The organism is Bacillus sp. FJAT-29937 (genome assembly GCF_001509555.1).
Lineage (GTDB): Bacteria > Bacillota > Bacilli > Bacillales > Cytobacillaceae > Cytobacillus.
Genome location: NZ_LMAS01000009.1, coordinates 26,443 through 84,113, shown reverse-complemented (window position 1 = coordinate 84,113; position 57,671 = coordinate 26,443). Strand labels below are relative to the sequence as shown.

At 36.8% G+C, this 57,671-nt stretch carries 68 protein-coding genes and 1 pseudogene (1 of these 69 running past the window's edge); 14 read left to right on the top strand and 55 right to left on the bottom strand.

The genetic code is table 11. The features are described 5' to 3' along the window. Positions 1-998 carry the 5' portion of a polyprenyl synthetase family protein gene (locus AR328_RS18055; protein ID WP_066299246.1) on the bottom strand. It extends 1,375 nt beyond the left edge of the window, so the window shows 998 of its 2,373 coding nt (coding positions 1-998); it begins with the start codon at positions 996-998; the stop codon falls past the left edge of the window. A 500-nt stretch (positions 999-1,498) separates the two neighbouring features. On the opposite strand from AR328_RS18055, the gene AR328_RS18050 reads away from it, so the two are divergent. Further along, entirely contained in the window at positions 1,499-2,005 is a 507-nt protein-coding gene (locus AR328_RS18050) for an RNA polymerase sigma factor (protein WP_066299243.1), read from the top strand. Beyond that, on the top strand, positions 1,998-2,939 hold the full coding sequence (locus AR328_RS18045; protein ID WP_066299236.1) for an anti sigma factor C-terminal domain-containing protein: 942 nt from the start codon (positions 1,998-2,000) through the stop codon (positions 2,937-2,939). Before AR328_RS18050 ends, AR328_RS18045 begins: the two co-directional genes overlap by 8 nt. 183 nt (positions 2,940-3,122) lie before the next feature. On the opposite strand, the gene AR328_RS22905 is transcribed toward AR328_RS18045, so the two are convergent. Further along, the gene (locus tag AR328_RS22905; protein WP_197414488.1) at positions 3,123-3,299 is read right to left on the bottom strand and encodes a hypothetical protein; all 177 of its coding nucleotides are present in this window, start codon (positions 3,297-3,299) and stop codon (positions 3,123-3,125) included. A gap of 318 nt (positions 3,300-3,617) precedes the next feature. After that, positions 3,618-4,058, bottom strand: a complete 441-nt coding sequence (locus tag AR328_RS18040) for a VOC family protein (RefSeq protein WP_066299227.1) — start codon at positions 4,056-4,058, stop codon at positions 3,618-3,620. A 213-nt stretch (positions 4,059-4,271) separates the two neighbouring features. Between AR328_RS18040 and AR328_RS18035 the strand changes: the two genes are divergently transcribed. Together AR328_RS18035 and AR328_RS23565 are read left to right on the top strand one after the other, a co-directional pair. Beyond that, on the top strand, positions 4,272-5,102 hold the full coding sequence (locus AR328_RS18035) for a protein-glutamine gamma-glutamyltransferase (protein ID WP_066299225.1): 831 nt from the start codon (positions 4,272-4,274) through the stop codon (positions 5,100-5,102). A 202-nt stretch (positions 5,103-5,304) separates the two neighbouring features. Beyond that, positions 5,305-5,463: a YjcZ family sporulation protein gene (locus AR328_RS23565; RefSeq protein WP_150930929.1), complete on the top strand. Its 159-nt coding sequence runs from the start codon at positions 5,305-5,307 to the stop codon at positions 5,461-5,463. Positions 5,464-5,820: 357 nt separating this feature from the next. Here AR328_RS23565 and AR328_RS18020 read toward each other — a convergent pair whose 3' ends face one another. Further along, the gene (locus AR328_RS18020) at positions 5,821-6,933 is read right to left on the bottom strand and encodes a DctP family TRAP transporter solute-binding subunit (protein WP_066299219.1); all 1,113 of its coding nucleotides are present in this window, start codon (positions 6,931-6,933) and stop codon (positions 5,821-5,823) included. 92 nt (positions 6,934-7,025) lie between these two features. Between AR328_RS18020 and AR328_RS18015 the strand changes: the two genes are divergently transcribed. From AR328_RS18015 to dctP, 3 genes are all read left to right on the top strand, one after another. Continuing rightward, positions 7,026-8,621: an ATP-binding protein gene (locus tag AR328_RS18015; protein WP_066299216.1), complete on the top strand. Its 1,596-nt coding sequence runs from the start codon at positions 7,026-7,028 to the stop codon at positions 8,619-8,621. Then, entirely contained in the window at positions 8,618-9,301 is a 684-nt protein-coding gene (locus tag AR328_RS18010) for a response regulator (protein WP_066299209.1), read from the top strand. The genes AR328_RS18015 and AR328_RS18010 overlap by 4 nt, the downstream gene beginning before the upstream one ends. A 117-nt stretch (positions 9,302-9,418) precedes the next feature. Continuing rightward, entirely contained in the window at positions 9,419-10,690 is a 1,272-nt protein-coding gene (dctP, locus tag AR328_RS18005; RefSeq protein WP_066299207.1) for a C4-dicarboxylate transporter DctP, read from the top strand. A gap of 103 nt (positions 10,691-10,793) precedes the next feature. Here dctP and AR328_RS18000 read toward each other — a convergent pair whose 3' ends face one another. Both AR328_RS18000 and ytxJ read right to left on the bottom strand, forming a co-directional pair. Beyond that, the gene (locus AR328_RS18000) at positions 10,794-11,033 is read right to left on the bottom strand and encodes a glutaredoxin family protein (protein ID WP_066299205.1); all 240 of its coding nucleotides are present in this window, start codon (positions 11,031-11,033) and stop codon (positions 10,794-10,796) included. Next, positions 11,030-11,359 carry a bacillithiol system redox-active protein YtxJ gene (ytxJ, locus tag AR328_RS17995; protein WP_066299200.1) on the bottom strand — a complete coding sequence of 110 codons (330 nt, stop codon included), beginning with the start codon at positions 11,357-11,359 and terminating at the stop codon, positions 11,030-11,032. The genes AR328_RS18000 and ytxJ overlap by 4 nt, the downstream gene beginning before the upstream one ends. A gap of 167 nt (positions 11,360-11,526) precedes the next feature. On the opposite strand from ytxJ, the gene AR328_RS23410 reads away from it, so the two are divergent. Further along, positions 11,527-11,688: a VOC family protein gene (locus AR328_RS23410; RefSeq protein ID WP_331457200.1), complete on the top strand. Its 162-nt coding sequence runs from the start codon at positions 11,527-11,529 to the stop codon at positions 11,686-11,688. A gap of 7 nt (positions 11,689-11,695) precedes the next feature. Here the strand turns inward: AR328_RS23410 and AR328_RS23330 are convergent, their stop codons facing one another. From AR328_RS23330 to AR328_RS17975, 5 genes are all read right to left on the bottom strand, one after another. Next, positions 11,696-11,821 carry a hypothetical protein gene (locus AR328_RS23330; protein ID WP_269433528.1) on the bottom strand — a complete coding sequence of 42 codons (126 nt, stop codon included), beginning with the start codon at positions 11,819-11,821 and terminating at the stop codon, positions 11,696-11,698. Positions 11,822-11,939: 118 nt separating this feature from the next. Next, a complete protein-coding gene (locus tag AR328_RS17990; RefSeq protein WP_066299193.1) occupies positions 11,940-12,527 on the bottom strand; it encodes a hypothetical protein in 588 nt (195 codons plus the stop codon). A 25-nt stretch (positions 12,528-12,552) separates the two neighbouring features. Then, positions 12,553-13,047, bottom strand: coding sequence for a hypothetical protein (locus AR328_RS17985; RefSeq protein ID WP_066299192.1), 495 nt, complete (start codon positions 13,045-13,047; stop codon positions 12,553-12,555). A 142-nt stretch (positions 13,048-13,189) separates the two neighbouring features. Beyond that, entirely contained in the window at positions 13,190-13,873 is a 684-nt protein-coding gene (locus tag AR328_RS17980) for a hypothetical protein (protein ID WP_066299191.1), read from the bottom strand. A gap of 300 nt (positions 13,874-14,173) precedes the next feature. Then, a complete protein-coding gene (locus AR328_RS17975; protein WP_066299188.1) occupies positions 14,174-14,518 on the bottom strand; it encodes a hypothetical protein in 345 nt (114 codons plus the stop codon). Positions 14,519-14,725: 207 nt separating this feature from the next. Between AR328_RS17975 and AR328_RS17970 the strand changes: the two genes are divergently transcribed. Both AR328_RS17970 and AR328_RS17960 read left to right on the top strand, forming a co-directional pair. Continuing rightward, on the top strand, positions 14,726-15,280 hold the full coding sequence (locus AR328_RS17970) for a hypothetical protein (protein ID WP_066299185.1): 555 nt from the start codon (positions 14,726-14,728) through the stop codon (positions 15,278-15,280). A 651-nt stretch (positions 15,281-15,931) separates the two neighbouring features. Beyond that, on the top strand, positions 15,932-16,342 hold the full coding sequence (locus tag AR328_RS17960; protein WP_066299180.1) for a hypothetical protein: 411 nt from the start codon (positions 15,932-15,934) through the stop codon (positions 16,340-16,342). 156 nt (positions 16,343-16,498) lie between these two features. Here the strand turns inward: AR328_RS17960 and AR328_RS17955 are convergent, their stop codons facing one another. The 8 genes from AR328_RS17955 to AR328_RS23150 form a co-directional block, all read right to left on the bottom strand. Further along, entirely contained in the window at positions 16,499-16,960 is a 462-nt protein-coding gene (locus AR328_RS17955; RefSeq protein WP_066299175.1) for a hypothetical protein, read from the bottom strand. A 282-nt stretch (positions 16,961-17,242) separates the two neighbouring features. Continuing rightward, positions 17,243-17,440 (bottom strand): RDD family protein, encoded by a 198-nt coding sequence (locus AR328_RS23160; RefSeq protein WP_269433529.1) that lies wholly within the window; start codon positions 17,438-17,440, stop codon positions 17,243-17,245. 12 nt (positions 17,441-17,452) lie between these two features. After that, positions 17,453-17,659, bottom strand: a complete 207-nt coding sequence (locus AR328_RS23155) for a hypothetical protein (protein ID WP_231734992.1) — start codon at positions 17,657-17,659, stop codon at positions 17,453-17,455. A 26-nt stretch (positions 17,660-17,685) separates the two neighbouring features. Next, on the bottom strand, positions 17,686-18,123 hold the full coding sequence (locus AR328_RS17945) for an HTH domain-containing protein (RefSeq protein ID WP_066299171.1): 438 nt from the start codon (positions 18,121-18,123) through the stop codon (positions 17,686-17,688). Between the two features lie 173 nt (positions 18,124-18,296). After that, entirely contained in the window at positions 18,297-18,743 is a 447-nt protein-coding gene (locus tag AR328_RS17940; protein ID WP_066299170.1) for a hypothetical protein, read from the bottom strand. A 218-nt stretch (positions 18,744-18,961) separates the two neighbouring features. Beyond that, positions 18,962-19,894 carry a hypothetical protein gene (locus tag AR328_RS17935; RefSeq protein ID WP_066299166.1) on the bottom strand — a complete coding sequence of 311 codons (933 nt, stop codon included), beginning with the start codon at positions 19,892-19,894 and terminating at the stop codon, positions 18,962-18,964. Positions 19,895-20,128: 234 nt separating this feature from the next. Further along, the gene (locus AR328_RS17930) at positions 20,129-20,683 is read right to left on the bottom strand and encodes a GNAT family N-acetyltransferase (protein WP_066299160.1); all 555 of its coding nucleotides are present in this window, start codon (positions 20,681-20,683) and stop codon (positions 20,129-20,131) included. Between the two features lie 317 nt (positions 20,684-21,000). Then, a complete protein-coding gene (locus tag AR328_RS23150; RefSeq protein ID WP_066299152.1) occupies positions 21,001-21,375 on the bottom strand; it encodes a hypothetical protein in 375 nt (124 codons plus the stop codon). Positions 21,376-21,569: 194 nt separating this feature from the next. Here AR328_RS23150 and AR328_RS22895 point away from each other — a divergent pair, with 194 nt between their 5' ends. Continuing rightward, on the top strand, positions 21,570-21,854 hold the full coding sequence (locus AR328_RS22895) for a hypothetical protein (RefSeq protein WP_197414493.1): 285 nt from the start codon (positions 21,570-21,572) through the stop codon (positions 21,852-21,854). A gap of 108 nt (positions 21,855-21,962) precedes the next feature. Here AR328_RS22895 and AR328_RS17915 read toward each other — a convergent pair whose 3' ends face one another. The 4 genes and pseudogenes from AR328_RS17915 to AR328_RS17895 form a co-directional block, all read right to left on the bottom strand. Beyond that, on the bottom strand, positions 21,963-22,223 hold the full coding sequence (locus tag AR328_RS17915; protein ID WP_066299150.1) for a hypothetical protein: 261 nt from the start codon (positions 22,221-22,223) through the stop codon (positions 21,963-21,965). Between the two features lie 131 nt (positions 22,224-22,354). Then, positions 22,355-22,516, bottom strand: coding sequence for a hypothetical protein (locus AR328_RS17910; protein ID WP_156422745.1), 162 nt, complete (start codon positions 22,514-22,516; stop codon positions 22,355-22,357). 398 nt (positions 22,517-22,914) lie between these two features. After that, positions 22,915-23,796: pseudogene (locus AR328_RS17900) on the bottom strand (aminoglycoside phosphotransferase family protein). 271 nt (positions 23,797-24,067) lie between these two features. Beyond that, positions 24,068-24,733 carry a Type 1 glutamine amidotransferase-like domain-containing protein gene (locus AR328_RS17895; RefSeq protein WP_066299143.1) on the bottom strand — a complete coding sequence of 222 codons (666 nt, stop codon included), beginning with the start codon at positions 24,731-24,733 and terminating at the stop codon, positions 24,068-24,070. Positions 24,734-24,943: 210 nt separating this feature from the next. Between AR328_RS17895 and AR328_RS17890 the strand changes: the two genes are divergently transcribed. After that, positions 24,944-25,156 (top strand): hypothetical protein, encoded by a 213-nt coding sequence (locus tag AR328_RS17890; RefSeq protein ID WP_066299141.1) that lies wholly within the window; start codon positions 24,944-24,946, stop codon positions 25,154-25,156. A 327-nt stretch (positions 25,157-25,483) separates the two neighbouring features. Here the strand turns inward: AR328_RS17890 and AR328_RS17885 are convergent, their stop codons facing one another. From AR328_RS17885 to AR328_RS17770, 23 genes are all read right to left on the bottom strand, one after another. After that, a complete protein-coding gene (locus tag AR328_RS17885; protein WP_066299138.1) occupies positions 25,484-25,825 on the bottom strand; it encodes a hypothetical protein in 342 nt (113 codons plus the stop codon). 302 nt (positions 25,826-26,127) lie between these two features. Then, on the bottom strand, positions 26,128-26,388 hold the full coding sequence (locus tag AR328_RS17880) for a hypothetical protein (protein WP_066299135.1): 261 nt from the start codon (positions 26,386-26,388) through the stop codon (positions 26,128-26,130). Between the two features lie 158 nt (positions 26,389-26,546). Next, positions 26,547-26,933 (bottom strand): hypothetical protein, encoded by a 387-nt coding sequence (locus tag AR328_RS17875; protein WP_066299132.1) that lies wholly within the window; start codon positions 26,931-26,933, stop codon positions 26,547-26,549. Positions 26,934-27,037: 104 nt separating this feature from the next. After that, complete coding sequence (locus AR328_RS17870; protein WP_066299129.1) at positions 27,038-27,442, bottom strand: hypothetical protein; 405 nt, start codon at positions 27,440-27,442, stop codon at positions 27,038-27,040. Positions 27,443-27,573: 131 nt separating this feature from the next. Continuing rightward, positions 27,574-27,864 (bottom strand): hypothetical protein, encoded by a 291-nt coding sequence (locus AR328_RS17865; RefSeq protein ID WP_066299122.1) that lies wholly within the window; start codon positions 27,862-27,864, stop codon positions 27,574-27,576. A gap of 372 nt (positions 27,865-28,236) precedes the next feature. Further along, complete coding sequence (locus AR328_RS17855; protein WP_066299118.1) at positions 28,237-28,572, bottom strand: DUF6054 family protein; 336 nt, start codon at positions 28,570-28,572, stop codon at positions 28,237-28,239. A gap of 219 nt (positions 28,573-28,791) precedes the next feature. Next, positions 28,792-29,571: a PhzF family phenazine biosynthesis protein gene (locus AR328_RS17850; protein ID WP_066299115.1), complete on the bottom strand. Its 780-nt coding sequence runs from the start codon at positions 29,569-29,571 to the stop codon at positions 28,792-28,794. 61 nt (positions 29,572-29,632) lie between these two features. Further along, the gene (locus AR328_RS17845) at positions 29,633-29,980 is read right to left on the bottom strand and encodes a VOC family protein (protein WP_066299408.1); all 348 of its coding nucleotides are present in this window, start codon (positions 29,978-29,980) and stop codon (positions 29,633-29,635) included. A gap of 434 nt (positions 29,981-30,414) precedes the next feature. After that, positions 30,415-31,377, bottom strand: coding sequence for a tRNA dihydrouridine synthase (locus AR328_RS17840; RefSeq protein ID WP_066299112.1), 963 nt, complete (start codon positions 31,375-31,377; stop codon positions 30,415-30,417). A gap of 231 nt (positions 31,378-31,608) precedes the next feature. Next, the gene (locus tag AR328_RS17835) at positions 31,609-33,588 is read right to left on the bottom strand and encodes a hypothetical protein (RefSeq protein ID WP_066299110.1); all 1,980 of its coding nucleotides are present in this window, start codon (positions 33,586-33,588) and stop codon (positions 31,609-31,611) included. A 370-nt stretch (positions 33,589-33,958) separates the two neighbouring features. Then, a complete protein-coding gene (locus tag AR328_RS17830; protein ID WP_066299108.1) occupies positions 33,959-34,666 on the bottom strand; it encodes a M48 family metallopeptidase in 708 nt (235 codons plus the stop codon). Position 34,667: 1 nt separating this feature from the next. Continuing rightward, positions 34,668-35,162 (bottom strand): DUF1456 family protein, encoded by a 495-nt coding sequence (locus tag AR328_RS17825; protein WP_066299107.1) that lies wholly within the window; start codon positions 35,160-35,162, stop codon positions 34,668-34,670. Between the two features lie 339 nt (positions 35,163-35,501). Further along, complete coding sequence (locus AR328_RS17820) at positions 35,502-36,596, bottom strand: alpha/beta fold hydrolase (RefSeq protein ID WP_066299106.1); 1,095 nt, start codon at positions 36,594-36,596, stop codon at positions 35,502-35,504. After that, positions 36,589-37,002: a hypothetical protein gene (locus AR328_RS17815; RefSeq protein WP_066299104.1), complete on the bottom strand. Its 414-nt coding sequence runs from the start codon at positions 37,000-37,002 to the stop codon at positions 36,589-36,591. Before AR328_RS17815 ends, AR328_RS17820 begins: the two co-directional genes overlap by 8 nt. 117 nt (positions 37,003-37,119) lie before the next feature. Beyond that, entirely contained in the window at positions 37,120-37,890 is a 771-nt protein-coding gene (locus AR328_RS17810; protein ID WP_066299102.1) for an SDR family oxidoreductase, read from the bottom strand. 630 nt (positions 37,891-38,520) lie between these two features. Next, positions 38,521-39,375, bottom strand: a complete 855-nt coding sequence (locus AR328_RS17805) for a malate synthase (protein WP_066299100.1) — start codon at positions 39,373-39,375, stop codon at positions 38,521-38,523. A gap of 380 nt (positions 39,376-39,755) precedes the next feature. After that, positions 39,756-41,126 (bottom strand): 23S rRNA (uracil(1939)-C(5))-methyltransferase RlmD, encoded by a 1,371-nt coding sequence (gene rlmD, locus AR328_RS17800; protein WP_066299098.1) that lies wholly within the window; start codon positions 41,124-41,126, stop codon positions 39,756-39,758. A gap of 270 nt (positions 41,127-41,396) precedes the next feature. Then, on the bottom strand, positions 41,397-41,912 hold the full coding sequence (locus AR328_RS17795; protein WP_066299095.1) for a hypothetical protein: 516 nt from the start codon (positions 41,910-41,912) through the stop codon (positions 41,397-41,399). A 144-nt stretch (positions 41,913-42,056) separates the two neighbouring features. Then, positions 42,057-42,989 (bottom strand): diacylglycerol kinase, encoded by a 933-nt coding sequence (locus AR328_RS17790; protein WP_066299090.1) that lies wholly within the window; start codon positions 42,987-42,989, stop codon positions 42,057-42,059. 616 nt (positions 42,990-43,605) lie between these two features. After that, positions 43,606-44,688, bottom strand: a complete 1,083-nt coding sequence (locus AR328_RS17785) for a hypothetical protein (protein WP_066299089.1) — start codon at positions 44,686-44,688, stop codon at positions 43,606-43,608. Next, positions 44,685-45,158 carry a hypothetical protein gene (locus AR328_RS17780; RefSeq protein WP_066299087.1) on the bottom strand — a complete coding sequence of 158 codons (474 nt, stop codon included), beginning with the start codon at positions 45,156-45,158 and terminating at the stop codon, positions 44,685-44,687. The genes AR328_RS17785 and AR328_RS17780 overlap by 4 nt, the downstream gene beginning before the upstream one ends. Then, positions 45,155-45,730 carry an RNA polymerase sigma factor gene (locus tag AR328_RS17775; protein ID WP_066299086.1) on the bottom strand — a complete coding sequence of 192 codons (576 nt, stop codon included), beginning with the start codon at positions 45,728-45,730 and terminating at the stop codon, positions 45,155-45,157. The genes AR328_RS17780 and AR328_RS17775 overlap by 4 nt, the downstream gene beginning before the upstream one ends. Positions 45,731-45,856: 126 nt before the next feature. After that, complete coding sequence (locus tag AR328_RS17770) at positions 45,857-46,051, bottom strand: hypothetical protein (protein ID WP_156422744.1); 195 nt, start codon at positions 46,049-46,051, stop codon at positions 45,857-45,859. Between the two features lie 380 nt (positions 46,052-46,431). On the opposite strand from AR328_RS17770, the gene plsY reads away from it, so the two are divergent. Continuing rightward, entirely contained in the window at positions 46,432-47,058 is a 627-nt protein-coding gene (gene plsY / locus AR328_RS17765) for a glycerol-3-phosphate 1-O-acyltransferase PlsY (protein ID WP_066299077.1), read from the top strand. Between the two features lie 66 nt (positions 47,059-47,124). On the opposite strand, the gene AR328_RS17760 is transcribed toward plsY, so the two are convergent. After that, a complete protein-coding gene (locus AR328_RS17760) occupies positions 47,125-47,874 on the bottom strand; it encodes a metallophosphoesterase family protein (protein WP_066299074.1) in 750 nt (249 codons plus the stop codon). A 153-nt stretch (positions 47,875-48,027) separates the two neighbouring features. Here AR328_RS17760 and AR328_RS17755 point away from each other — a divergent pair, with 153 nt between their 5' ends. After that, positions 48,028-48,960, top strand: coding sequence for a manganese-dependent inorganic pyrophosphatase (locus AR328_RS17755; RefSeq protein ID WP_066299073.1), 933 nt, complete (start codon positions 48,028-48,030; stop codon positions 48,958-48,960). Positions 48,961-49,011: 51 nt separating this feature from the next. Here the strand turns inward: AR328_RS17755 and AR328_RS17750 are convergent, their stop codons facing one another. The 8 genes from AR328_RS17750 to AR328_RS22365 form a co-directional block, all read right to left on the bottom strand. Next, positions 49,012-50,067, bottom strand: coding sequence for an NAD(P)H-dependent flavin oxidoreductase (locus AR328_RS17750; RefSeq protein ID WP_066299407.1), 1,056 nt, complete (start codon positions 50,065-50,067; stop codon positions 49,012-49,014). 29 nt (positions 50,068-50,096) lie between these two features. Further along, positions 50,097-50,660: a thioredoxin family protein gene (locus AR328_RS17745; RefSeq protein WP_066299071.1), complete on the bottom strand. Its 564-nt coding sequence runs from the start codon at positions 50,658-50,660 to the stop codon at positions 50,097-50,099. Between the two features lie 205 nt (positions 50,661-50,865). Next, a complete protein-coding gene (gene gatB, locus AR328_RS17740; protein ID WP_066299064.1) occupies positions 50,866-52,293 on the bottom strand; it encodes an Asp-tRNA(Asn)/Glu-tRNA(Gln) amidotransferase subunit GatB in 1,428 nt (475 codons plus the stop codon). Positions 52,294-52,306: 13 nt separating this feature from the next. Continuing rightward, complete coding sequence (gene gatA, locus AR328_RS17735) at positions 52,307-53,764, bottom strand: Asp-tRNA(Asn)/Glu-tRNA(Gln) amidotransferase subunit GatA (RefSeq protein WP_066299062.1); 1,458 nt, start codon at positions 53,762-53,764, stop codon at positions 52,307-52,309. 13 nt (positions 53,765-53,777) lie between these two features. Further along, positions 53,778-54,068, bottom strand: coding sequence for an Asp-tRNA(Asn)/Glu-tRNA(Gln) amidotransferase subunit GatC (gene gatC, locus AR328_RS17730; protein WP_066299060.1), 291 nt, complete (start codon positions 54,066-54,068; stop codon positions 53,778-53,780). A gap of 357 nt (positions 54,069-54,425) precedes the next feature. Continuing rightward, the gene (locus tag AR328_RS17725; protein WP_066299052.1) at positions 54,426-54,857 is read right to left on the bottom strand and encodes a YueI family protein; all 432 of its coding nucleotides are present in this window, start codon (positions 54,855-54,857) and stop codon (positions 54,426-54,428) included. A gap of 235 nt (positions 54,858-55,092) precedes the next feature. Further along, positions 55,093-56,385: an isocitrate lyase gene (gene aceA / locus AR328_RS17720; RefSeq protein ID WP_066299050.1), complete on the bottom strand. Its 1,293-nt coding sequence runs from the start codon at positions 56,383-56,385 to the stop codon at positions 55,093-55,095. A 499-nt stretch (positions 56,386-56,884) separates the two neighbouring features. After that, the coding region (locus AR328_RS22365; RefSeq protein WP_156422750.1) for an aldehyde dehydrogenase family protein at positions 56,885-57,671 on the bottom strand (787 nt) is incomplete at its 5' end.

Here is a 57,671-nt window from a genome sequence, read left to right as displayed (position 1 = left end):
TTTAAAATGATGGGTATATAAAGCTCTTCATTGGTGTAATTAGCATTTGAAAGATCCTTTAAACGATCTACTTCCTGGGAATGAAAAAACACATAGGATTGCTCGAAAAATGAATTGATTGTTGCTTGTCGCTGATGGGCCTTAATGTACTCGAAGGCCTCTTTAAGTTCGGAATGAATATATCGAATCAATCCCTTGTTTTTACCAGTCCATTCACCCAATTTCGGTACAGAACCTGTAATAAGTGTAGTGCGTATCAAATCGGAATACTGCTTTTGCTCTTTATCGGATAAGACTCCTGAATCCAGCAAATCGTCAATGAACGGATAAGTCAGACCATAGGAATAGCCTAGCCTCAACGCTTTATCCAGTTTTCGAGTACGTTCCTCAGGTGAAATTTCATCACCCATCTCTTCAATCTCATGCATCATGACCCCAGCGATGATTTTTATCAGTTTCCGCTGGGCTTGCTCCGCATCCATCCCCTTTGGAATATTGGAGGATACAGTCTTTAGTTTATTCAACAACCAGATCATCGTGGATTCAATGCCTTCCTTCTGGGCCATCCGGTATAATCTGGCCATGCTAAACATCTCCGTTTTTTCTCCCCGATCTGTTGTCAGATGGCTTTTTAAATTGTCCACAACACGTCGAACCCTTGTCATTGTGTCAGGAGAATCCAAGGTTTTGCCTAGATCCCGCAAGAAAATATAGGAGATGCTTCGATCCAGGTAAGGATCTAGCTTCCCAGTGTAATCCAGCCATTTGATATAATTGTGATATTCCCGAGAATCCGGTTTCCCCTTCTTTCGCGAAAAAAAAGATATTAATGAATGGTGATGAATATGATTGTGTTTCCAGGATTGGATATCTTTTATCAAGGTAGATACATAAGTCATTTGCCTGACCTGCTCATCAAGTGACTGAAAATATCGAGCAGCCTTTTGCTCAGCCAACCGATAACTTTCATCGGCTTTTCTCCTTAACTCCTCATTCATACCATTACCTCAGCTTCGTGTTTTCTTATATATGTATGCACTATCATCCAAACCAATATTTTAATCTGGGTATTTTTCTTTAAAACTAATAAGATATTTTAAAAGAACTGAGTTTTTTCCGAAACTCGTCTTTAATTTCTAGTTTACATCCATTCTTAAATATTCAAAATCTATTTTTATTTACCCCCCAAAAAAAGCCCTCGACACGATTGTCTGAGGGCATAAAAAATCTCTTTAATTTTATGTAAAATATCTACCAAGGAATGTGTATGTAATCGTTCATATAATAAGCTACAGCGTGCTATTCTTCAAAGGAAGAGTATATTTATATTAGCAAAAAAAGTATTCATGTATGAAGAAGTATCTATTATACAAGGTTCGATTATTTACCTCATTATTGAGACACTGTCATTGTATACTAAAATTTTTTTCAGTTTTGCTGTAAACTTTTTTGATGGATAAGACTCTTTATTATTGAAGGACATTAGAAAGGAGGAGCTATGGAGTCTCAGCTTTTGTTGGAAATATACAATAAACAAGCAAAAATGATTTATTTTTATTTAAAAAAGAACGGCTGTAGCCATGAAGATGCAGAAGATATTGTTCAAGAAAGTTATATGAAATATATCGCTTATAGCAGCGGGGTTCCTTCGGATAAAGCTCTTTCATATATTTTCGCAATTGCCATGAATGAATTTAAAAAAACTTTAAAGAAAAAAGGGAAAGAACAACTGATTTTGATTGATGACCATCGCTTCTGGAATAATTTTGCGAATGACCAAAATACTGAATCCAGCATCTTAAATATTGAAATGAATCATGAAATCGCCATTACTTTAGAACGCATTCAAGAAGTCTATAAACAGCTTTTATTATTAAAATATGAACTTGAACTAAGTTATAAGGAGATCGCGCTAGTACTGGGAATGAAGGAAGAAACCGTTAGGACGTATTTATTTCGAGCTAGGAAGGAATTTCAAAAGATGTGGAGGTATCATTATGAATAATAATATAGATGATGTTTTTGATGAGAAAAAAATAAAAAAGGCGATCAAAAAGGGAAAAATGAAGACAATCGTAACGATTGTTTTCGTTTCGATACTCGTATTTGTTGTTTTGAACATAGCCAATTTCGCTATTTCTGCTTATTTTAGCCAAAAGGCATTTAAGCAATGGGATGCCTATGTTCGACTTAGCACTCCGAATGGCTTTATCAGTGAAACAGTGGATTCACGGGGTTTTTTAGGAGGAATGAGCCATTATAAAATATCAAAGGATATGAAAATTAAATCCCTTGTCGTCGAACAAAAGCAATATCAATACGGTCTTATTCCATCTGTTTTGATTTCAAGAGGTTCTGGCGGAAGTATCGGAGTCACGGGAGAGGATTGGCAATTCACCTATAAAGAAAATGGTTGGAGGGAAATGCTTTTTTTCCATCCAAGGGTTGACTATAAAAAATATAAAAATGATGAAGACCTGATTAAGAATATGGAAGGGGAAAAAGTATATGAGGTTGCTCTTTCCTTTGATAAGCCATACAAGCAAAGTGAGCTGCCTTCCATGCAGCTTCCTCCAATGACTTGGTTTTGGGTAAACACCTATAGCAATAGCCAACTAAACACTTTTAAACAAGAGGCCAAAGAATACGATTGGTCTGCAACGTTTATCGGGGAAAATGAAGCATTAGGCTTTTCTACTAGAAATCCCTATACTTCAACGGCAGATTTGGCATATGAATATGATAAATTCCTAAAGTTACTGAAAACAAGTACTTATAGTGAACACATGAAAGCGTACCAAGCTATGAAAGATACTAAGATAGACGATGTAGAAATATTAGGGGTAGTCGTTTATGGAACGAAGGATGAAATCGTAGAAATCATGAAAGAGCCTATCATTAAAGCTTCTTCACTAGGAGGGGTTATTGATAATTATTAGTAAATACATTAATGGCTTAAGGAGACATTACCAAAACAATGGTAATGCTTTTCCTTTTGCTGGTAGCTCCGCTTTCTTATTGCTTTAATTGTGGTACCTATAACAATTTGATTAGGTAAATCCAAAATGCATTTTCACAAAAAAACATAACTAGGAAATATAAAATCCCTAGGCTCTGTTTTATTAATATTGAAATTGTTCCATTTCTTTTTTTGTTAATTCAAGTGGCTTTTTTCCGACTTGTTTGCAATAGTTATGCATATCGTGAATTCGAATTCTAGGTGGACCATCACTTGGTTCAACATACTCTCCATCTGGAAATGCAGCATACATGTCATCTATGTACTGTTTATTAGACATACATTCATCACGATCCTTACTTATTCTAAGTCTATTATACCATGGAATTAACCAGTATTTTACAAAATACTTTTTGTTTTTATTTATCTGATTTCATAGGCGGAGAATTTCCGGCTAATGTATATAGTTGTGGCTAACAGATAGATATAGACGGAGATATTCCGATTAACTACTCTTAATAAGGCAAAATACAAAGACTTGGATCATATAAGCGGAAAAACTACCCTTATTTTTAAGGAAATATGGGTAGTTCCCTAAATAAACGGAATTCCTCCATTTATTTTTCAAACATGGTAAAATCAACATCATTACCTATTATTACTTATTTAATTTCTCAGCCAACTCCAAAATAATTCCCTCTGGACCACGCACGTAGCATAATTTATAGCTTTCTTCATATTGCTGTATTTCACTAAAGATTTCCGTACCCTTCTTTTTCAATTTGGCAACAACAGCCTCAATATCATCAACAGCAAATGCAATGTGTCTGATACCCAGTGTATTTGCAAAGGATTTCTGAATACCTTCTTCATCTGACGGCGTATGAAATTTGATTAGTTCTATCCATGTCTGGCCGTCAGGCATTCCCAATCCGACACACGCTACTTTAGCGTCATTAAGCCCAACTGCATATCCCATCAACTCTCCTTCCATTTCCCATTCCCCTTTCACCTCAAGTCCAAAATCGAGAAAAAACTCTTTAGTGGCGGAGAGATCATTTACGATTACACCCACATGATCTATTCTTTGGATCTTCAAATTTCCTACCTCCTATTTTCCTGTTATTTTGCAATATCCTGTATTCAAATTCTATTTTTAACGAAAGGACATTAATATAGGCCACAAAAGAAATGCAGGGGCGGCCTAATTGGCGCTTACCCTCGACCCTCATTAAAAACTAACATGATTAATAATTATAAGAATACTATAGTTATGACGCAGATAAAAAACGATACAGAAATGGGGGATTGTATGATCCAAATATCAGGGGTCCCGTTTCAACAGAATGACAATTGGCAGCTAGGAAATATTGAGAAAACAATTATTCAACAGATGCAGAATGCTCCCGATTTTTATACTTATAATTTCGCAGATGAATTGTTGTTTGAACTTAAAGTGAGAAAAAACATTATTCAGAGCGCGAATGAAATGAACAAAGGTCAAGCAAAGTTTACAATCTTTGAATATGCCCGCTGCAATCCAATGTACTGGCAATTAACAAGGGAAGGCGGGTTCCTTTTAAGACCCGATGTGCAGCCAGCTGATGCGATTCAGGATATTTTTCAGAACAGTTCACTCTATGCATTTGAATGTGCAACCGCTATTCCGATCATCTATTACCATGCCATATTGCATAGTATTGGCCGCTATTTCTTTAATTCCCTGTTTCAAAATCTATATATTTACAGCTGGCATACAGATACGGACCTAGGGATCAACACCTTCTACGCGAATCATTTTCTGCCTGGAGACGTCGTCTATGTGAATAATCCCGATTTTAATCGAAGAACCCCACAGTTCAGGGGTGTTAATGCTGTTCTTCTACATGATGGAAGATTGTTTGGACATGGATTTAATATTAGATCATTAGAGGAAATGATCCCAATTCTTAATGAAAATAGAGAACCGGGCAGTTATCAATCAGCTTATTTAACAAAATTGGTGACAAGGCCTTCTTTTAAATATTTATTAAGAGTGGCAAGCAGCAATAGAAGTGATAGAGCATATAAACTACAGCGTCCGACCGTGCACCATAACAAAAGTTCTATTTCTTATGTTCATTATCTTTTTTACTCCTTGTGATTTATTCCCACTTCACGCGCCATGACATTTACCCATTTTTTTATAGACGGGCTCAAAACTCACCTCCCAGAGTATTATATAGAGAAATTCCTTACTCGAAGGGAAGTGTTAGATAATGTATCCGAACCTTAACGCAATGCCGACTCTTGGCGCAAATATGCCACCAAATGTGGCTCCAAATGTTGCTCCAAACATTGCTCCAATGCCTACCTACACAGCTCCTGCTTATAGTTATGGATGTTCAGTTCCTGCTTACGGTTATGAATATCCTGCTTATCGGAACGAATTTGCCTTAATTGTCGTATTGTTTATTTTACTCATCATTGTAGGTGCAGTTCTTTGCGGCTTTTGCGAATGCTAACTTCTAGTTAATTCGTAAAAGATTGCTCCGCCAATGAATATATTAATGAACATTAGATCATCTCTTCAAATCCTTTTGAAGAGATTTTTCTTGTGCATACAGTTAAAGCTGTTCCTAACAATGCTCTTGAACAACTTGCTTTTTAAGCATGTTTGGAAATTTGATCAATATCCCCCCCAAGTTGCAGACACTGTGTTTTCACTTGCCTTGGCAAATACTGAAATGGAAGGATTGAAACAAAGCATAATAAAAAATATAAAAAGGCTCTTTTTGACCAAGGACACCACAACCTTCTTATCTTATTTTATCCTCAGTATTTTTTGATTTTTTTCTAGATAAGTACACTTGATGCTTGTGCTAAGTCGAACAAATACTTTCCGTTGCTCTATCGCTGGGCAAGGCGCTTCCGCTTCTCCTATCAAATTTATTTTTAATTTTTTGCAAGCGCTCCATCATGCTTTCTCCGATGATTGGCGAGAAATGCTGTTCCACTTTTTTGAGTTTATTTCTCCACTCCGTTTCATCCTCTGGAGTTAACTCGTAAATTTGCATACTAGTATTCTCTTTTAATTGTTGAAGATTCGAATCATTCAAGTCAATCGAATATTGCCAATTCCAATCTGTCGCTTCGACCATTGCTTCCCGAATGATGTCTTGAATCTCGCTCGGCAAACCATTCCAAAACTCTCGATTCATCAAGACAGCATAGCCTAAATAAGCATGGTTTGTAATCGTCATGTATTTTTGGACATGATAATATTTTTTGGAATATATATTCGAGATCGTATTTTCCTCTCCATCAATCGTACCTTTTTCCAAATTATGATACGTTTGGTCAAAGGGGATTGGGCGGGGGGCGGCTTCGAGAACTTCGTATTGCTTTTCGATCACTTTGCTAGGCATGATACGGAAAACTTGGCCCTTTATATCTGTTGGATGAATGATAGTCCCTTTCATTGTTGTCATTTGTTTAAAGCCGTTATACCAAAATGCTAAACCTTCAATATTTTGTTTTTTTAAGTCGGCAAATAAAACTTTGCCAATCTCTCCTTCATACGCTTCTTTTACAGCTTCATTTGAGGAGAAGGCATAAGGCAAATCTAATACGAGCCATTCAGGAGAGAGCGTTCCTAATTTAGATGTTGACGGAGCAATCATCTGTACTTGTCCAGATTGAAGGGCACTCAGCTCACCTTCGTCAGAAAAGAGCTCGGCATTTGGAAAGACAACGACTTTGACTCTATTATTTGATTTCTTTTGAACAAGGTCAGCAAACCGGCCTGCTGCAAGCCCCTTTGGTGTATTTTCTGACACAACATGACTAAAACGAATGATTATTTGCTCTTTCATTCCCGTCTGCTCATCATCAAAGGGAACTTCTTTCGTGAAATGAAAACCGCTAAATCCGAAAAGGTAAGCTGCACTATATCCTGATATAATAAAAATAAATATTCCGAACAGCTTCTTCATGTATACACCTCGAATCTTTTCTATTATTCTAATTAAATAATAAAACGACTAATAGTACAATATTGTATGTCTTGAATAAAGGGGGTAAGCACGTGTCACTTAAGCGGCTGCCGATTCGTTCCAAAATTACATTATTATCATTCAGCATCGTCTTTTTTTCTTTATTGCTCGGAGGTCTTATATTAATTGGAAATATTGTGGAGCTTGAGGAAGAAGAGTATGGAAAAAGAGCGATGATTACGGCGAAAACCGTCGCTCAGCTTCCAGATGTCATTCGCCATGTTACGGAACCAAATGGATGGATTGAAATGGATCCTACTATTGAAAAAATCCGCATTATTAATAATGCGGATTATGTAACCGTCTTAAATATGGAAAGGATTCGTTACTCACATCCTGTAAAGGACATGTTAGGAACAGTAGCAAAAGGAGAAGATGCCGGTCCTGCTTTTGCAGAGCATTCCTATCTTTCAAAAGCTAAGGGTGAGGTAGGAATGGCTGTACGTGCCTTTGCTCCAATAAAAAATGACCAATTAGAGCAAGTAGGGGTGGTTGTTGTTGGGAATGTATTACCGACGATGTTTGAAACATTATTATCACTAAAAAATGAGATTCTACTCATTATGTTTTTGACCCTGCTGCTTGGCGTAATAGGTTCATTCTTCCTTGCCAAACATATTAAACAGCAAATGTTTCAGCTTGAGCCTTATGAAATCGCTCGTCTTCTTGAAGAGCGTACAGCAACGTTTCATGCGATGCATGAGGGAGTCATCGCAATTGATAAGCATGAAATGATCACGATCTTTAATGATAAGGCAAAAAAAATGATGAATGTCCATGGGGATGTTATTGGGAAAAACATTTGGGATGTGATCCCGGATACGAGGCTGCCAGAAATCCTTGAACTAGATAAACCAGTATTTAATCAGGAAGTCCAAGTCCGAGGAAACGTGATTATGAGCAATCGTGTCCCGATTAAAGTAAATAAGCAGTTAGTTGGGGCGGTCGCTATTTTTCAAGATCGTACAGAGACGACGAAAATGGCGGAGGAATTGACTGGGGTAAAGGAATTTGTAGAAGCGTTAAGGGTACAAGCCCATGAGCATTCTAATAAGCTTCATACGATTGCGGGATTAATTCAATTAGGAAATAATGAACAGGCGCTAAAGTATATTTTTCAATTAGATGAGGAACAAGGGAGTTTCGCGAGATTTTTAAATGAGAATATTCTTGATGATAATCTTGCTGGTTTATTACTTGGGAAAGTAAGCCGCGGAAAAGAATTAGGGATTAAAATTGTCATTGACCGGAAAAGCCATTTAAGTCGTTTTCCGAAGCATTTAGATCATCATGATTTCGTTGTCATACTCGGAAATTTAATTGAAAATGCGATTGCTGCCTTAAAAACAGCCGATCATCGAGAAAGAAGGATTGATATTAGTATTGAGCAGGATGATGAATTATGTGCTATTCTTGTTGAAGATAATGGGCACGGGATTAGTGAAACAGAGATGCACCGAATATTTGAAAATGGGTTTTCTACGAAAAAAGGATTTGGTTTAGGTCTTCATCTCGTAAAACAGATTGTGGAAAAAGGAAAAGGGGAATTAAATGTTGTTTCTCATCAAGGAGAAGGGGCTAGTTTTTTTATTAGTTTTCCAATGAATGGATTGGAGGAGGAAGAATGATAACCGTTCTAATCATTGAAGATGATCCGATGGTGCAAGAAGTGAATAAGCAATTTGTCATGAAAATAGAAGGATATAAAGTAATCGGAGTAGCAAGCAATGGGATGGAAGGTCTCCAAAAAATAAGGGAGCATACACCTGATCTTGTTATTCTCGATGTGTTTATGCCAAAGCAGGATGGACTCGAGACCCTTCAGCAAATTCGCAGCCATCAAGAAAGCGTCGATGTGATTATGGTAACAGCGGCGAATGACCATGAAACAGTGAAAATGGCCCTCCAAAATGGAGCCTTTGATTATATTATTAAGCCATTTCAATTCGATAGAATCCAGAAGGCTTTAGAAAAATATAAAATTTATCACTCAAAAGTTAAAAATGAGCTATCGTTATCTCAGCAGCAACTTGACGAGTTTCTGCATTCCTCCTCCACATCGAAGAAATTAAATAATGTAAATAATTTGCCAAAAGGACTGAATGAAGTTACATATAGGCAAATTATTGCCTATTTACATGAACAAGAACTAGCTAAATCCTCTGAGGAAGTAGCCGATGGGGTGGGCATTGCCCGCGTGACGGCTCGCCGCTATCTTGAATATTTAGTGAAGCTCGGTGAAATTAAAATTGAATTAAAATATGGCGGTGTCGGAAGGCCTGTTAATCGATATTCCCTCATTAAATAAACGCTCTAGAGACCAAAAAGACCAAAATGTCCAAAATGTCCAAAATCTTCCCTCATTCATTTGAAAGCGTTATCATGAAAAAAACAAGATTGATACGTTTGAGAAGGAGGAGAAAAAATGAAGAAAGTCTTTAAAAACTTAACAGTTCAAGTAGTTATTGCCATCATCTTAGGTGTGATTGTCGGCTTAGTTTGGCCGGAAGTCGGAAAGTCAGTGAAGCCATTAGGAGATACCTTTATTAAAGGGGTTAAAATGGTTATTGCCCCAATTATTTTTTTAACTATCGTTCTCGGAATTGCAAAAATGGGCGATATGAAAAAGGTTGGAAAAGTTGGCGGGAAGGCTTTTATCTATTTTGAAATTGTCACAACGCTAGCACTCGTAATTGGTCTATTTGTCGTTAATATTATCAAGCCAGGTGCGGGACTGAATTTTGATAAGATGCAAAAAGGGGATGTCTCTCAATTTACAACTGGTGACGGCGGAAAAATTGATTGGATTGACTTTATTACAAATATTGTTCCATCTAATATGTTTGATGCGTTTGCCAAAGGGGATATTCTTCAAGTTTTATTTTTCTCCATTCTATTCGGGGTTGCATTAACAGCTCTTGGGGAAAAAGGCAAGCCAATCATTGATTTTTTTGATAAAATGTCACATGTTTTCTTTAATATTATCGGTTATATTATGAGAGCTGCTCCGATCGGTGCTTTTGGAGCAATGGCATTTACGATTGGAAATTATGGCATTGCTTCAATGAAGCCCCTTGCAATGTTAATGTTGTCCGTTTATGCAACAATGGCATTATTTATATTTGGGGTCCTAAATATCATTTGTAAAATGTATGGATTCAGCTTATTTAAGTATTTAAAATTCATTAAAGAAGAGCTATTAATCGTTCTAGGCACGAGTTCATCTGAATCCGTTCTGCCACGAATGATGGATAAAATGGAGAAGTTCGGCTGCTCGAAGTCAGTCGTAGGACTTGTCATTCCAACAGGATATTCATTTAATCTTGATGGAACTTCAATTTATCTCTCTATGGCTGTTGTGTTTCTAGCTCAGGTTTTCCAAGTTGATTTAAGCGTCGGACAGCAAATTACGATTATTTTAATCTTAATGTTAACTTCTAAAGGGGCGGCAGCTGTTACAGGGGGCGGATTTATCGTTCTTGCTTCAACGCTAACTGCTATGCAGATCATCCCAGTTGAGGGCCTGGCCTTATTACTAGGAGTCGACCGCTTCATGAGTGAAGGTCGAGCCATCACAAACCTAATTGGAAACGGCATTGCAACAATTGCTATTGCTAAAAGCGAGAAGGAATTCGATGAAACGAAACAACAACAAGCGATTATTGAATTAAAGACGAAAAACAAAGTAGCGGTTTAAATAGTTATGGAAAAAGCCCTTGAAATCTATGCAAGGGCTTTTTGTAATGTCTAGCTCCAGCTCCTACTCCCGACGAGACTTTACATCATGACTTTGGCTAACTTTACTTTTCAATTGTTCCTATAAGTTCTTTTAATTCAGGATTAAAGCCTTTAACTGCTTTATCTCCAACTACGGTAACAGGTACACCCATAAAGCCAAATTTTTCGACTTCCTTTTGATATTCCACACTTGACATTACGTCTCTTACTTCAAATGGAATTTTTTCCTCTTCTAGCATTTGTTTAACATAGTTGCATTCTACACAACCAGGCGTGGAATAAACGATGACTTGTTTGCTCATGCGTTCAGAGCCTCCCTGATCGAATCTCTTGTAATTTTCCAATGAGAAGTATTCCAAGATACTTTTCCATCATCAAATAGCAAGATTTGTGGAGATTCATGTTTAATTTCAAATTCTTCAGTAATATGATTTGATACAGGTCGATCTTCTATTACCAAGACCATTGAAGCAGAAGCAGTTTCATTTTCATTAACAAATGATTGAAATTCTTCATTCGCTTTGGCACTGATTGGGCAAGTTGTACTATGTTTCAATAGCAAATGTTTCCCTGGTTGTTGAACAAATTCATTTAATTCTTCAATACTTTTAAGTTGTTTTATTGACATCATCCGCACCATCCTGCTTTTCAATCTAATATATTCGTTCATAAATTTATCATAATGGAAGATACTTTACTAATGATGTGACTCGTCCGACATGGGAACAACCCTATTAACAAAAACGTATGTCTATTGTAAAACACTGGTATTAAAAGGATTATGTTGGTGGATTAATTCACTTTTTTGTTCCAAATGTCGATAACTGGTACAGCGAATTAAAGAGCAAAAAAGATATTCGTATTGCTGAGCCTCCAAATGAGGGTCTTGAAGGGCTTCGAACGATGACAGTCGTAGATCCTGATGGCAATCAATTACGCATATGTACTCGTTTATAAGTAAGCTTCAAATAGCCCCCACCTTCATAGAGATAGGGGCTATTTGACGCTGAGCCCACATATTGTTTAATGTGCCACCAGGGTTTTTTCGCTGTTCTTTGTCTTTTAATCTTTCTCTTTCTCTCTCTGACATTGAGGATTGGTCCCCCTTATTAATAACCTTGTTCAACTAAACTACCATATTAGTAAAAGCAACCGCTCTTGTTCAGATTTGCACCCGATTGTTCTACAAAATGTGTTGTGTATTAACCTTAATTAGATTTACTAAGATCAAATCTTGCTATTTCTTCATCTTCAATAAATATAATTAAAGTTGCATCCATAGCACTTCTCTTTAACTTATTTAACTGTTCTGGTGAAGGGGCAATCGCCATTTCAGGGTTTTCTTCGGATGCCCCTAATACAAAATCAAAAGAATATTCTCCTTCTTGATTGGGCTCAAGAACCGCAATGCTTCGTTCTCCAAAACCTAAGCCCAACTCTGATTCTTGTCTTTCTTCATCACTATAAAGATTAAAATCCATGACTTCTTTTGAAACTTTAACTAACTTTTCATGGGGTTCAATCAAAACTTTGATGCCATCATCAAATTTAAAAGTTTGTTTATTTAGTTTTTCTCCTTTTCCAAGAGTCTTTTTTCCTGTATTCTTTAAAATGAAATCATAGCTTAGTGAAATGGGTTCAATAAATTCTCCTGTCTTTTCTCCTGAATTAATCCCGACTCTGCCTGATCGATCATCTCTAATTTCAACAGAAGAACTTATGAGTTCTAAGGAAGGTTTGTTCGAGCAACCTGACAATAGTATGAGAATTATAAACATAATCGTAAAAAGCCTCATATAATCTCCCCCAATGCCTTTTTCTTTAAATTGGTACATCTTCAATTTGAGTTTGCTGTTCCCAGTCACGAGTGATCTTTAAGCCTTCATTAGTATTTGAAACGGATAATTGTCCTTCTTTATCAAATATTTCATATGACTCATTTGGTTGTTCATAGGACACTTTTAATTTAAGTGTATATTTATAGTCGATTCTGCCGTCATCATGTTCCTTTATTTTTTCAAGAACAATATCTTCTAGTTCGATAGTTTTGTTGGTTTGTTTTGCAAATTTAGGTGCCAATTGAAAAACCCGATTCGCATTTAATTTAGCAAATGCATCTTCTGACAGGTATTTTTTAACCTTTTCTCCGATTTCGATTCCTGTTGGAGGATTTGCTGGATCTGTGATGTGATATTGTTCGGTTTTATATTCTTTTACGAGCTTTTCAACATCTTCGTTTTTTACTGTTTCATTGCTGCAAGCAGCAGCTATTACTCCGATGAGTAAGACGAATAAAAACCCAAATACTTTTTTCATAAAACTTTCCCCCCTTTTCTAAATCATACTGAAGATCGGCAACCTTTTCCATCCTATTTCCAAAAGTAAAAGCCGATACCTATGTTGTTAAGGAATCGGCTTATCATTTACCTTAGTAAACTTGGGGAGTTTTAGGTACAACTTATTTACAAGGTTGAAACTCAATCGATTTTGCTTGATACATTTTATCCCGAAATTCATAAACAATTACAATATTTCCAACAAAGCTGGCAGGTGATATTTGTCCAGCAACACTTACAATAAGTTCATTGTCTTTAACTTCATAATCAATAATGCTACCAAAACCTATATCATTAAATAAGTTTTCGGGTTTTATTTCTAAATGGGTTATATCAACTGAACATTCTTTGTCTCCGACAATGACTTCGGCCTTTTTAGCAGTTAACTTAGTTTTTATTTTCTTATGAATAATTGCTAAAGGATTATCAACAATCACTTCATTTATACCCAGACCACTTTTATTCAGTGTGTCAAAAACATAAATATCTTCCCATAAAACACCCGTTCCATAACCCTTTGTCAAAATTATGATTAACTCTTTCTTTAGATCTTTATTGATGTCCTCATATATAATTTGTGGAGCATAGGTAGGGTTAGTTTCGCTAATCCAAAAAGGTCTTGAGTATAATCCCCCTTTAAAATTAATTTTAAAGTCCCTAAATAATCCACTAATTTTCTTAGCATAAAGTGTTATATTTTCTTTGTCGTTCCTGCTAACAATTTCATTTCCCTCAATCTCCGCTCCTACAACGGTAGGTTGAATAATTAGAAGAACTGTCAAAATTAATTTAATATACATTTTCATAGAAAACACCTCTTTTTAGTGTTCCCTAACCCTTTTCTTAATTCTGCTTACCTGATCAATCTTTAGTGAACTAAGTTAAATTTTTTACTTCTCTAAAAAAATACCTATTCATTTAAAAACACCTCCCATTGTATCCCACTCAATTGATTTCCTAATAGTTTCCTTCCACGGATTAAACAGGTTTTCACTGTGCTCTTTAGTATGGATAAAAATATGGGCAATCTCAGGAATAGTCATTTCATTGTAATAATAATGAATAAGAACCTCCTGCTGTTTTAAGGGAGAAAATGTTCAAGTTATTTAATGCAATTCTATAGGCTCTTCTTCAAATAAATTAAGCTTCACACTTCCATGTAGTATCTCATCGAATAAGATTGTTTTAAATTTTTTTTCAGTCTTTTTATTTAATTTGAGAAGTCCTACATGAAGAGTTTTAGTTTCCTCATCTGCCCACATAGAAGATATTTCTATTCCATTTTGTTCGAATAAATTATCTTTTTCTCCAACTTCCTCATACAATTTATCGTGAGCGGTTTTAACATCAATGGTGATTAAATCTTCTCTTTCTTCCTTTGAACATCCCACGGTAAAAATAAGAGTAAGTATAAACGAGACGGTAATCAATTTTATTTTTTTATTTTTCATTAACACCCTCCGATCTCAACTGATTGCCTTTGTAATTATTGAACATTCATATTGAACTATGTTAAGAATTTTTTGGTTTAATGTTGAAATATTTAACTGATCTAGGGACTTCGTAAATAATTCTTTAATGTATGGTAAAATATAATCACAGTTTGAATATTATGAAAATTAACTCAAAACACAAAAGAAGATAAGGAGGGTCTATTTGTGAAAAAAATGCTTTTTATCTTTGCAATCCTTTTATTGTTTCTCTTTGGCTGTCAAGATGATAAGGACAAGACATTTGACCCAACGGAATTAAATATAATAAGAACTACTTGGGACGAGAACGGGAACGTAACGTCTATTAACTATGTAGCACCATCAGTAAAAGATGGTATTAAAGCATTGCCATATAAAATAAAATTACCGAAAAAGATCCCTTTTGAAACCGATGGCTTCAAACCAGCTTTTATCGATGATATTGAAAACAATGGTAAAAAAATATTAGTCACGCATAGTGCTTATTCGAAAGAAATATTTCAGGGTAATCCGACAGTCTTAAAAATTAGAGCCTATAATTTTGATATATCCCCTCCTCAGCCAAAATATTACGATGAAGTGGAATTGAAAAATGGGATTATAGGCAAATACCATCCAGGAGATCTTTACTTTCAAATAGGTGATGTTGAATATCATATTTTTATGATGCTTAAAGGTGGGTTGGAAGTGGAGCAGGATCAAAAAGAATTAATTGATATTGCCAATCAAATGATTTATTAATAGAAACGCAAGTATTTCTTGTAAATAGCATTTGAGGAAGTGGAACTAGGAAAAAGCTGCCTAAACAGCTACTGTACTCGCCACCGCTATATGAAGTTTAATAAAAGAATCATTATTGGATCGACACACCTGTTAGTTCCCATTCTTCCTTTTATTTTGAAAAAAGAACTTTATCCACCAAACCAAAATGAATAAATATCCTAAAATAGAATAGATCGTCCATATTGAACCCTTTTGTAATTCTATTGTGAAAAATTCATACTCATTTAATCCGATTCCTCTTCCAATACTATTTATTAGTCCGACTATTGGAACTGTCACAACAAAAATAATAGTTAGTGCGGATGAAATTTTCATTAATTTAATTCTATATATTGCTACAATTAATGTTAATAACAGAAATAGGTAATATATTATCCAAAACCAATCAGGGAGAGTTTCCCAATACATTCTACCACTTCACCCCTTACCAAATAACAACAATTTTAGCATAAACATCCCATTAGTGAAGAGAGATTATTAAATTCTTGTTAAACTATCCTTGCCCCACTTAATAAGAATAGTCACAATAATGGAAGTTGTTCTTTAACTGATGCATCCTCTTAATATATTCTAATAATGAAATCCAAAATATAAGGGAGGTAATAATCTATGATTTATCCATATTCAATAAGAGGTTTATTTTTATTAGTATGCTGCATTATTATATTGTTACTTTCTGCCTACACAGATGAAAAAAGTTCAATAATATCGGAATTCAAAGAACAATATTTCGAAGGCAAAAGTAAAAATTGGTATATTAAGTTAGAATTTAAACAGGATAATTTAAAAAACTATACTATTTCATATATTGGAAAAGAAGAAAGTAAGCCACTGACTTTTGAATTTGAAATATCTGAATCCTCTTATGACATTAATTCAGGAATTGGGTATCTGGAAACACAAGATGAACAGGATATTTATATAAACTGTGGAGGTCCGTGTCGTGCCTTACCTAAAAAAATCCCAGTTGTAATTCAATGGGAAGGAAAAATAGAAGAGGTGATGCTAAAAATACTATAAAAAGTGATTTATCCTAATTCTATTTTTCCTTATCATAAGAAGTCTGTCACTAGGGAACGTGGCGGGGTTTTGCCGAATCCTTAATAGTGTTTGATTAACGCTACCCTATAGTTTATAGCACATTGATTCACAAACTTGTTTATGAAGTTAAATGATCTATTCCAAATCGATAAATTCTAGTTCCATTTCTGCTTCTGCTTTCGAACGATAAACGGTAATTTTACTATAGGGTTTCAAGTTGTCTTGCCATGATTCTATTTTACTCAGAAAATCTTCTCCGTTATCAGAAATTATAAAGCACTCTAAATCCTTATTGATATAACAAATTGGAGCGTCACTTTCTAAGTCACATTGTTGGCCAACGGTTCCGATAAATCCACCTTTACTATCTTTCGCCAGAATATCTACATGTGGAACCGTATAAAATTCTAAATGTGGAATATTATCGTCGAATATAAATTGAATATCATAATCGTTAGCATATTTTTGATACTCCTTATTTCTATCATTAACACTCATAGAAAAAATTGTTGTACCTGCTGATATAATCTCAGTATCCCTTAAAGATACATTTATGGCTCCAGTTAACTCTGTTCTATCTAGATAAATTTTTCGCATCTTTAACCTCTGTCAAATCAATATTTATGCAAATATCCATATTGCTTTAATGTCGCATCTTTCTACTAATGTGTATCACTTCAATTTTTTGCATACTTTTTTATTAGAACATAAGGTATAAGTTATTTTACAGTAAATGCTCATTTCTTCTGTGATTTCTTATTGAACCTACCCGTTAGCACAACAAGAAAAAAGATGATGCCGCTGCAACACCTTGTTTAACTCTTGCACCCGTTAGTTCAAAAAAATGACTGCTGATTTAGAAATCATTCCGTTCCAATATTATCTTTCATAACTAACATAGGTTCCAGCAATTAAATCGTGTACTGCCCTTTTATCTTTCCTACATATAACCATAAAGACGCTAACAATACTGGATAAACCAACTGTAAAATACACTACTATAAACTTTCCTACAACTTCTCTTAAAAACATATTTTTAAGTGTTAATTTATCTTCATCCGTTCGTTTTACCTTTATTTTAAAAATACGTTATCCTATTATATAACCACTCCATACCAAGGGTACTGACATTAAATACAGAGTGTAAATAATTTGCCAAGTCCAACCCGATGTCCAATCATATGAGTGTTCTCCTTTAACCCAAAATAAGAACAAAGAAATTGGAACAGTAAGAATAAAAAAGTCAAATAAATCCGCTAATAATCTTACACCAAAGCCTGCTGGTTTTTTATCCAACAAAATCGCTCCTTTCTATTAATATTTTAACATTTGCTTTGCCGGTGGTTATCAGAAAACAATTTGAAAAGAAATAAAACTACAACTGCTAATCGGTAGCGTTTTTCAAATGCTAAGGAATCGAAGTCTCTCATAAACTCATCTACATCTTTTTCTTCTATTTTTGCATATAAAGCCAGTGTCCTCGCTGAAACTTGAAAGTTATCGTTCAAAATTTCAATGATTGCTTTGACTCTTTCATCTGCTGTCACGAGTGTCATTCCGTCTGATAATAAGCCTATCATTGACACAATATGCCCTATCTTTTCGTGAGGTAAATGAGCTAAATCAGTTTTATGATTTGAAAACTCCAAAACTGTTTTTTCATCAAGACCACTAATTAAACCAAAAGTGTAAGGAGTTATTTTATAATCCTCAAGAATGATTTTTAAATTATCTCTTGGGTCTCCACTTTTTATATCCATTTTATTAAATCCTCCCGAAGATATATGTGTTTATACTTAAGTAGTTCAATACCAATTGTTTAAATTCCTCTTGAAGTAACCTGCTTCGTTAGTCGAATAATAAAAAAACCGCCGCAGCGATCATTTCTTTAACTCTTGCACCCGTTAGTTCAATAAGTTATCGTGAGAATCTTTTAAGCATTTTTTATAGATTTAATTACGTCATCAAAGTCTTTAAATTCCTCGCTAACAACAAAAAAGTGTTCATGAGAACAAACTGCAAGCCAAACATCATCTCCACTAAAAAACATTAAGTCTTCTGGTAAGGGTGAAATCCAATCAAATAATGAATTGCTTTTCGTTTTTAAAAAATGCTTTGTTTGTTCATTTAACTCATAATAAAATACATACGCTGTTGCTTCTAAAAGTTTAGTTACTTCCCATTCTGATTGTTCTTTCCTTTCAAAAAATGACCCTTGAATATTTCTAACTAATTTATAATGGTATTCCATTGCCAATTCTTCGTCAGCCATCATATCTCTTCTTTTGACAAATGCAAATGTATCACATTTTTTCAAGGCTAATTCAATTAGAGAACGATAATCTTCGCCTTTTATGTCTTTATCGTTTATTACTATCACATTTTATTCCCCCTTCCGAAATCCAAGATAACCTTTATTGAAGTAATCTGCCATTTACTTCAATAAGAAAAAGCCATTCTCCTTCTTGAAGAATAGCCCCCCGTTAGTTAAATAAGAAAATCTGTATCAACCATCCCTTACTCCCTATCCTTTTGAGTACCCACCGTAATGTTTACCTAGTTCATCAAGTCGCTTTTTATTTCAAATATCTTGGTGATTTACTGTATAAGTTCATTTCCTTTAACGTTATACGCTTTTATAGCGTATGTTGTTAGTTTGGTAGAATATAATTCTTCGATCGAGACAACAAATAGTTTCCCCTCTTGATAAAATATGTTTTGGATGTCCCCGCTCATGGCATAACGCTTTTCTCTCTCCATTGATTTGTAATTGTAAACATCAATATTACTACCATTACTTGTATAGAAAAATCCTTCCTTCATGTTAAAGGTAATTTTTTCAAAATTAGAATATAGCTTTGTTAGATACCTCATATTCATTGGTTTGGCATCAGCAGCAATCATAACGACACCAGAATCGTTAAATATATATTTTCCGTCGGGAGAAATGGTGATTTGTTTTGTAAGCCGATAATCATCATAGTCGGGTGAGTCGTATCCGGTTGATATTTTACCATCTACAATAAAATAAGATTCGATATCTGTTGGACTAAGAGCCATAGTAGTTGCGTAAAGTTTGTCTAAACTTGGGTGCATCTCTAAAAAACTCTTTTCATAAACTAAGCGACTCTTCGATGTTTCAAGTAGAGTTTCTCTTGAATACCCTTTAATATTTCCCCATTGTCCAGAACCACTAGATACATAAATAGACTTTCCATCTGCAACAATGTCAAATGGATCCATATCAATATCAAACTGTTCTGCTAATGTAAAGGTATCAGTATTAATAATGGCAATGGCCCCTTCTTGATCTTCATTCCACCAATAAGAACTATGTATACCTTTCAATAGGGCGACATAAAGCTCATTATTATAAAAATAGATTCTTTCAGGTACTAAGTTCATTGTAAGACGCCGAATTTTCCCTGTTGCCCAATATCCATATGCTTGCATAGAAAATCCGATCACAAGAATAAAATTGATTATTATTTGCAATTTCGTTATATGTAATTTTGGACTTTCTTTACCCATAAGGTAATCTCCCTGCAATAGTTTTTCCAAAAAATCATTATCCTTATTAAAGAATTCCCCATTAGTAAGTAAATCCCTTCTCAATACCATCTTACATTAATATAAATATCCAGTTTCTTTTAGAGGTGTTGTTCAATTTTCTGGCCCTTTTCATGAAGAAAGACGCTTTCCTTATTTCAGAAAAGCGCCCAATTGATGAATTGAAATATATGATGGATTAATAAAGCTACTCCTTCAAGAAGACCGTTCCCATTCTTTTCGTAAAATCCCCATTTTAATAGCATCAAAGTATTCACCATTCACCATTCTTGCTTGCCTTATTCTTGCTTCTTCTTTCATCCCTAATTTTTCTGCAACCTTTATCATTCGTATATTTCCGGACCAAGTTGAAATCCCTAACCGATGCAATTCAGTAGAACTGAATAGGAAATCAATCCAAAGCTTATAAGCCTCAGTACCGTAACCACCATTCCAATAATTTTTATCATAAATCACGATACCAGTTTCTAACCAATTAGTGTTTTTATCCACCCAATAACAGCCAACTGTTCCAATCAACTTATCTCCCGCAAAAATGATTAGGGTATTGGGAATGTTGGGGACAATTTCATAGTTTTTCTCCCAATCTATTTGAAATTGTTCCTTTGTTATGTAAGGTTCCGGTATGTAGGGGCCATTCCATTTCTTGGCTTCTTGTTCCTTTTCTTCATATTTCCAAAAATATAATTCATCAATATCTTGTTGAGTAGCTTCTCTCAACTCAACTTTTCGTCCTTCAATTATAATCATAAAAAGTATCTTCCTCCTATCCCAACACCTATTACAACTAAAACTACTAAAGTAATTAACGCCTTTTTCATAATTTCCCCTCTTATTGTTTATAAACATCCTTTCTTTAACTCTACTCCCCCGTTAGGAAAAAGAACTCCCGTTTTTTTTGTAAAAAAAGGTACTCTTCGTTAGGTGACTAAACCCTATAATTAGCATTAATAATCCAAGAACCATTTAAGTACCCCCTCTTTTACTTAAACTATCCCGCTAATTAGTCGAATATTTTTAGCAAACAGATCTTTAAAGAAAGAACCCGATAGTTGAATAAAATATTATTATTTATTGTCAAACTCCTTGAACTTTCCCCAAACTTCTTTTTGTGTTTCTTTATGAAAGTATGATAACCCCTCGGACCATAATTTCATATTTTCGCCAAATTCTGAATCAATTAGCGTTAATACTTTCCTTATATTTCTAAATAGGCAAGTCGCATTTTGATCCCATAAAACATTGGTAAATAGGCAATCATTATAATTAGTAACCACCCCATTTAACACACCCCTTAATTTCTTCATAATGCTGTTTCTCCCACAAACCATCCGCATTTGATGAAAAGATGCCTTTTTGAAATTCATACTTTTATTCTGCTGGAAAATGAATACAATTGTTAAAACCAATATTCCTTTAATTACGATTACTTTTTTCTTCAAACATGTCACTCCATTTTTGAAACTTCAACAGTCACTGTTTTAAAATAAAGCACCAGCTAGTTGAACAAGAAAAAATGGCTGCCGATAAGACAACTATATATTGAGTAAGACTACTTCAGCTGGGGAGTATATATTTGGGATGGTGTGATTTCATCATCAGCATATTCCCCATTAATAAACAAGGACGTGATTAGATGAATCAAAGTAACGAACGCAATAACTTTGGTGGAAATGTAGAAGAAAGTGACAACACTCAAGCTGGTAGTAATGCTAACCCAGATGCGAATGACTTTGGTGAAACAGCCGGAACTTTTAATGGAGCCGTTGCGGGTGCTATGATAGGTGCTCCATTTGGACTAATTGGTGCTGTAATAGGCGGTGTCTCGGGCGGTGCTATTGGTAACCAGATCGTAGAGGGGGCTGAAGTTGATGACAAAACAGCTTCCATAAACCGTGATGAGAGCAATAATAACTCTTAAATAAATAGCGTGCACTTTACAAAAATGTATTTGTATGAATCTCACCAAAAAAAGACCGTCAAAAAGACAGTCTTTTTTTACTAAAGCACCCTTTACTTCAATAAGGCATTACATATGGGCAACCGCAAAAAGAATACTTATTGTTATATATCCGACAATTAATATCCCATAAAGGCTCAATATGGTTTTTTTGAGTCGTCCTTTCAGGCTAAATAATGCTAATAAAACAGAAATTCCTACTGCAATGATTAAAAAAGCAGTGACTATCGCTCCAGATACTTTTCCTATTAGAAAAATTTGCATAATTAAAAAGGCTGAAGTGAAAATGATGATTGATACAATCCCTAAATATTTTCTCAATTTTATCACCCACTTCCTCCTCAATTTTACCACATATAGCCATATCTTTATTCAACTATCCTGCCAGTTAGTGAAAATGCGACTACTTGTTTAGCAATCGCACCCTATAGTTTAAGTACAATCCTTCACAATTTAAAATACTATTTTTTCGTTACCTTAGTATATAACCAAGGAATCCCAACAAAGATAAAAATTCCTGAAAGAAATGATAGGAAGTTGAATTGACTTATAACCTTCAACAAGAAAAGCACCGTTAACGCAACTACGACAAATATCCTCCAATACAGAATTAAGTTTTTCAAAAACCTCTCCCCTTTTTTTGCATCGGAAAGCCGTTTCAATATAGATTACCCCAAAAATTTTAAAGACTTATTGTAGTAAATTCATCATCTAATTAATAAGTTTTTTTCTAATGTATCGTCTAATGTCCAACCGGGAGTTTCTGCAATATACAAATAAAGTAACACAAATAAAACAAATATATATTGAAATAAGTACCCAAAGAGGAAATTAAATACAGCAGTTAGAGAAAATCCCAAAATTCTAATTCTAATCGCATCCTTTTGGAATTGTCTTAAATTAACCTGCACCTTTAGCAACAAAAAGCGACTGCTCTGTTGAACTATCGCACCCGTTTTGTTGAATATCGTTATTGGACTAAAGCCTGCGTTAGTGCAATGGTGTTTTCTTTTTAGTACAGTTACTTTTTATTTTCGTAATCATTTAGGATTGTTTTTATAGTATTAAATGATTCATCTGCTATTCCTTTATCAGAATGTTTATTATAATTGTAGGTTATTAAAGCCTTCCATAAAGCCCAACCTCTTGCTTTATTCCAAGTTTCTTCAACGAAATTTAATGCTTTTTTAAACACCTTTCTGCTACTTTCATCAAAAAAAGTCCAAGCTATTGCAGCATCACACGAAGGGTCCCCTACACCCAATATTCCAAAATCAATAACTGCAAACATTTCCCCATTTTTGATTAATATATTTCCTAGTGCTATATCTCCGTGGACCCAAACTGGTTCATTAGCCCATTTTGAAGCTAATGCCAATTCCCAAATTTCCTTTAATAAGTGTTTATTAAAAGTATTGATATTATTAATAGCATCTCTACACTCTTTATCGTATACAGAAATGTCTCCGCCTCTATTAAAATTATGTTCTCCAGCTAAGGGACCACCAGTAACGTCAATAGATTGCAAGTCAACTAAAAACCTTCCCAAATCTTTTGCAAATTGGTTTATATCATCTATATTTTCTAAAGTTAATGTCTCTCCATCCAGCCACTTGTTAACAGACCAAGGATATGGATAATCCTCATTTGGTAATCCTTTAGCTAATGGTTCAGAAATAGGTGTAGAAAGCTGCTTAGCCAAAATGGGTAACCATATTTGTTCTTTTTCAACTTGGGGAACATAGGCTTCATCACTTGGTAACCTAACGCTCATACTATTACCTAAGTGAAAAGTTCTATTATCATTCCCACCTTTTTTAACAGGCTTAATATCCAAATTAGACCACTCTGGGAATTGTCAATTTATTAACTTCGAAACTATATCTAAGTCGATTTCTATCATTTTATATTCTCCTATAAATTTATTGATTCATCACCCAAAACCTACTAATAGTCGCAAATTTATTTGATAAATACATCCACATCAACCCCTTTAAGTTGATAACTTTATAATACAATATACTTCCTACAATGATTTCTTGTTCAACTAAACTGCCTCTTTATTTAAAGTATTCAACAAAAAAGGGGCTTAATCCTTTAATGGATCAACGCCCCCGATGGTTGAATAATTTCATTGATTTTTGATAAGTTGTTTTAATAAATCCACTATTATATCATGGCGAAAACAGTTTCCAGTGCCCTTCGGAAACAACTTCGACCGCTCCATCAATCACTTTGATTGCGGTTTCATCATCTATTGCATACGCTGGCCCTTGCATTCCGGCTGCCCATTTCTCAGCAGAAGCCATCGTGTTTCCCGGCAGCAACTCGTGATCCAGGTGCGGAAACATTGCAAAATTGACCAAACCCAGCGTTTTATCACCACCGTTGAGTGGCGTCCAACCAACGAAGTACTCTCCGATATTAGGTGCCATCACCATGCTCCCAGCACTCATCCCCACATAGACTGCATCCAGCGATGGCAAGAGGTCTGCTATCCCGGATTGCCGCATCCAGTGGTACAGGTAGAGGGCGTCGCCGCCCGCCACCAACAGGACGTCCGTCTCTCGGACCAGCGGGACCCAGCGGTCTTCATCGATGCTTGGCAGCGCTGTAAGCTCCAGCACGCCTACAGACTTCCAACCCAGGTCGACCATGTGATCGGATTTCCCGCTGATGAACTGCCAGGCGTTGAGACCGGGGCCGACCCAGGGATGACCGTACAACGCAGTGGGAATGCAGAGGGCGTTAGACTCGGCAATAGGTTTATCCAACATTTCTACCAGTGAGTCGTGTATGCTCTTGTTCTTGATGCCAGCAGATGTAAGCAGAAGTTTCATAACTTCACTCCTTTTCAAGATAAATTCTCTATCACTTCTTGAGTTCCTTCTTTAACCTGTCTCGTTAGTTAACCAAGATTAAAGCAGTTTTATCAAACCTATCTGTAATATAGTGATAAATTTTATGAATTTGGCGAAAAACTCTTTTCAATTTGAGTTTTAATTGTTATTATTCCTATAATAACGGTAGGAATAGTGGTGTTTTCAAAAATGTCTTTGTATGAAAAATTACCAAATGATTTTTTGATTCAATTTTATTATGAAGTGAGGATAATGATTTCAAAAGGATTAGTTTCTAAAAATATGTACTACGAATTAGGACTAATAATTGCAGCTGCTTCAAAAAGAGGGATACTATTGGATAAGCCAAAGGATTTTGAACAACACATTGTCCACAAATTATTAATAGAATTAAGTAACTAGAGTTCCGCCGAAATTGAGATCTTCCATTAAACAAACTAAACAAGTTACTTATAAAATTTTATTGAAAGTCAAGAAAATAATTATGAAAACCTATAATTAAACGAATTATTATAATGTCACACATTAGATAGGGTAAATGGAAAGGATAGATGAACTGGAGAGTGTACACGTATATATCTATCCTTTTGTGCAACCGTTAGTACGAAGTTACTGTCCTGCCGACACAATCGTACCAGTTACTTCAATAGGTATCTGTTAATCTTCAGCCAAAATGATGTTTTTAAAATGTATTTAAAAGTTATTCCCCAGGCATCATCCCTATCACTTCTAAAGTATCAGGGTCAACAAAACTAGTGGTTCAGCAAGTTCATCAACAATTGTAACTACAAATATTTCTTTTCCAATATATAATTCGTCTAAATTTTTATATCTGTCATCAGCAGTAATTTTTTTCACTGATGCATTTTCCCAATCCGTTGCTGGATAAAATTCGGGACTCCAATCCTCTTGTTCCATATAATCCATTACCGCATTTCTGACCTCATTATCTATGTCTTTTTTATTAACTTCATTATTAACTTCATTACTTTCCACGTCATCTTTTGCACAACCCATGACAAAGAGTGAAAAGAAGATAAGCATAAAAGACCAGATATGTTTCACTTTCAAAAACACTCCCCCTTTTAAGCAGCTTTGAAATACCTTGCAACTGTTGAAGGGTAATGAATTGTGTAATCATCAAATAGACAGTTTGTGAAAAGGTGTACTTAAAGTAATACGTGCGAATCCTTGAATAAGAAGGGATTGCTCTTTTGCTTATTATAGTAAAGGGCAGTTTAATTGAACAGAGGAGTAACAAAACTAATGTCTAAAACTACTTATACGGAAGTTCCTTCTTCAATCAATCTTAAATGTTAGCACAAGAAGACAGGGATCGCCCGCAGCCATCTCTTCTTTAACTCAAGCACCCGTTAGCTTAATAAGAAGATGTAAATTATAAACAGTAAAGAAATCGCTATGATAGATTTAATCCATAATATTTTTTTACTTATACCAGCTTTCCCTTCAAGATAATTTAAGTAAATCATTGTTAAAGGAAAACCTAACAATGCAAATGAAGAATTCCCACCAATGGTTTCAACATATTTGAATAATCCTACTATAATAATGAGGAGTCCTAGTGTACCAATGGACATATGAAAATATAAAGTTCCTCTATTGTTTTCCTTCAATTTTTCTCCTCCCAGTTATATATCTCTGTTTACTTATTCTCACTTCTTTAAATTAGTCTTTGTTAAACTAAACTGCCCCGTTAGTAAAAAGTTAGACTGCTTCTTGTCCTATAATCGTATCCGTTTGTTTAAGTGCATTTTTTACTTATTCATTGTTTTTAACCTTCAAGCAGTTTCATATAATACAAATCTGTTCCTTCGTTTTCGACTATTAAAATTCCCAAATCTTTTTCATTCTCGCTTGACGAGTATATCTTTGTACCAATAGACAACTTAGTGGCGGTCAAATCCTTAAATCCAAAACTACTTGTCGATTGCTTTTTTATTTCACCTAATAAATTATGTTTGTTATGCCGTTCCTTTTCTTCTTCAAACCATTCAAGTTCTGAAATATTACTATAAATAAATCCATCGTATTGAAAAATATCCGCGCCTGAATTTTGTTTAAATACATCTTTTGCCGATACTTTTCCACCATCGGCTCCGCAGCCTGCTAACAGAAAAAGAACTAAAAACAAAGGTATCAACAGTTTTCTAATCTTCATAATAATTCCCCTAAAATATTTAGACGTTTTTTATTTATTCAAGTTCCTATTGAAGTATCCTGCCCCGTTAGAAAGAAACCTTTCCACTTATTGTTATATACTAATCAATGTTTAATATCATCTTTAGTAAAACTTACAATTACTATATACCCGACTGCTATAATCCCACCAAGTCTAAATACATCACGAGTATGGACAAGAAAATCTGGAATAGGATATGAAAATGGGAAATACCAGAAAAATGTAAGATAGAGTAATGGTAGACCAATAACTATTAACTTTTGAAAATTTATTTTCCACTTACCTGCTTTCATAAACTCTTTAATTAGTAACGGCAGGCCAAGATAGACTCCAATAGGCAAATAAGTTAGTGTTGCATAAATTGACCAAGGGACAACTCTGTATGTTTCCTGCTGAATGCGTTGGAAATAATAATGTATCTCACCTAAGATAATTAACAAAACGATAAATCCAATAACAAAGATAAGATTTTTCCAACTAAATTTCATGGGATCTCCTCCTTATCTTACTCTTCAATTCGTTTTTGTCACTATCCTTACTTCAATAAGAAAGAGCCATTCCCCTTCTTGAAGAATAAGCTCCTTTAGTTAAAGTATATTCCTTCCCGATTTTTCCATGTTCATATCTTCTGCTGTGACCAAATTTTATAGATAGTTTGACCGTCTATTTTTATTTTTTCTGCACAGACTTCGACTTGTACATTGTTATAATCAGCCCATTGAGGCAAAAAAGCTGCTAAATATTTAATTACTTTCTCATCAAGTGATGCATATCCTATATCATTTTGATTACCGAAATAAGCAACAAAATCTGAATATAACGCATCTGCCCATTCTTTAGCTTCAAACTCCGAATCAAAAATACGGTTATCCTCTTTGTAGCCACCATTTAGCCATTTAACATTGTCCATTTGTAGTAACTCACCCTTTCGCTAAAAACCGATAGCTATTTTCCAAAGCGTTGTTAGGTATCCGCCAGACTTTGGCGCTGTCTGTGGAATTGGCTGATAAAATGCCAAATCTGGCTGACAAACTATTCAAATTGGCTGACAAAGTACCAAATTTGGCTGACAAACTATCAAATCTGGCTGATAAATCTTGCAACCCCCTCAAAAAGTGGGATTTTTATTCTGCATACGGGGATTTTAGTGGCCTGATTAGGGTTAAATAAAACTTAATTACAAATTAAGCAAATTAAGGCACTTTTTCCGTGTGATTTTGCATTTTCTTTAGGATATATGGACAATATTTAGCGAAACTGCGAAAAAAAATAAAATTAAGTATTACTCCAATTGTTCTATACTTTCTTGCACGATCGCCACCATATCATCTTCGGCACCAAGACTAAAGTTCAAAAAAACACCTTGTCCGCCGCCAGCACCAATGGCTGAAATAAAAATATTATTGCTATTACCTACTACAGTCAGGCTCAAACTTGCTCTGTTTCCATTTCGCATAAAGTATTTATCATACACTCGAACTGCTATTTTAGTATCTCCAATAGTGTAGTTGCTTTCGTCAACTAATCTCATACTTACTCCACTATTACCAATATCGTTTTCCAACCGATTAACCACTTTCTCAAATTGACCAACAATTGTCTTTTCATACTTTGCCAAGATACCCCATCCTCCCCCATAATTAATTTTCTTGCTATATAATACGATTGTTCATTATCGACGGTTTCTTGTATGGATTTATTTTATTGAACTGTAAATTAGCGGTAAATGCTGATCCCGGTTGTGATTTATTATTGAATAAACCTGCCCTTACAATAAGAAATGCTATTCTCTTTCTTGAAGAATAGCACCTGCCCAATGAGTTTTTAATTTATTTTCCTAAACATTTATAAACCCTTCCAAATAAGATACAGCTTCCCCAGAAATTTTTACCGTATCTCCTAAATCAGTACAATATAGCTTTCCGCCTCTTTCTGATAATTGCAAGGCGACAAATTCATTTTTATTCAATTTATTCTTCCAATACGGAACTAATGTACAATGAGCAGAACCAGTAACGGGGTCTTCATCTACCCCTGCCTTTGGTGCAAAAAATCTTGATACGAAATCTACTTCTTTCCCTTTAGCTGTCACTATTACACCAAAGGCATCTAGTCTTTTTAGTTCATCCATATTTAATTCGAGTTCTAAAATATCTTGTTCTGTGTCAAATACCGCCAAATAGTCTCTTGCCTTATAGACCTCTTTAGGTTCCTTGCCTAAGCCTTTAATCAGTTCCTCTGGAGTATCACATTTTTCACCTTCTCTAGAAGGAAAACTCAATGTAAATAAACCGCCATCCTTGGATACTTCTAAAAGTCCACTTTTTGTATGAAACTTTACATTCGTTAAATTTTCATCTAAATACGTGCATATTACATAAGCAGACGCTAATGTTGCGTGTCCACATAGGTCTATTTCCCCTTTTGGAGTGAACCATCTTAACTCATATTCATCATCTTTTTTTACAAAAAAGGCAGTTTCAGATAAATTATTTTCTGCTGCAATCTTTTGCATTAGATCTTCTTCTATCCATTCGTTTAATGGACATACTGCCGCTGGGTTTCCTTTGAATTGTTCATTTGTAAAAGCATCAACCTGATAAATTGGGATTCTCATTTTCCTAATCTCCTTGTTGTTCAATTAATCTAAAACCGTTTATTCATATAATGAAAACCCGTTATTTCTCCCATAGCTCAACCAGTCTGCCTTCAGGATCTTTAATCCAAATAAACTTACCATATTCACTAATCTCTTTCTCCTTTGCAAGAGGGACACCAATTTCTTCAAGGTGCTTAATAGTCTCGTTTAGATTATAAACTTGGAAATTTAACATCACTTGCTGTTCTGTCGGGAAGTAAGGGTCATCTTCAGTAAAGAATGAAAAGATCGTTTTATTTTCTGAATCGGATTTAATAATGGTCCCATTCCAATTATCCATTTCAATCTTCAACACTTCACTGTACCATTTTTTTACTGCATCTAAATTATTAGTCCTCCAAAAAATTCCCCCGAAACCTTTTATCATCATAATAAACTCGCTCCCATCCTAAATTGATTTTTCCATTTAACTAAGAAATTCAAGAAATAAAAACAAATTCCTTCTTCATACAGGTAGTTATACAAGCATATTGTTATTTCACTAAAAAAAGAAGTCTATCGCTAGACTCCTTTTGACACCTTTATTTCAACTTCTTGAAGAAACATTCCGTTTGCATTTTGTAAGGCCTGACCTTTGCTGTCCATGGAAACTTTTGGAAGTTTTCCACAGGAAAAACTCTCCTGTCTGCACATAAAATTATATTAAGATACAATGCGAAAAATGTTGATTTTTGTATAGGTAAAAAAAGCCCTTTCAACATGCGTATTGATTCTTCATTTAATTAAACGTTTGATTAAAAAAAGCTATTTAAATGTATAGTTGCTTTCCAACTTGTAATTCAATTTTCTCTAATCGTCCCATCAACAATCTTTTTCAAAGTGATCAAGCAACGCACGCACTTCATCTGTTGATTTCGTGTTCATCAATTGATTTCTTAATTCGCCAGCGCCACGGAATCCTTTGACATAAATTTTGAAAAAGCGGTGAAGCCCTGAAATGGAACGCGGCAGTTCTTCCGCATATTGGTCTTGAAGATCAAGCTGCAGTCTTAAAAGATCAAGGTATTCTTTCGTGCTATGTTCCTTTGGCTCTTTTTCAAAGGCAAATGGGTTTTTGAAAATACCGCGGCCAATCATAATCCCATCAACACCGTATTGATTAGCAAGCTCCAAGCCAGTTTGACGGTCGGGAATATCCCCATTGATCGTCAAAAGCGTATGTGGTGCTATCGCGTCACGAAGTTTCTTGATCTCCGGGATCAGCTCCCAATGCGCATCGACTTGGCTCATTTCCTTTCTTGTACGCAGATGAATAGAAAGATTGGCGATGTCCTGTTTCAATATATGCGTCAGCCAGTCCTTCCACTCATCTACTTCCGAGTAACCAAGTCTTGTCTTCACACTTACAGGCAATCCTCCCGCTTTTGCTGCTTGTATTAAATCTGCTGCCACTTCCGGGCGAAGTATCAGACCGGCTCCCTTCCCATTCGATGTCACATTAGGAACTGGACAGCCCATATTGATATCGATCCCCCGAAAACCAAGTTCAGCCATACCGATACTCATTTTCCGAAAGTTTTCAGGCCGATCTCCCCATATATGAGCCACAATTGGCTGTTCATCTTCCGTAAAAGTCAAACGCCCCCGCACACTTTGCTGCCCGTCTGGGTGACAATAGCTCTCCGCGTTTGTAAACTCTGTAAAAAACACATCAGGTCTGGCCGCTTTACTCACCACATGGCGAAAAACAACATCCGTCACATCTTCCATTGGTGCCAATACAAAAAACGGCCTTGGCAGTTCATTCCAAAAATTATCTATCATATATAAACTCAAACCTCTCTTAGAAAGAGTCAAACTCTCATCTCATATTTACATGGCAAAATGTTTCTGCTTCTTTAAAACATATACCATGCTTTAGCACTTTTTATCAAACGAAAGAATATTTTAAATATTGTAAAAAACAGAGGACTAGCGCGCTTTTATTTTTTACAATGTAAAAAAGCGTACCCGATTGAAGAGTACGCTTAAAACTGAATCATTTAAGTCGCGATTCTAATGAAAGCTTATCTTTAGCTTTACTTCCAATCTAGTTGCTGGGTCTGTATTGGAAACATTTATTGGCAAAGTAAAGAGGTTACTAAATAAAGTGTATTCGCCTGGCTTTTTCCAAGAGTCAAAACTAAATTTATTCAGCTTCCAGCTTATTTCTACTTCATGCTCTTTATCTGCAATATCAACAATGGTTGCTTTATTAGGTAATGCGGCCATAAATTGTTCATATGTGATATCCTTTGAAAAATACAGTGATTCTAGTGGTTTAATTTCTTTTAGCGTATTATCTGTTTTGATTACGATTTTCACATAATTAGCTGTAGTTCCTCTATCTACTACCTTTAATGGATTGGTATTTCCATCATACAAAGTTTCTTTATAAGCGTCGCCAAGCCATATCTTATCCGTATACATTCCTTCAGGTGCATCAAAGTGGATGGTATATTCTCCTACTGGAATATCATTCATATCGTTACGTTGCTTAGCATTCCAAGGGGTACTTCCCTCTCTATATTCTTTCCCTGTTACTTTATTCTTAAGATAGAATGATCCTTTAATATTTTCAAATGGTATCATATTACTACTTGAAGTAGAATCTTTATATAGACTTATTTGTACTTTCCCATTTACTATTGGCGCTGGTTTCTCTCTTACAATCTTTATTTCTTTAACAGTTGTGTGCCCAGCTCCGTCTATTAGCATATAAGTAAAGACATTTTCACCAACTTCTAAGTTCACATCCCATTCTATAGTTTTCTCAATCTCAGAACTATAGTTCCCTTCGTATTGCCCAATATGACTATCAAATTCATACAGTTCTAAATAACTGAACCTATCCTTCATATTAATTTCGAGTTGGGCTGTATCTGAAGAAGCTTCTCTTTCTTTTACCACAATATTTAATTCTGGAGGTGTGGTGTCAACATAGAACCTACTTGCAATACTGCCATTTTTCCCCGATTGCGAAATTACATTTACACTAATGGCATGAGCATCATCTTCTAGGTTAAGGGTTTTGCTGAACTTATATGCAGATCCTGTATGAACAACTGTTCCACTGCTGTTTTTTACTTCCGCATTTTCTACATATTCAACAGCCGCTTCTTGACCATGAATAAGGATCTTTTCAAGATATTTTACATTTGTTACATAACCTTCGAATGAAATTTCAGATTTCGCATATGTTGCTGTTTGTGTAGGGGAATGCATATATATTGCTGGGAAGAAATAATTATTTGCTGCCTCCTCCTCTAGATATTGGATTTTTTCTAACAATGCCCCTAATAATTCTTCGCCTGAAATACGAGCATTTGGTTCCACTTCTTTCACTTTTGCCACCTTATTAATGGCAGCTAATACTGCTTCTTTATCCTTTATTCTTATATCTTCAAATGTAGGTAAAGATTTTATCGCTCCTTCTGCCACTTGAATCATTTCAAGCAATAATAAATCTTCTAATTCTTTTATTCTATTTTCTAATTCTTCTAATTTACTTAAATTGGTCACTAATACTTTTTCCTCAGGTGTTAATGCATCATAATATTTTCTTGCGGCTGCAACCATTTCTTTATCATCTAATGCTAATTCAACAGCATTTGGCAGCTCGTCTATTAATCTTATCGCCTCATTTACACGGCTCTTATCCATTACATACTTTATTGTTTTTGCTAGTTCTACGATTTCAGTTTTTCCGGTAAAGACCTTTATTTCTATTTCAGATGATTTAAATATAGATTTTGAAAAAGATCCATTTTTGTCTAGGTTTACATTAAAGCCATTGACCTCTAAACTTACTTTCGTATTTCCTTTGTAGTTCTTTGGCACTTCTAAAGTACCTGTAATGTCAATTTTCTTACCCTCAGAGTCTATTAAAGTTGGTTCCTTCACCCATTTAATATCGTCTGCCTTTTGACCAAATACAATCGCACTACCCAATAGCATGGATACTGCCATAAGAGCAAATAGTATTTTCCTAATCATCCGATCTCAAATCCTCCTAACGTTTTTTTATTTAATAATAAATATTTCCACCCTCCTTTTCCTATATTTTCTGAATATTCAATTATGTAATGCTTGTCTAAAATATATGATAAAATATTCCATTTTTCAATAGATTTAATCGTAGAATGAGAGTTTCGAGAGGGGAAATTTTTCTGAAATTATATTAAGATACAATGCGAAAAATGTTGATTTTTGTATGGTTAAAAAAAGCCCTTTCAACATGCTTATTGATTTTTCATTTAATTAAACGTTTGATTAAAAATAACTATTTTAATGTCAGGTTTTTTTATAAAAAAAAGCCTTAGCCTAGATATTGTCTAGAGCTAAGGTTTTATAAATAACAAGACAACTAAACAGTCATTTTCCAGCTTGATAAGGTGAGCCAGTTTTCCTTTTCCTTATAGTCAGGCATTATTTTTCCGACAAGGCGCCAGAAGGATCTGTCGTGATTCAGATGAACCATATGGCACATTTCGTGAACGACTACATAGTCAATGACCTCCCGAGGTGCCATGGCCAGTCTCCAATTAAAGGTTAACTGCATCTTTGAATCACAGGTTCCCCAAGTCGTTTTGCTATCCGAGATTCGAATAGAACTCGGTTTTGTTTTGAAGTTGCTTTGATAAGAGGCAATGCTCTTTTCCACTAAAGCCTTACACTGCTGGTAATAAAATCGTTTCAAAGCTTGTTTTATTTTTTCAGTATCAGGCTGTTTTACATATATATGGAGCTTATCATCCTGAAACACCACATGTTCTTGCGTAATATTCATATCTTGGAAGATCTGTATAGGATAATGGTTTCCTAAATAAAGAAAACTCTCGCCATACTCATAGACCTTTTTCTGCGGCCCGAGCTGCCTATCCTTCATTTCTGTTAATTTCTGCTGTATGAGATCCCATTTTTCTTCTACTAATTGAAGCACCTTCTCTTCAGGTGTCCCTTTCGGAGCCTGGACTTCCACATTTCCATAACTATCTATCGTCATTCCGATAGACGTACGATTTTTGTACTTGATTTCCAAACGGATTGTTTCACCTAAGTATGTATGTATCATGTCATCCCCTGTATTTAATCGCCAATCCTTTTAAGAAATTCCTGGCAAATTTATCTCCGCACTCCTTATAATTCTTATGCCCTTCTTTTCTTAATAAAGCGCCCAGTTCTCCTTTTGTCACGGTGATTCCTGCATGGTCGAATATATCCAGCATATCTTCAGTCGTTAATGCTAATGCGATTTTCACTTTCTTTAATAGGAGATTATTAACATTCGCACTTTTCGTTGATGGTTGTGGCGTATCAGACTGCCCTGGCTTGGGTTCTTGCCTTCCTCTTTTATAAATAATTAAACCATTTAAAAATGAATCTAACATACTGTTATTACATTTGATTTGATCGTCATTTTCATCATCATATTCGTCTGATTTTGTGAGAATCTTTACTACTTCTGGCACTGTTACATCCTCTCCGCCAAGTTTAAAGATTTCTGCTATTTCTTTATTTTTAATTTCCAGCGCATATCTTAAGCGGATTAGTATATCGTTATTGTCCACAATAGGCCTCCATATAAAAAATTAGTGTCAATCCTTCATTCCAACAAGGGTACTGACCAATGATAAATATCATACTACCTTATCGTAAATCTAATTTCAAAAAAAAATAGGAAACTCCCGATGGGTTAGTTGCCTACATTCAAATAATCTCGTTCATTAGGGAGCTAAAAAGGCCGGCTGATGAATCTGTAGTAGTGAACCATTCCTTATCCTAGTTAAAAAAACTAAACTGCTGCTCAAAAAATTTCCTGAATACGATTCTAGAAAACCCATGCCATACGTCGTAGTCGTAACCGTAATCACCATTATTTCGATAAGGCGACAAATAAAAGTCTGAAATCAAATAGCATCCCCCCGTATTTTATTTTTTTCATAGGCGGTTAGAATTGGTTCAGACCTATCATGCAGCCAGTTTCTCAAATACACTGGAACTCCATCTTTTAACGAGATGCCCGTATGTCCTCCTTCAAGTGAAATATATGTTTTATCTTCACTTGAGACAAGATCCATAACAGGATAAACAAGTCCCTCAGGTACTAACCTGTCGTATTTTGAAGAAATTACAAGCATATTTGCATATATATTATGAAGGTCCACATTTTTTCCGTTTATTTGAATTCCACCATGTATTAGCTTATTACCTTTTAACAAGTCATTTTTAAATTGTTTTAAAGAAGCACTAGGAAATGGGATATGACTCTTTGTCCAATGATTAAAACGGCGCCAATGATCGACGTATTCTTTGTCATACGACCGGTTTAACAGCGATAAATAGTGACTATAGTAAAGGGGCGATGTTAAAATTCGGACGCCAGCCTCAATAAATGGGGCAGGAACTAAACCAATGGTTTCCAAAAGACGATCAAAGTCAAGATGTCCGTTTTGTGCAGCCATTAACCATTTATCAAAAATGGGAAACGTGGAAAAGTCAATCGGCGTAACAGATAAGATCAAATTCTTAACTGGCTCTTCTGCAATAGCTGTATACATAGCAGCCAGTGTACCACCAAGACAATAACCTATGATTGTTACCTCCTTGGCCATAGAATGTCTCAGGGCTCTCTGAACTCCTTTTTGGATATATCCATTAATATAATCAGTTAGCGTAAAATCCTTATCCTCATACCCTGGGATACCAAAATCTATCAAATAAACATCAAATCCTTCATTTACAAACGCTTCTATTGTACTGGAACCAGGTCCTAGATCAAGAATAAAAGACTGATTTACCATCGAATAGATAAGGATTAATGGAATGTTGTACTTTTTTTGTTTAGCAGGATAATACCATAATGTTGCTTTATTTTTTTTCCAAATTGCTTTTCTTGGTGTAACACCTGATTCCGGCGGCGAAGAAAGTAAAGCATATAAAAAACCATTCCAACGCTCTTTTTCCAACTTTAAATAGTCTTTATCCTGTTTCTTCCTAGACATTTCTTTTTTGACCCTTCGCCACTTTAACATCTTTACTTAATGCTTTTTCAATTGCCTCTGTCAGTTTTAAGATTTGCCCCTCTAAGTTATCTACTTTTTCCTCCGTTTGTATTGTAAGCTTTGCTACATTTGCTACATCATTTTTGGTTGGGATTTGTAAAATATTGAATAATACTTCGATAGAATTTTGTAGTGTTCTAAAATTCCTAGTAAGTAGATCCAAGTGGCCATTTGCTAATTTTACGAGACTTTCATTATTTAATCTGTTCTGAAGTTGTTGATTAAGCTGTTGTTCCGCGGCAAAGCCCGTCTTTTTAAGACTCACATAAAATTCAGCGTTTTGTTCCTTCAGCTTCTTCTCCAGTTTTATTGTCCCTTTCTTTATTTTCTTCTTTTTGTGTTTCATATTTCATTTCCCTCCAATCAGAGTTTAAGAATATCTTTTTTCTTACTCTTCCATTCAGGGCTTGTCTCCTTTTAGTTTTCTATTTGTCTTTCCAGATGAAGAGGGTACTATTCAAGTTTAAACCTGGGCATGAATGCCTCCATCGACCAAGAGAATATGCCCGGTTATATAATCGGAAGCCTTTGAGGATAGGAACAAAATGGGCCCCATTAAATCAGTTTCACTGCCAAATCTCCCCGCTGGAATGTGGGCATGTAATGGATAAGTACTATTCTCTAAAATTCCTTTCGTAATTTTAGTTGGGAAGAACCCAGGAGCAATCGCATTTACCTGAATATTATGTTTAGAGAGCTTAACAGCTAAATCCTTGGTAAAGGTAATGATCGCACCTTTACTAGTGTTATAGGCAATGGTATCCATGACCTTAGGATTCACTCCTCCTAGTCCGAGAACAGAGGCTATATTTACAATCTTTCCGCTCCCCTGGAGAACCATTACTTTTGCTGCCGCTTGACTAAATAAGAATGTCCCCTTAGCGTTTACATCCATGACATAATCCCATTTTTCTTCAGGCAGATCGATAAATGGAGCGGACCATGAAGCGCCGCTATTATTCACAAGAATATCGATAGATCCAAAAGTGTTTACGGCCTCGTCAATGACCTTTTGAATGTCGGCCGCTTCAGTCACATCACATTTTATAGCCAAACACTGAGCACCTAATTGCCTGAGTTCCTTACAAACCTCTTCACATGCCTCAACCTTTCTTGAGCAAAGAACAAGATTAGCGCCTGCTTTTGCAAGGGCAACCGCCATTTGTTTACCGAGACCTCTGCCTCCACCAGTGACAATGGCAGTTTTTCCTTGTATATCAAATAGCTCTTGCAAGTGTCCTACTCCTCCTTCCTTGATTGGAAAAACGATTCTATATATTATAGACAAGCCCTATATTAATGTGCATAATCTATGAATCTAACCTATGCCCTTTTTAATTTTTGTCACTGTCACTCCCCAAAAGAACCGTAAGATCTGATATTATGCTGAATATAAATAGGATGAAATATGTGAGAACACTCCTTTCAGAGGTACGATATTCAAGTGAAGATGCGTATCTTAATACCATAAATTGTATTTTGGCTGATCATTTAAATATGGTTTACTTAAAAGTTTGTTTTGATAGAATTACCATTCAAGTGAGGAAATTATAATATAAGGAGATTTTTAGTAGATTCTGATTATCTAAAACTAGAAGGTGACCCAAGGAAAAGAAATTGCAGTACCGACAATACGATGTATATTAGAAATATTGTTAATGTTCATGTAAAATGAAAATCGGCCCTAAACAGTATTTTTAAATACAAAAAAACAGTTGATATAGATTTTTTCTATAACAACTGCTTTTCTTTTATACCAACTCAACCACGCTACCGCTTCACAAGCCAGTCACTGTTCGCAATTAGTGATGGATGGGGAAAGTGTGTCAGTCCCCTGTCATTCTTATTATCTTTGAGCTAACGCCTAAATACGCATGAGTGCGCCATTAGGCTTTGGTAAATCTTGATCAGTTATCTGATTCATTTTACAAAAATGTTCAAAAAACTGTTGACCAAGCTCTCGTTCCTTAGGGTCACTTTTCAACGAAACGATATCAAGCAATATTTGAGCCATCCATAAATTATCAAAATAACGGTATTTACCTGTGTTCCATGTCATTTTGTGTGGGAATTTTTCATTCACATAATATTTCCAGAAGAGCATCTGATCCGATTCCTGTTCTGTAAGTTGGAGTCTGTATTTGGAATGAGCAGGAATATATCCATCTTCACAAAGCTTACCGATAAAATCTTCATTCACCATATAGACACCTAAGATATGTCTGTCTTCTTCAGGCATACCGGAATCTCTTGCTGTTATCAGGACAGCGCTATTTTGGTGCAAGCGAATGGGTTTGCTTGGCTTTCCCTTGTTATTACCACTTTTTATTATGCCTGAGAAAACCTTCCACTCCGAAAAAGAACTATTCTGTTCTTCAGCATCACACCAAAATACCATTTGTGATTCGGGATGAAGTTTATGATTTTTCATCAGTTTTTCATGTTCCAAACGAAGTTCCTGATTTTTTTGCCGCAGCTTCTTTTCCACTTCCTTCTTCCATTCTTCCTCCTTTCGTTTCATTTCCTTTTTTTGTATTATTTTTTCCAGTGAATTAGCAATACTTTTATCATGTAGTTTTAGATGCTTTCCAAATACATCGGGAAAAACAAACTTTTTATTTTCCGATGCGAAATGTATTTCAATACTAGAATCATTATGATTAACTATACTACCCGTGCCAAAGCGCTTGTGTGTAACTTTCTCATTGATTAGATTCATTATTCTAGTCCTCCTTGTAGAATAAAAACTCAGTTACTATTCGATAGTAAATTGATAATTCTTCAACTTCCTTTAAAGCTCACACGACTGTTTGAATTTTCCTTCAGTTTCACAAGGATATTAAAAAAACGTATCCACAATTCTATCCGCAAAAAAATACAGCAGAATTCGGAATACGATTAAAAAAACAATAATAAGACTATTATAACATTTTTTGAAAATATTACAAATTTATTATTGACAACACATTTTATAATGAGGTAAAATGAAATTTTATTCTCTGTATCTCTTCGAAATAACTATAAAAAAAGGCCCCAAAAAGTCGCGAAACTTCTAGAAAGCCCCAATAATTAATCAATTGATTACGTTCGTTATGTCACTTAGTTTAATTTTAGTAAAGCAACCGCCTCACAATGCATCGTCTGCGGAAACATATCCACAGGTTGCACTTCTATCGTCTTATACCCGCCATCTTCCAGTATCCGCAAGTCTCTCGCCAATGTCCCTGGATTACAGCTGACATAAACGACTTTCTTTGGCTTCATTTCAATAATTGTGTTCAGTAAAGCAACGTCGCATCCTTTCCGTGGAGGGTCAACGACTAACACATCTGCAGAATTGCCCTGCTCATACCATTTAGGTATGACTACTTCTGCTTCCCCAACGGCAAATTCTGCATTTGTAATTCCATTGAGTTCTGCATTCCGCCTCGCATCTTCAATTGCTTCTGGCACAATTTCTACCCCAAAAACCTTTTTCGCCTTTTGAGCAAGGAATAAGGAAATGGTTCCGATTCCACAATAGGCGTCAATCACATTTTCTTCACCGCTTAAATCTGCGTATTCTAACGCTTTATCATAAAGAACCTTAGTCTGCTCTGGATTGACTTGATAAAAGGACCGCGCGGAAATCGCAAATTTTATATCTCCGATGAAATCATAGATGACTTCTTCACCCCACAGAATCCTTGTCTGGTCACCAAAGATGACATTTGTTTTCTTTGAATTGACGTTGTGAACAATGGATTTAATGCCTTTTATTCGTGAGGTGATTTCTTCCACAATTTTGTTTTTATTCGGAAGGTCATTCGTTCTCGTAATGAGCACAACCATAACTTCCCCAGTTACGAGTCCGTGTCTGGCCATAATATGGCGCAGATCGCCTTTATGTTGGCCTTCATCATATGCACGAACGCCATAACGACTGCAGATGTCGATCACAGTTTGAACAACTTCATCATTTTTTTCCTGCTGAATGATGCATTCTCTCATATTAATGATTTGATGGGTGCGCTGCTGATAGAAACCGCCGATGAGGCCTCCCTCTTGCTCGCCAACCGGGACCTGGGCCTTATTGCGGTAGCGCCAAGGCTCTTTCATTCCTAAGACAGGATGGACCTTAACATTTTCCAGCTTTCCAATCCGCTCCAGCACATCCCTCACTTGCTTTTCCTTTGCCTTCAGCTGACCTTCATAACTTAAGTGCTGAAGCTGGCATCCTCCGCATTCCTTGTAAATCGGACATGCCGCCTCAACCCGATATGGGCTTTTTTCATGCAGTTCAACAATCCGGCCGAATCCATAGCCTTTATTCACCTTAATCACTTTAACTTTTGCCTTCTCCCCTGGAAGCCCGTTCGGAATAAATAATGGATAGCCATCAACCTTAGCTACCCCAGCCCCATCATGAGTTAAATCTTCAAAAATCACATCTATATAATCGTTTTTTTGTACTGGTAATGTTCTGCTCATTCGTTTCGTCCTTTTTTTCAGCATTAATAAGGGAAATTGTATCATATTATGGGGGGGAATACTAAATATGAGTGGATTGGAGCCATCTAAATGAATTTTGTCAGCCAAATTGGAGTGTTTGTCAGCCAATTCTAGTGGTTTGTCAGCCAAATCCCATCACTTATCAGCCAATTAAGAAATTCTCACAGAAAAAGCCCGCCCCAATTAGATGACGGGTTCGGTTGATGGGGAGTAAAATGTAAAAAACAGGGAATCAAACTTAATTCACAATCACTCACACATCTCTAACCATTGTTTTACTTTTTCATCCATTTTACTTTGTAAATCCTCTCTACTTCCACTATCTTCATGAATGATCCTCAAATACTTTTCGGGAAACATTTTTTTTAAAGAGGACTGATACAAATTACCGTCTTGTGGTTCAATATATTTGACGACAGAATACTTATTGTCTTTTTCACGTAACTGAATGACGGCGGGTAATGAATGTCCAGCCCGACTTTCCAACCCAGTAGATTTGTTAAAACCACCATAATAAGACCACATATAGACACTTAGAACCCCGTTTGATTCGCTTGTGCCATAAATCCTATGGACTTCGAAATGCTTTTCTATATTAGAATTTATAGAAGAATATTTTTGAATAATGTAATCGGAAATTACCTCATCCATTTCTTCAGTTAAATATGTATCTCCATCTTTTAAATTTACTTCATTTCCGTTACAGCCTGTTAAAAATATTACTCCGAATAATAAAAGTAAAATGCTTGATTTTATATTACTCAAGCTTCATCCCCCCATATTGCAAAAATTATTATTCTAATCAGTTTCGTCAGTTTAATCTAATAAGCATATAAATTCTAATTTCCTTCTTTTAATGATTTCTCCCAAATAACAAAGCCCGCCCCAATCGGAACGAGCCTCTCCTTCTTATATGGAACTTGCCCAATCCCTAGGGCGGTCCTCGTCACGGATTTGATCAATCGGGACAAAGACTTCTAAATGACGATAGAGATTCACAAATTCAGCTGGCAGCAATCCGCCGAATTCGCCATCAAGGTTTAGCTGGAGTTTTTCGCTAGACTGCACTTTTATCCGGTTGGCCTGTGTATAAATGACTTGAGGGTCATTGATATGCTCACCGCGGACTGCCAGTGTAGCAATTCGGATAAAATCAGCCAGATTTGTCTTTTTCAAAATTAATAAGGAAAACAAGCCGTCATTAATCGATGAATCTGGAGCAAGCTTTTCAAATCCTCCGACTGAATTGGTTAACCCAACAAGGAAGAGCATCGCCTCTCCTTCAAAAAGCTTTCCGTCATACTCGATGCTCACTTCCGTTGATCGAATGGATGGGAGCATTTCAATCCCTTTTAAATAATAGGCGAGCTGTCCAATCATCGTTTTCAGCTTGCTAGGAACTTCATAGGTAAGCTCTGTCAGCCTGCCCCCGCCGGCAATATTAATAAAATACTTATCATTGATCCGTCCAATGTCGACAGGGATCCTATCACCTTTAACGATGATATCCGCTGCCGCTTCAATATCCCTCGGAATATGAAGAGCCCGTGCAAAATCATTCGTCGTACCCACCGGAATGATTCCGAGCTTCGGCCGGTAAGGTTGTTCTGCTAGTCCGTTCACAACCTCATTGATCGTGCCGTCTCCCCCTGCAGCAACGACAAGATCAAATTTACGCTCAATAGCCATTCGTGCAGCCTTTGTTGCATCTCCTGGTCCTGTTGTTGCATGGCAAGATGTCTCATAACCTGCTATTTCAAGCTTTTGTAGTACTTCCGCCAAATGTTTCTTGAAAATTTCCCGACCGGAAGTTGGATTATAAATAATTCTCGCTCTTTTCATACCCATCATCCTATTAATAAACTTTAAGTTACATTATCCGTTTTCTCATTCAGTTAACATCATATCTAAAAGGCACCAACATATCAATTTTTTACCTTATCTAAAGATTGCACAAAACACATAAAGTGAAACTTCAATCAGTGGGGGGGGCATCGCTCAGGACGTGCTAGTGCACACATCGCATCAGGACATCACGTTCATAGTCTGTCTCATCTCCCACTGATTGTTAGTTGCGGCCCACAGGATGTGGGTCACACAGACGTTGCCACAGGACGTGGCGTTCTTAGTCTGTGTTCCTAAAATCGGGCCTTTACGGGCTGTTGATCCCCCACTTAGAAATTTTGTTTTAGCCCAACTCCTTGTAGTGGGGGTCTTACAGCCCGTTAATCTGCGATAAATCCATTATTCCCAAAATACAAGCTTATTTATCCGGATCTATACTACTAATAGATGCTGAACATTAGAAAAGGATACCCAGATTAACCGGGTACCGTGCATTCGCATAACGGCTAGGTTGATTCCCTACCATTGTATTTTTCCACGCCAACGGGCACCTATCACTCTCTTTGATGCCCTTCCGCCGCTTTTTCCCACGACAACAGGCACAAATGAGATCCTATTCCTCCGATATCCCTATTTTCTTCTCCCTTTTCCCCGTGAGCAGCTTCAAGCCCCCTCCAATGAACAGGATACAGACAACAGCTGTTTGGAAATAGCGCTCGAACCAATAGCGAATATCAAAGTCAATTAAATCCATTAGCATCGGTGACAGAATAGGCAGAAGAATATTTGTTGTTAAATAATACAGGCCAAGGAGCACAAGGCCAATGCCGATCCATTTCTGATGGTTAAATAAGTAGGCAATGATAGGCGTGTCCTCTAGCGGTTCATCTTCGTATTTAGAAGCTTTTTGTAAGCCATCGAAGAAGCTGTAAAACCAGATAATTGGAATTAAGAACAAGAAAATACCTAATCTTAATACGTCTAAAATATATATGGAGAACAGAAACGCTGCCATTAATTGAATTCCGCGGCGCTGTAATCCTAGATATAGATGGCCAGCTCCTGGGAAGACGGAAAATAAAGTAGCGATAGCTTTACTTTTCTTCCCATCCTCTCTTCGGGATTCGAAGTCTTCTAAGATGGTACGGTCTACTAGCTGTTCCCCGCGCTGTTTCTTATTTAATTGCTGAATGGCATCGAAAAATCCGTACACCCAAATGACAGGCAGGATCGCCCAAAAAATTAGGAATTCACTTCTATTGGTCAAGATCGATACAAAAAACACCATAATCGCTAAGCCTATAAAGGCAATTAATAAGGTAATCCCGCGGTTCATTAAACCAAGTTGAAAATGCCCTACACCGGGAATAAAGGATAATAGAATCGTTCGGAACCGTTCATACTCCATTTCACTTGAAGCCGAACCAGATTCGACAGGCTTGACTTCCTTGCTATGCAGCATTCTTGATGCCGAAATCCCTGTATCAACTAGATTGACAAGATAAAAAATCACTCCAATGATAACAATCATAAAAGCAGCATCCCCATCACCATTTGCAACAAGTATAAACGTAATCGCAATGAGGAATATTTCCCCTAACATATAAATTAAGCCCCATAATAATCTCCCTAAATATAACAAACCAACTCCAGGCAAAAATCCTAATAAAAACGCGATAATTGGATTTTTCATTATTTTTTAGCCTCCTTGCTATCTTTATCCAACGAATCCATCCAGGCGAAGGTTTTGTCTACAATTCCTTCTGTTACCGAAGTTCTTTTTTCCTGGAAGCTTGGTGTTTGAACACTTACGGTATATTGTGTAATCGACTGGAAAACGCCAGTTGTCATAAGTAAAATGGTCATGCCTGCTGCGACTGTGTAATGAAATATCGCTGTTTGGTAAAAAGGCCGGCTTTCCTTCCTCTTCTTAACGGCCTTTACTGAAGGAGGATGACTCTCAGCGATCTGCGCCATGATTGAATTTGTAAAGTCAATATCATTCATCATCTCCGGCAATTCGCTTTCCGCCGCCGTCACCGCCTCTAGATATACATCCAAGCATTGGTCACAAGTATATAGATGGTTTTCATACTCCTCGCGGACGTCCTGATCGAATTCATTTTTCACGTAATTCATCCACTCTTCTATTGAATAATGCCTCATGAAAAATCGTCCTCCTTCCAATGCTTCTTCATCCAATTGCGGGCACGGTAAAGCTTCATCTCAATGGTCTTCACTTGAACATTTTGTTCCGCAGCCATTTGCTGATACGTCTTATCAGCTATGTAAAAATCGTAAATGACGTTTCGATAGTTTTCAGGCAGCTCATGGAGCTTTTCACGGACACGGGAAACTTTTTCTCTATGTATAATCTCGTACTCTACACTTTCCCATTGGGTTCCCAACATATCATTTTCCGCCAAGTCTATTATATCTTCTTGGCTCCGATTCTGCTTCCTCTTTACATCAATTGCATGATTGACAGCAATTCTCGTGATCCACGTTTTAAATCCTTGATCTCCATATTGGGAGAGAGAGGTATAAATTTTAATAAAAACTTCTTGTGTGGCATCTTCCGCTTCTTTTTGATTTCTTAATACCGCGTAGATGGTCCGGAACAAATCATTGCGGTACTTTTCAACCAAAAGCCGAAATGCATGGCTATTGCCGCTTTTTACTTTTTGGATAAGAACTTGGTCGCTAATCGCTCTCTCCCCCTTTCTGACAGCTTCCACCTTAATAGACGAAAGCCAGGTGCTCTATCCCTACACCAAAAGGGTAATTTTTTTTAAAAAAATATAATAGCATAGAAAAACGCTTAGAAAATGGCTTTCCCAAGCGTTTTCGAAAAATGTATTTTATTAAAATAGCCAAATATAAATAGCTAATGCAATTAATGAAAGAATCGTCGCTATCACGTAAATAATGCTCAGATTCATTGTATTCCGTTTTGTTGAGTTTCTGTAATTAGGATCGCCTTTAGTAATAAAGATAATAGTAGTAATAATTGCGATAATGGTGGTAACGATCACAAAAAATATGACTCCTGTCATCAAACTCCTGCCCCCTTAAACTATATTTCCCACATAAAAATAGTGAAAATCCCTATATATTAAAGATATCATTTCTTAGCATGTGAAATAAGTGATTTACATCACATCTTCTTTGCCTATCTCAGAAATTTTCGCACAAACAGAAATGAATCCATGGTAAGATAAAGTGAAACTTCAATCAGTGGGGGTTTTCCTTCATCCCCCACTGATTGTTAGTTGAACCAATCGGGCCTTTACGGGCTGTTGATCCCCCACTTTGAATTTTTTTGTTTTACTCAACTTCTTGAAGTGGGGGTCTTACAGCCCGTTAATCTGCGATAAAAATAATTACTTTACCAAATGCTTGGAAATCACACCCACTATTTTCCTAAAAGGATGATATGATGACAATATTATTGTTTGCAGCTGCCTATCTTATCGGGTCCATTCCGACTGCGCTTATTGTTGGAAAGCTAGCTTTTAATATTGATATACGCGAACACGGCAGCAATAATCCAGGTGCCACTAATACATTACGGGTTCTTGGAAAAAAAGCCGCCATCATCGTCTTGCTTATCGATGTTGGAAAAGGGGCTCTTGCCGCTTTCCTTCCTGCTTTAGCTGGGGTAGAAGCGGATTCCTTACTAATTGGGCTCTCTGCTGTTATTGGACATTGCTTTCCAATTTTTGCGGGATTTAGAGGGGGAAAGGCGATTGCCACAACCGCTGGGGTCCTTCTTGTAGCGAATATATGGATGTTTTTGGCTGCTTATTTTGCTTTTTTCTTTATTATCTTTATATCAAAATATGTATATTACGGATCACTAGCAGTCGGACTGACTTTGCTCGTCTATTCTTTCTTCATACCTGGCCGAGAGCATGAACTTATTTTTTCTATTTTTCTATTATTATTGATTTTTCTTCACCGCTCTAATATTCATAATCATTATCATCGGCGTGAGCCAAAAATTAACGATAAAAATTTAAAGAATGATCGCATTCCGCCAAAGAACAATGCAAATCGTGCATAAAAATACTCCATTGCTAGCCGAATATTGGATTACCCTATATTCGGCTTTCTTTGTTAAAAACAATCGTTATGCCCTCGATTTAGGTGCCCCTCTGTATTTTGCTTCACGCAGTTCAAGTGCATATGCCTCTAAATTTGGCAAACCCATTTCCTTTGCTATGGACAGTTCTTTTTCAACATCATATGGAATTCTAACAATCTCAATTGAAAAAGGAGCAGGCTTGTCCGATAAATAGTCTCCGTGAAGAATCGTATAAGTAGCTTGGGGTATATCAAGTGAATTCCCAACACTTCCAGCATTAAATAGTGTCTTTTGAGGTTTCACAGGCTCGATAAGGGCAGCATGAATATCCCCATAGCCAACGACATCTGGGTATTTCCCATTATGATTGATGTTCTCCGTATTCTCAAACATCTCAAGCTTTTCTTCATACGAATCTCTCATCGGAACAACCCGATGGTACACACTTTTCGCGGAAGCATGAAAAAGCCTGACGTATTTGCCGCTCATATAAAAATCATGATGGAACGGCAAGGAACGAAGATAGTTCATAGAATCCTTATCTAACTGGTCCTGATGCCATTTCACCTCTTCTATTTCAACCGGCCTCTGGATAAAGTCATCCCAATTCCCAAGCACAACGACCTCACAGCTTTCTCTAATTCGTTCAACCGATTTTTGTGAGTTTGGTCCTTTTCCAATGAGATCGCCTAAACAGAATATCGTTTGGATCCCTCTGGATTTTATATGATCCATGACTGCCTCAAGTGCAGTTATATTGCCGTGAATATCTGAAATAACCGCTATACTTCCCATCTGCCTGCCCTCCCAACTTTTAGTAATACTTTCTCCATATTTGTTCATATCCCTCTATTTTTTCGAAAGTTGATTTTTTCTGCTGTTGTATATATGGTAAAATAACAACAGGCTTTTTAATGCCATTATTCTATTTAATCAAGGAGAAGGATTATGTCAAAAGTATTTGTATTCGGTCATAAAAACCCTGACACAGATTCCATTTGTTCTGCTATCGCATACGCAGAATTAAAAGCAAAATTAGGAGTAGAGGCAGAACCAATCCGTTTAGGACAAGTAAATGCTGAAACTCAATTTGCGCTCGATACTTTCAAGGTTGAGGCACCGCGTCTTGTTGAAGCCGTAGCTGAGGAAGTTAGTGAAGTCATTCTTGTCGATCACAACGAATTCCAGCAAAGTGCAGAGGATATCCGTGATGTAAGAGTTCTTGAAGTCATTGACCATCACCGCATCGCCAACTTTGAAACGAGCGACCCTCTTTATTACCGTGCAGAGCCAGTCGGCTGTACTGCGACCATTTTAAAGAAAATCTATAAGGAAAATGCTGTGGAAATTAGTAAAGAAACAGCAGGTTTAATGCTTTCAGCGATTATTTCAGATTCTTTATTGTTCAAATCTCCTACTTGCACAGAGGAAGATGTGGCTGCAGCACGCGAGCTGGCAGAAATTGCTGGAGTAAACGCAGAGGAATACGGTTTAGCAATGCTTAAGGCAGGTGCAGACCTGAGTGAAAAAACGATTGATGAATTAGTCTCTCTAGATGCTAAAGAATTCCAAATGGGCAGCTACAAAACGGAAATTGCTCAAGTAAATGCTGTCGATTTAAATGACGTTCTAAGCCGCCAGGACGAGCTTGAAGCAAAGCTATCCGAAGTGGTGAAAAGCAAGGAATTAGATTTATTCCTTTTTGTTCTTACTGACATTTTAAACAATGATTCCGTTGCCATCGCGGTTGGAAACGAAACGAAAGCAGTGGAAGAGGCTTATAACGTAAAGCTTGAAAATAACCGCGCCCTATTAAAAGGCGTTGTTTCCCGTAAGAAACAAATCGTTCCGGGACTTACAAGAGCTTTAACTGAAAAATAATCATGGCGCAAAAAAAGGAGAAACATCATTGTTCCTCCTTTTTTCTATGCTTTATAATTCCAAGTATTCTTTCGTAAGCTTATCCATTAATTCCTTTACAGTTGTTTCTGTTGCTAGACGCAACCCTTGGCCTGCCCATAAGGACATATACTCCCGGTTATTTAATTTAGCAGCCTGTTTTCTTATCGGACCTGTTAAATCATTCTGCAAGGGAAAAGGAAGAATGCCGATCGATTGACCTTCCATTTCCTTTATAAAGTGATTGCGAATGCCCCTAGCCAATTTTCCGGAAAAAGCCTTCGTTAAAGTGGTTTGCTCCTCGGTCGCATTTAATATGGCTTCTTTGTAAATAGAATGTGCTCCACTTTCTTTACATGTTAAAAAAGCAGTGCCAAGCTGGACAACCTTTGCCCCAAGAACGAAAGCTGCAGCCATTCCTCTTGCATCCATAATTCCACCAGCCGCAATAACAGGCAATTTAATAGCATCTGCAATTTGTGGAATTAGTGCCATTGAACCAATTAACCCGCTGCCTTCTTCATGAAAGGTCCCCCTGTGGCCGCCTGCCTCACTTCCCTGGGCAACAATCATATCGACACCAGATGCTTCGAGCTCCAAAGCCTCATTCACATTCGTAGCAGTTCCGATTACAATCGTTCCCTGTTTCTTTAAATCCTTAATGACGATTTCATCAGGAATGCCAAAAGTAAAGCTGCAGATCGGAACCCTTGTACTTAGGATGACCTCTAATTGCTGTTCAAAGAGAGCTTGATGATCTTTATCTAACTGGGAATTGCTTTTCTCTATTCCCAAATCAGCTTGAACCTTTTTTAAGACATTTACAGCTTGAGCAAACGCTGCCTCTGTGGAAAAAACCTGATGATTAGGTACAAACAAATTTACTCCAAACGGCTTACCTGTTAACGATCTAATCTCTTTAATCGCCGCGTTCATTTCTTCCGGAAGCATATAACCTGCACCAAGATTGCCGAGCCCGCCGCAGTTTGATGTCTCGCTGATTAACGCTGGTGTTGTAATTCCGCCCGCCATTGGAGCCTGAAAAATCGGATAAGAGATGCCAAGCCTTTCAGTTACCTCATTTTGCATTCTTTTCACGACAAGCACATCCTTTAGAATTACTTACTTTGTTCAGCCAATCGGTCAATAATACTTTCTGCTACGATATGCCCTAGTGACGTGTCTTCCACATAGGAATCTTTAAAGCTTTTATATAATGCCATTTGCTTCTCTTTAAATTCTGGATCATCCTGAGAAGGAAGCTGACTGCGCCCACGGTCCACCATTTCCTGAATCTGTTTCGCTCTAGGACCCCAAACAGCCTGCTCTTCCCCATCCTTATCGATAAAAACAAAAATCGGAATAGCTCTTGATGTTCCATTTGTTAAATATTGATCCATTAATTCTAGGTTTTGGTCCCTTAAAATGAATCTGACTTCCATTCCTATTTCCGCAGCAATTTTTAATAAGACTGGGTTATTTAAAAGTGCATCTCCACACCAGTCCTCGGTTAATACAATTGCTTTTAATCCTTTATCTTTAAAAGGAGCCAGTCTTTCTTTTTCGGCATCTGATAGTGAAAATTTCTCAAGAATAAGGTTCGTTTCCTCCTGGTTAACCGTCATTCCTGTTATGTACTGATCTGCTGTTAAACCTTTTTCAAACCATTGATTTAAGCTCATTATAGCCCTCCTATTGTTTCGAAGTCATTCTTACTTATTATTACATATCCCTTCCGTGAAAGTGAAATGGATAGACTTGCTTTCATTTTTTGTCGCTATATGAAAATTAACAAGTCTTTTCCTGGGAAATACACTTGAATTATGTCGATGATTTAGGATAAAAAGTCGAAAAGCTGATGGAAATTAATCCACCAGCTTTTTCATCTTATCTTTTCTTTAATTCCTCTAACAATAACTTATTGACTAATGGAGGATTTGCTTGTCCTTTCGTGGCCTTCATAATTTGTCCAACAAAGAAACCAAGCGCTTTGTCTTTTCCATTTTTATAATCATCAATGATTTTCGGATTATTATCCAATACTTCAGAGATGATTTTTAGGAGTGCTCCTTCGTCTGAGATTTGAACTAATCCTTTCGCTTTCACGATTTGTTCAGCATCTCCGCCGTTTTCAATTAATTCCTTGAAAACAGTCTTCGCAATTTTTGAAGAGATTGTGCCGTTTTCAATCAGCTTGATCATGCCGGCCAGCCCTTCTGGAGTTAAAGCTGTATCTGCAAGCTCTTTTTGTTCTGCCTTTAAATAAGCTGAGACATCACCCATGATCCAGTTGGATGCTTGCTTTGGATCTGCACCAGCATTTACTGTTGCCTCGAAAAAGTCAGCTGATTCCTTAACGACAGTTAATACAGCTGCATCATAGACAGGTAATCCAAGCTCTTCGATATAACGTTTTTGTCGCTGATCTGGAAGCTCAGGAATTTCAGCGCGGATCCGCTCTTTCCATTCATCATCAATATGAACATCGATTAAATCCGGATCAGGGAAATAACGATAATCGTCTGCTCCCTCTTTCACACGCATAAGGATAGTCGTATTTGTCGCTTCATCATATCTGCGCGTTTCTTGATTAATCACTCCGCCTGAACGTACGACTTCCTCTTGGCGGCTAACTTCATATTCAATCCCTTTACGAATGAAGTTAAAAGAGTTCAAGTTCTTCAGCTCTGTTTTCGTTCCGAATTCTTCCTGTCCAACTGGGCGAATCGAAATATTTGCATCACAACGAAGAGAACCTTCCTCCATTTTACAATCAGAAACACCTGTGTATTGAATAATGGACTTTAATTTTTCAAGATAAGCGTAAGCTTCGTTAGCTGTACGAATATCTGGCTCGGAAACGATCTCAATGAGCGGAGTGCCCGCACGGTTGAAATCACATAATGAATATCCATTTCCATGAGTTAGCTTTCCCGCATCCTCTTCTAAATGAATACGAGTAATCCCGATTCTTTTCTTATAGCCATCTACTTCAATATCAATCCAGCCATGCTCCCCAATTGGCTTATCAAGTTGAGAGATTTGGTAGGCTTTCGGGTTATCCGGATAAAAATAGTTCTTCCGGTCAAATGTCGTAACCGGAGCAATTTCGCAGTTAAGAGCTAACGCCGCCTTCATCCCAAATTCAACTACTTTCTTATTTAGGACAGGCAGAACCCCTGGATACCCAAGGTCAATGACCGTTGTATTCGTATTCGGTTCAGCTCCAAAGTGATTCGGGCTAGCCGAGAAGATTTTTGAATCTGTTTTTAATTCAACATGTACTTCAAGTCCTATAACCGTTCCAAATTCCATTAAATTTCCCCCCTTACAGCGTTGGTTTTTGTTTATGATAATCTGTTGCCTGTTCGAAGGCATGTGCCACACGATAAACAGTGCTCTCATCAAAATGCTTGCCAATGATTTGCAGCCCTAACGGCAGGCCGTTATCAAATCCACACGGAATTGAAATTCCTGGCACACCCGCTAAGTTGACTGGGATAGTCAAAATATCGTTTGCATACATCTCTAGTGGATCATCAATTTTCTCACCTATTTTGAAAGCTGGTTTTGGTGACGTTGGACCAATAATGACATCATATTTATTTAATACATCATCAAAATCATTCTTGATCAGTGTACGTACTTTTTGAGCTTTTTTATAATAAGCATCATAGTAACCGGAGCTTAATGCAAAGGTTCCAAGCATAATACGGAGTTTCACTTCATCACCGAAACCTTCCGCACGTGTCTTTTTATAAAGATCAAGCAAGTTTTCCGGGTTCTCCGTTCTGTACCCATATCGAACTCCGTCAAATCTCGCAAGGTTCGCTGAAGCCTCAGAAGAAGATAATAAATAATAAGCTGCTAATGCATATTTGGAATGAGGAAGGGAAACTTCTTCCCATGTAGCGCCAAGCTTTTCAAGGACTTTTAAGGAATCTAATACAGATTGGCGTGCTGTTTCTCCTACACCTTCACCTAAATATTCCTTTGGTACAGCAATCCTTAACCCTTTAATGTCTCCAGTTAATGACTCTACAAAATTAGGAACTTCAATGTTCGCAGAAGTTGAATCCATTTGATCTAGTCCAGAAATCGCCTGCAATAAATAGGCATTGTCTTCAACCGTGCGCGTTATCGGACCAACCTGATCAAATGATGAAGCAAAGGCGACAACGCCAAAACGGGACACACGGCCATATGTCGGCTTCATCCCAACAACCCCACAAAAAGCAGCAGGCTGTCTAATGGATCCGCCTGTATCTGTTCCTAAAGAAAACAAAACTTCGCCAGAGGCAACAGCTGCAGCAGAGCCGCCTGAAGATCCGCCTGGAACCACGTCTAAATTCCAAGGATTTCGAGTTTTCATGAAAGCAGAATGCTCAGTAGTGGATCCCATCGCAAATTCATCCATATTTAATTTCCCAATGGTAATCGTTTCTGCATGATGTAATTTATTCACAACTGTTGCATCATAGATTGGATCAAAGTTTTCTAACATTTTACTTGCACTTGTTGTACGCAAGCCTTTCGTGACGATATTGTCCTTCAAGCCAATCGGCATTCCAAATAGGAGCCCCTTTGATTCATCCGTGCCTAATTTTTCATCTAGTTTACGCGCTTTTTCACGAGCATTTTCTTCATCTAATGTGATAAAGGCCTGTACCTTATCATCAACTGCGCTAATACGCTTATAGGATTCATCAACAAGATCAGTAACCGAAACTTCTTTTTTATGTAAAAGCTCATGCAGCTCTGATACTTTATGATCAAATAAACTCATCGTATTTCCCCCCTTACTCGATAATGGACGGCACTTTCACTTGCCCATCCTGATGATCTGGTGCATTTTTTAGAACCTCTGCTTGCGGTAAGCCTTCTTGAGGGATATCCTCTCTCATCACATTTTTCATATCTAACACGTGAGAAGTCGGTTCCACATTGTCTGTATCCAATTCATTTAGCTGTTCGGCAAAGGTAATCATTGAACCCAGCTGTTTTGAGAACATCTCAGCTTCTTCATCTGTTATGGCCAACCTTGCTAAGTTTGCCACATGTTTTACTTGTTCGGTTGAAATTTTAGACATTTATCGACACCTCCAAAAGTGTAATTCCATAGACACAATAATATAGATAATATCAAACTTTCACACGTTAAAGCAATATTTTCGGGGCGTATATTTGACTTGTACCTCTGCCATTTTATCATGAGTTTTGACAATTCGCATTGGCGAAAACAGAAATGTTTGTCATTTTTGGCGTGGATGGACTTTTTGAGGGAGGTGGGAGGATGAAATGTCCGTCCAGGAGGTGTGGACGGACTTTTGGAGCGAGATACCAACGCGAAATGTCCGTCCAGGGGGCGTGGACGGACTTTTGGACATAATGGAACCTTGAAAAGTCCGTCAGTAGGCTAGCAACGGATATTTCATCGGCTATCACTCTTATCTTCTCCTTGAAAACAACGAAAAGAATCCCTTTTTCTTTTTAGGCGCTTTTTTGATTGGCACTTCTTTTTTTACATATATCTCCTCTTTATCAATCGCATAGTCATGGGCCAGAGCTAAGCCAATTTCTGAATTATAATCCTTATTAGTCACCATCGTGTATTCTACCTTATATTTTGAAGCTAGTTTTGTATACTTTGAAAGTTCTTCATAATTCATATTTCCGTTTAAGTAAAGATGCGCTTTTCCATTATTTTTTAGCGCCTTTTCAACTTGAGGATAGATGCCGTCTTCTCTAATTTGGGATTGTGTGAGGGCAATCACGATACGCTCTCGCAAAGTTCCAAGGAATTTCCTTCGTTCATCAGGCTTTGTTTGCTTTTGGCCATGGATTCCCTGGAGGATATAATCATCGATATTATTAGACAAAGTAAAACCTCCTGTTGTTTTTTCTGGAACAGCCGCCAATAAGTTCATTGTATATAGATTTTAAAAGAAGGGCTATTATTATGTATGTTTTATTGTACCAAGAGGTGCCAGCTTTGAAAAATCACATGACAAAAAAGTCCCCCCTTCACAAAGAAGAGAGGAGAAAATGGGAGAAAAATTGGTCAAAAATCACGATAGAATGATGGATAAACGAAAAAGCATACTACCTAAATCATCAAACTTCCTGTTTTGCAGATGTAAACTGCTCCTCCTCCGTTGAGCCCTTTAAGGCGGTTGTGGAAGAAGTTCCACCTGTAATCGTCATTGAAACTTGATCGAAATATCCGGTTCCCACCTCCCTTTGATGTCTAGTAGCTGTATAGCCATGCACCTCGCTTGCAAATTCAGCCTCCTGTAATTCGGAGTAAGCAGCCATGCCACGGTCTCTGTAGCCGCGAGCCAATTCAAACATGCCGTGGTTTAAGGCATGGAAGCCAGCCAGGGTAACGAATTGGAATTTGTAGCCCATTTTTCCAAGCTCAATCTGGAACTTCGCAATCGTTTCATCATCAAGCTTGCTCTTCCAATTGAATGATGGAGAACAGTTATAGGCAAGCATTTTGCCAGGAAATTTTTCATGAATGGCTTCAGCAAAGCGCTTTGCCTCATCCAGATTAGGCTCGGCCGTTTCGCACCAGACAAGGTCCGCATATGGGGCATAGGCTAATCCTCTGGCAATAGCTTGGTCAAGACCTGCTTTCGTTCGGAAAAATCCTTCAGGTGTTCGCTCTCCAGTAATGAAAGGTGCATCATATGAATCTACATCACTAGTAATTAAATCCGCCGCATTTGCGTCTGTTCTAGCAACTACTAGAGTCGGCACACCCATCACATCTGCAGCTAATCTAGCAGCAATTAGGTTTTTGACGGCGGTCTGTGTCGGTAATAAAACCTTTCCTCCAAGATGTCCGCACTTTTTCTCAGAAGAGAGCTGATCCTCAAAATGGACGCCTGCTGCTCCGGCTTCAATCATCCCTTTCATTAATTCAAACACATTCAACTGACCGCCAAACCCAGCCTCCGCATCAGCCACAATCGGAGCGAACCAGTCAATGGATGAATCCCCTTCCATATGATGAATTTGATCTGCACGCTGCAGTGCCTGATTAATTCTCTTGACTACACTTGGAACACTATTTGCTGGATACAGGCTTTGATCAGGGTACATATGACCGGAAAGATTGGCATCTGCCGCTACTTGCCAGCCGCTTAAATAGATGGCTTTCAATCCTGCTTTCACCTGCTGAACGGCCTGATTTCCTGTCAATGCTCCTAACGCATGAACAAAATCCTCCTCATTCACAAGCTTCCAAAGCTTTTCGGCTCCTCTTCGTGCCAATGTATATTCAATGTCGATGGATCCCCTTAATTTAATGACTTCTTCTGCAGAATACGGTCTTTCAATCCCCTTCCAGCGTGCATCCATCTCCCAGCTTTCCTGCAATTGCTTCACTCTTGAATTAGTCATTTGTTTACTCCTCCTTTAATATGTTTGATGAAATTCAAATTTTGTTATATCACAATTTGTAATCTACATTTTGTATTATATAACAGATGTTTTAGAAATGGAACCCCATTTTTATAATTTTTAGAAAATTACAATTGATACTTCGATGACTACTGTGTTGCTTTTACCAGCGGAAGTCTTTTGGGCATTGAAACGAGGAATGGAACGGAGGTGCTTTTACCGGCAACTGACTTTTTAACCTCAAACGGGCAATGGGATGGCGGTGCTTTTACCGGCAATTGCTGTTTTCACCTCGTACCGGCAATGGAACGGTGGTGCTTTTACCGGTAACTGCTGTTTCCAACTCGTACGGGCAATGGGACAGCGATGCTTTTACCGATTACTGCCTTTCGGAACATGAATGGGGAAGAGATTATAGAATAATACCCCTTAATATCTTCCTAGGTAAAAAAACGAAAAAAAAGAGCGATCTGTCCAATGACAAATCACTCTTTTAACATTAAAACATTTCAGAAGTTGTTTTTGCTTGCATGTGAAGAAGCAGATAATCAGGTCCGCCTGCTTTAGAGTCCGTTCCTGACATGTTGAATCCGCCGAATGGCTGGTAGCCTACAATGGCACCTGTACAGCCGCGGTTAAAGTATAGGTTTCCAACATGGAAATCTTCACGTGCTTTTTCTTGGTTCATACGGTTATTTGTAATAACTGCTCCAGTTAAGCCGTATTCTGTGTTGTTAGCAATATCAATCGCTTCATCGAAATCTTTAGCTTTTGTAAAGCCGACAACTGGTCCAAAGATTTCTTCTTTCATGATGCGAGATTCTGGTGAAAGGTCAGCGAATACAGTTGGTTTGATGAAGTAGCCTTTTGAATCGTCTCCTTCTCCGCCTGTCATTAGCTTTCCTTCTTGCTTTCCAATTTCAATGTAGCTCATGATTTTGTTGTAAGCACTTTGGTCAATTACTGTTGCCATATAGTTGTTTGGATCTGTTGGATCGCCTTGTGTTAATTCGTTTGTCAATTCAACAACACGGTTTAAAACTTGATCGTAAACATCTTCCACAACTACTGCACGAGAACATGCAGAACATTTTTGCCCGGAGAATCCGAACGCTGAAGCAACGATTGATGTTGCAGCTAGTTCAAGATCTGCTTCTTTATCGACAACAATCGTATCTTTTCCGCCCATTTCTGCGATTAAACGCTTCATCCAAATTTGGCCTTCATTCAGCTTAGATGCACGTTCGAAAATACGCAGACCAACATCACGAGAGCCTGTGAAGCTG

What these genes read in the sequence shown, in the direction of transcription:
- AR328_RS17930 (WP_066299160.1), bottom strand. Translation starts at nt 20,683, where the DNA reads ATGATTATAATTGAAGGACGAAAAGTTGAGTTGAGAGAAGCTACTCAA.
- AR328_RS17960 (WP_066299180.1), top strand. Translation starts at nt 15,932, where the DNA reads ATGATTTATCCATATTCAATAAGAGGTTTATTTTTATTAGTATGCTGC.
- dctP (WP_066299207.1), top strand. Translation starts at nt 9,419, where the DNA reads ATGAAGAAAGTCTTTAAAAACTTAACAGTTCAAGTAGTTATTGCCATC.
- AR328_RS17895 (WP_066299143.1), bottom strand. Translation starts at nt 24,733, where the DNA reads ATGAAACTTCTGCTTACATCTGCTGGCATCAAGAACAAGAGCATACAC.
- AR328_RS17840 (WP_066299112.1), bottom strand. Translation starts at nt 31,377, where the DNA reads ATGATAGATAATTTTTGGAATGAACTGCCAAGGCCGTTTTTTGTATTG.
- gatC (WP_066299060.1), bottom strand. Translation starts at nt 54,068, where the DNA reads ATGTCTAAAATTTCAACCGAACAAGTAAAACATGTGGCAAACTTAGCA.
- AR328_RS22905 (WP_197414488.1), bottom strand. Translation starts at nt 3,299, where the DNA reads ATGTCTAATAAACAGTACATAGATGACATGTATGCTGCATTTCCAGAT.
- AR328_RS17790 (WP_066299090.1), bottom strand. Translation starts at nt 42,989, where the DNA reads ATGAAAAGAGCGAGAATTATTTATAATCCAACTTCCGGTCGGGAAATT.
- AR328_RS22895 (WP_197414493.1), top strand. Translation starts at nt 21,570, where the DNA reads ATGAATCAAAGTAACGAACGCAATAACTTTGGTGGAAATGTAGAAGAA.
- AR328_RS17985 (WP_066299192.1), bottom strand. Translation starts at nt 13,047, where the DNA reads ATGAAAAAAGTATTTGGGTTTTTATTCGTCTTACTCATCGGAGTAATA.
- AR328_RS23330 (WP_269433528.1), bottom strand. Translation starts at nt 11,821, where the DNA reads ATGTCAGAGAGAGAAAGAGAAAGATTAAAAGACAAAGAACAGCGAAAA.
- gatB (WP_066299064.1), bottom strand. Translation starts at nt 52,293, where the DNA reads ATGGAATTTGGAACGGTTATAGGACTTGAAGTACATGTTGAATTAAAA.
- AR328_RS17815 (WP_066299104.1), bottom strand. Translation starts at nt 37,002, where the DNA reads ATGAAACACAAAAAGAAGAAAATAAAGAAAGGGACAATAAAACTGGAG.
- AR328_RS17805 (WP_066299100.1), bottom strand. Translation starts at nt 39,375, where the DNA reads ATGAATCTAATCAATGAGAAAGTTACACACAAGCGCTTTGGCACGGGT.
- AR328_RS17835 (WP_066299110.1), bottom strand. Translation starts at nt 33,588, where the DNA reads ATGATTAGGAAAATACTATTTGCTCTTATGGCAGTATCCATGCTATTG.
- AR328_RS17935 (WP_066299166.1), bottom strand. Translation starts at nt 19,894, where the DNA reads ATGGGTAAAGAAAGTCCAAAATTACATATAACGAAATTGCAAATAATA.
- AR328_RS17980 (WP_066299191.1), bottom strand. Translation starts at nt 13,873, where the DNA reads ATGAAAATGTATATTAAATTAATTTTGACAGTTCTTCTAATTATTCAA.
- ytxJ (WP_066299200.1), bottom strand. Translation starts at nt 11,359, where the DNA reads ATGTCAATAAAACAACTTAAAAGTATTGAAGAATTAAATGAATTTGTT.
- AR328_RS17875 (WP_066299132.1), bottom strand. Translation starts at nt 26,933, where the DNA reads ATGAAGATTAGAAAACTGTTGATACCTTTGTTTTTAGTTCTTTTTCTG.
- AR328_RS17745 (WP_066299071.1), bottom strand. Translation starts at nt 50,660, where the DNA reads ATGAGCTTAAATCAATGGTTTGAAAAAGGTTTAACAGCAGATCAGTAC.
- AR328_RS17830 (WP_066299108.1), bottom strand. Translation starts at nt 34,666, where the DNA reads ATGATACATACATACTTAGGTGAAACAATCCGTTTGGAAATCAAGTAC.
- AR328_RS17945 (WP_066299171.1), bottom strand. Translation starts at nt 18,123, where the DNA reads ATGGATATAAAAAGTGGAGACCCAAGAGATAATTTAAAAATCATTCTT.
- AR328_RS18045 (WP_066299236.1), top strand. Translation starts at nt 1,998, where the DNA reads ATGAATAATAATATAGATGATGTTTTTGATGAGAAAAAAATAAAAAAG.
- AR328_RS17780 (WP_066299087.1), bottom strand. Translation starts at nt 45,158, where the DNA reads ATGAGGCATTATTCAATAGAAGAGTGGATGAATTACGTGAAAAATGAA.
- AR328_RS17990 (WP_066299193.1), bottom strand. Translation starts at nt 12,527, where the DNA reads ATGAGGCTTTTTACGATTATGTTTATAATTCTCATACTATTGTCAGGT.
- AR328_RS18000 (WP_066299205.1), bottom strand. Translation starts at nt 11,033, where the DNA reads ATGAGCAAACAAGTCATCGTTTATTCCACGCCTGGTTGTGTAGAATGC.
- AR328_RS17750 (WP_066299407.1), bottom strand. Translation starts at nt 50,067, where the DNA reads ATGCAAAATGAGGTAACTGAAAGGCTTGGCATCTCTTATCCGATTTTT.
- AR328_RS17890 (WP_066299141.1), top strand. Translation starts at nt 24,944, where the DNA reads ATGTCTTTGTATGAAAAATTACCAAATGATTTTTTGATTCAATTTTAT.
- AR328_RS17850 (WP_066299115.1), bottom strand. Translation starts at nt 29,571, where the DNA reads ATGAGAATCCCAATTTATCAGGTTGATGCTTTTACAAATGAACAATTC.
- AR328_RS17760 (WP_066299074.1), bottom strand. Translation starts at nt 47,874, where the DNA reads ATGGGAAGTATAGCGGTTATTTCAGATATTCACGGCAATATAACTGCA.
- rlmD (WP_066299098.1), bottom strand. Translation starts at nt 41,126, where the DNA reads ATGAGCAGAACATTACCAGTACAAAAAAACGATTATATAGATGTGATT.
- AR328_RS18050 (WP_066299243.1), top strand. Translation starts at nt 1,499, where the DNA reads ATGGAGTCTCAGCTTTTGTTGGAAATATACAATAAACAAGCAAAAATG.
- AR328_RS17845 (WP_066299408.1), bottom strand. Translation starts at nt 29,980, where the DNA reads ATGATAAAAGGTTTCGGGGGAATTTTTTGGAGGACTAATAATTTAGAT.
- AR328_RS17955 (WP_066299175.1), bottom strand. Translation starts at nt 16,960, where the DNA reads ATGCGAAAAATTTATCTAGATAGAACAGAGTTAACTGGAGCCATAAAT.
- gatA (WP_066299062.1), bottom strand. Translation starts at nt 53,764, where the DNA reads ATGAGTTTATTTGATCATAAAGTATCAGAGCTGCATGAGCTTTTACAT.
- AR328_RS18010 (WP_066299209.1), top strand. Translation starts at nt 8,618, where the DNA reads ATGATAACCGTTCTAATCATTGAAGATGATCCGATGGTGCAAGAAGTG.
- AR328_RS18020 (WP_066299219.1), bottom strand. Translation starts at nt 6,933, where the DNA reads ATGAAGAAGCTGTTCGGAATATTTATTTTTATTATATCAGGATATAGT.
- AR328_RS17820 (WP_066299106.1), bottom strand. Translation starts at nt 36,596, where the DNA reads ATGTCTAGGAAGAAACAGGATAAAGACTATTTAAAGTTGGAAAAAGAG.
- AR328_RS17755 (WP_066299073.1), top strand. Translation starts at nt 48,028, where the DNA reads ATGTCAAAAGTATTTGTATTCGGTCATAAAAACCCTGACACAGATTCC.
- AR328_RS17975 (WP_066299188.1), bottom strand. Translation starts at nt 14,518, where the DNA reads ATGAAAAATAAAAAAATAAAATTGATTACCGTCTCGTTTATACTTACT.
- AR328_RS17870 (WP_066299129.1), bottom strand. Translation starts at nt 27,442, where the DNA reads ATGAAATTTAGTTGGAAAAATCTTATCTTTGTTATTGGATTTATCGTT.
- AR328_RS18035 (WP_066299225.1), top strand. Translation starts at nt 4,272, where the DNA reads ATGATCCAAATATCAGGGGTCCCGTTTCAACAGAATGACAATTGGCAG.
- aceA (WP_066299050.1), bottom strand. Translation starts at nt 56,385, where the DNA reads ATGACTAATTCAAGAGTGAAGCAATTGCAGGAAAGCTGGGAGATGGAT.
- AR328_RS17865 (WP_066299122.1), bottom strand. Translation starts at nt 27,864, where the DNA reads ATGGACAATGTTAAATGGCTAAATGGTGGCTACAAAGAGGATAACCGT.
- plsY (WP_066299077.1), top strand. Translation starts at nt 46,432, where the DNA reads ATGACAATATTATTGTTTGCAGCTGCCTATCTTATCGGGTCCATTCCG.
- AR328_RS23565 (WP_150930929.1), top strand. Translation starts at nt 5,305, where the DNA reads ATGCCTACCTACACAGCTCCTGCTTATAGTTATGGATGTTCAGTTCCT.